This window comes from Gordonia sp. NPDC003585 (assembly GCF_040610755.1).
Classification (GTDB): domain Bacteria; phylum Actinomycetota; class Actinomycetes; order Mycobacteriales; family Mycobacteriaceae; genus Gordonia.
The window spans coordinates 1-56,493 of the sequence record NZ_JBEXMX010000033.1; the positions used below are offsets into that span (position 1 = coordinate 1).

The 56,493-nt window shown below is 66.6% G+C and carries 48 protein-coding genes, 3 pseudogenes and 1 riboswitch; of the genes and pseudogenes, 32 read left to right on the forward strand and 19 right to left on the reverse strand.

Features of this window, described 5'->3' with window-relative positions:
- From ABZW74_RS11105 to ppc, 19 genes and pseudogenes are all read left to right on the forward strand, one after another.
- Positions 1 to 1,107 (forward strand): annotated as a pseudogene (locus tag ABZW74_RS11105) (primosome assembly protein PriA); the annotation flags it as partial.
- A gap of 22 nt (positions 1,108 to 1,129) precedes the next feature.
- On the forward strand, positions 1,130 to 2,077 hold the full coding sequence (gene fmt, locus ABZW74_RS11110) for a methionyl-tRNA formyltransferase (RefSeq protein WP_240858296.1): 948 nt from the start codon (positions 1,130 to 1,132) through the stop codon (positions 2,075 to 2,077).
- A gap of 74 nt (positions 2,078 to 2,151) precedes the next feature.
- Positions 2,152 to 3,501 (forward strand): transcription antitermination factor NusB, encoded by a 1,350-nt coding sequence (locus tag ABZW74_RS11115; protein ID WP_355276248.1) that lies wholly within the window; start codon positions 2,152 to 2,154, stop codon positions 3,499 to 3,501.
- Between the two features lie 42 nt (positions 3,502 to 3,543).
- Positions 3,544 to 4,236: a ribulose-phosphate 3-epimerase gene (gene rpe / locus ABZW74_RS11120; RefSeq protein ID WP_240858290.1), complete on the forward strand. Its 693-nt coding sequence runs from the start codon at positions 3,544 to 3,546 to the stop codon at positions 4,234 to 4,236.
- Between the two features lie 22 nt (positions 4,237 to 4,258).
- Positions 4,259 to 5,260, forward strand: a complete 1,002-nt coding sequence (ribD, locus tag ABZW74_RS11125) for a bifunctional diaminohydroxyphosphoribosylaminopyrimidine deaminase/5-amino-6-(5-phosphoribosylamino)uracil reductase RibD (RefSeq protein ID WP_355276250.1) — start codon at positions 4,259 to 4,261, stop codon at positions 5,258 to 5,260.
- Positions 5,261 to 5,501: 241 nt separating this feature from the next.
- A pseudogene (locus tag ABZW74_RS11130) lies at positions 5,502 to 5,642 on the forward strand (carboxyl transferase domain-containing protein); the annotation flags it as partial.
- A gap of 68 nt (positions 5,643 to 5,710) precedes the next feature.
- A riboswitch (FMN riboswitch) is annotated at positions 5,711 to 5,869 on the forward strand.
- Positions 5,870 to 5,914: 45 nt separating this feature from the next.
- Positions 5,915 to 6,532 carry a riboflavin synthase gene (locus tag ABZW74_RS11135; RefSeq protein ID WP_355276215.1) on the forward strand — a complete coding sequence of 206 codons (618 nt, stop codon included), beginning with the start codon at positions 5,915 to 5,917 and terminating at the stop codon, positions 6,530 to 6,532.
- A 20-nt stretch (positions 6,533 to 6,552) separates the two neighbouring features.
- A complete protein-coding gene (locus ABZW74_RS11140; RefSeq protein WP_355276217.1) occupies positions 6,553 to 7,926 on the forward strand; it encodes a bifunctional 3,4-dihydroxy-2-butanone-4-phosphate synthase/GTP cyclohydrolase II in 1,374 nt (457 codons plus the stop codon).
- Entirely contained in the window at positions 7,923 to 8,444 is a 522-nt protein-coding gene (gene ribH, locus ABZW74_RS11145; RefSeq protein WP_240858262.1) for a 6,7-dimethyl-8-ribityllumazine synthase, read from the forward strand. Before ABZW74_RS11140 ends, ribH begins: the two co-directional genes overlap by 4 nt.
- Before the next feature lie 56 nt (positions 8,445 to 8,500).
- The gene (locus ABZW74_RS11150; RefSeq protein WP_240858660.1) at positions 8,501 to 8,920 is read left to right on the forward strand and encodes a PH domain-containing protein; all 420 of its coding nucleotides are present in this window, start codon (positions 8,501 to 8,503) and stop codon (positions 8,918 to 8,920) included.
- Positions 8,921 to 8,974: 54 nt separating this feature from the next.
- A complete protein-coding gene (gene uvrC, locus ABZW74_RS11155) occupies positions 8,975 to 11,035 on the forward strand; it encodes an excinuclease ABC subunit UvrC (protein WP_355276219.1) in 2,061 nt (686 codons plus the stop codon).
- Positions 11,025 to 11,930, forward strand: coding sequence for an RNase adapter RapZ (rapZ, locus tag ABZW74_RS11160; RefSeq protein ID WP_240858250.1), 906 nt, complete (start codon positions 11,025 to 11,027; stop codon positions 11,928 to 11,930). The genes uvrC and rapZ overlap by 11 nt, the downstream gene beginning before the upstream one ends.
- The gene (gene yvcK / locus ABZW74_RS11165) at positions 11,927 to 12,934 is read left to right on the forward strand and encodes a uridine diphosphate-N-acetylglucosamine-binding protein YvcK (protein ID WP_240858247.1); all 1,008 of its coding nucleotides are present in this window, start codon (positions 11,927 to 11,929) and stop codon (positions 12,932 to 12,934) included. The genes rapZ and yvcK overlap by 4 nt, the downstream gene beginning before the upstream one ends.
- Before the next feature lie 84 nt (positions 12,935 to 13,018).
- On the forward strand, positions 13,019 to 13,996 hold the full coding sequence (gene whiA, locus ABZW74_RS11170; RefSeq protein WP_240858659.1) for a DNA-binding protein WhiA: 978 nt from the start codon (positions 13,019 to 13,021) through the stop codon (positions 13,994 to 13,996).
- A 177-nt stretch (positions 13,997 to 14,173) separates the two neighbouring features.
- A complete protein-coding gene (gap, locus tag ABZW74_RS11175) occupies positions 14,174 to 15,196 on the forward strand; it encodes a type I glyceraldehyde-3-phosphate dehydrogenase (RefSeq protein WP_240858233.1) in 1,023 nt (340 codons plus the stop codon).
- 34 nt (positions 15,197 to 15,230) lie between these two features.
- Entirely contained in the window at positions 15,231 to 16,442 is a 1,212-nt protein-coding gene (locus ABZW74_RS11180) for a phosphoglycerate kinase (protein WP_240858226.1), read from the forward strand.
- Complete coding sequence (tpiA, locus tag ABZW74_RS11185) at positions 16,443 to 17,234, forward strand: triose-phosphate isomerase (RefSeq protein ID WP_240858220.1); 792 nt, start codon at positions 16,443 to 16,445, stop codon at positions 17,232 to 17,234.
- 136 nt (positions 17,235 to 17,370) lie between these two features.
- The gene (secG, locus tag ABZW74_RS11190; protein WP_240858655.1) at positions 17,371 to 17,604 is read left to right on the forward strand and encodes a preprotein translocase subunit SecG; all 234 of its coding nucleotides are present in this window, start codon (positions 17,371 to 17,373) and stop codon (positions 17,602 to 17,604) included.
- Positions 17,605 to 17,736: 132 nt separating this feature from the next.
- Positions 17,737 to 20,574, forward strand: a complete 2,838-nt coding sequence (gene ppc, locus ABZW74_RS11195; RefSeq protein WP_355276223.1) for a phosphoenolpyruvate carboxylase — start codon at positions 17,737 to 17,739, stop codon at positions 20,572 to 20,574.
- Positions 20,575 to 20,617: 43 nt separating this feature from the next.
- On the opposite strand, the gene pgl is transcribed toward ppc, so the two are convergent.
- From pgl to tkt, 5 genes are all read right to left on the reverse strand, one after another.
- Positions 20,618 to 21,355: a 6-phosphogluconolactonase gene (gene pgl / locus ABZW74_RS11200; protein WP_355276225.1), complete on the reverse strand. Its 738-nt coding sequence runs from the start codon at positions 21,353 to 21,355 to the stop codon at positions 20,618 to 20,620.
- Positions 21,355 to 22,269 carry a glucose-6-phosphate dehydrogenase assembly protein OpcA gene (locus ABZW74_RS11205; RefSeq protein WP_240858198.1) on the reverse strand — a complete coding sequence of 305 codons (915 nt, stop codon included), beginning with the start codon at positions 22,267 to 22,269 and terminating at the stop codon, positions 21,355 to 21,357. The genes pgl and ABZW74_RS11205 overlap by 1 nt, the downstream gene beginning before the upstream one ends.
- Positions 22,270 to 22,306: 37 nt before the next feature.
- The gene (gene zwf / locus ABZW74_RS11210) at positions 22,307 to 23,848 is read right to left on the reverse strand and encodes a glucose-6-phosphate dehydrogenase (RefSeq protein ID WP_240858196.1); all 1,542 of its coding nucleotides are present in this window, start codon (positions 23,846 to 23,848) and stop codon (positions 22,307 to 22,309) included.
- Between the two features lie 5 nt (positions 23,849 to 23,853).
- Positions 23,854 to 24,972: a transaldolase gene (tal, locus tag ABZW74_RS11215; protein WP_240858187.1), complete on the reverse strand. Its 1,119-nt coding sequence runs from the start codon at positions 24,970 to 24,972 to the stop codon at positions 23,854 to 23,856.
- Between the two features lie 116 nt (positions 24,973 to 25,088).
- On the reverse strand, positions 25,089 to 27,173 hold the full coding sequence (gene tkt / locus ABZW74_RS11220; RefSeq protein ID WP_240858172.1) for a transketolase: 2,085 nt from the start codon (positions 27,171 to 27,173) through the stop codon (positions 25,089 to 25,091).
- Positions 27,174 to 27,474: 301 nt separating this feature from the next.
- Here tkt and ABZW74_RS11225 point away from each other — a divergent pair, with 301 nt between their 5' ends.
- Entirely contained in the window at positions 27,475 to 28,488 is a 1,014-nt protein-coding gene (locus tag ABZW74_RS11225) for a heme o synthase (protein ID WP_308221046.1), read from the forward strand.
- A 111-nt stretch (positions 28,489 to 28,599) separates the two neighbouring features.
- Here ABZW74_RS11225 and ABZW74_RS11230 read toward each other — a convergent pair whose 3' ends face one another.
- Positions 28,600 to 29,568 (reverse strand): quinone oxidoreductase, encoded by a 969-nt coding sequence (locus ABZW74_RS11230; protein WP_355276229.1) that lies wholly within the window; start codon positions 29,566 to 29,568, stop codon positions 28,600 to 28,602.
- 103 nt (positions 29,569 to 29,671) lie between these two features.
- Between ABZW74_RS11230 and ABZW74_RS11235 the strand changes: the two genes are divergently transcribed.
- Positions 29,672 to 30,061 carry a hypothetical protein gene (locus tag ABZW74_RS11235; RefSeq protein ID WP_240858147.1) on the forward strand — a complete coding sequence of 130 codons (390 nt, stop codon included), beginning with the start codon at positions 29,672 to 29,674 and terminating at the stop codon, positions 30,059 to 30,061.
- A 188-nt stretch (positions 30,062 to 30,249) separates the two neighbouring features.
- Here ABZW74_RS11235 and ABZW74_RS11240 read toward each other — a convergent pair whose 3' ends face one another.
- From ABZW74_RS11240 to mptB, 4 genes are all read right to left on the reverse strand, one after another.
- Positions 30,250 to 31,305 (reverse strand): COX15/CtaA family protein, encoded by a 1,056-nt coding sequence (locus ABZW74_RS11240; RefSeq protein ID WP_240858145.1) that lies wholly within the window; start codon positions 31,303 to 31,305, stop codon positions 30,250 to 30,252.
- Positions 31,302 to 32,093, reverse strand: a complete 792-nt coding sequence (locus tag ABZW74_RS11245) for an ABC transporter permease (RefSeq protein WP_355276232.1) — start codon at positions 32,091 to 32,093, stop codon at positions 31,302 to 31,304. The genes ABZW74_RS11240 and ABZW74_RS11245 overlap by 4 nt, the downstream gene beginning before the upstream one ends.
- On the reverse strand, positions 32,090 to 33,055 hold the full coding sequence (locus ABZW74_RS11250; RefSeq protein WP_355276253.1) for an ABC transporter ATP-binding protein: 966 nt from the start codon (positions 33,053 to 33,055) through the stop codon (positions 32,090 to 32,092). The genes ABZW74_RS11245 and ABZW74_RS11250 overlap by 4 nt, the downstream gene beginning before the upstream one ends.
- 109 nt (positions 33,056 to 33,164) lie before the next feature.
- A complete protein-coding gene (mptB, locus tag ABZW74_RS11255; RefSeq protein ID WP_240858135.1) occupies positions 33,165 to 34,973 on the reverse strand; it encodes a polyprenol phosphomannose-dependent alpha 1,6 mannosyltransferase MptB in 1,809 nt (602 codons plus the stop codon).
- 138 nt (positions 34,974 to 35,111) lie between these two features.
- On the opposite strand from mptB, the gene ABZW74_RS11260 reads away from it, so the two are divergent.
- Genes ABZW74_RS11260 through ABZW74_RS11290 form a run of 7 tightly spaced genes read left to right on the forward strand, consistent with a single transcriptional unit; the run spans position 35,112 to position 41,563 of the window.
- A complete protein-coding gene (locus ABZW74_RS11260) occupies positions 35,112 to 35,927 on the forward strand; it encodes a metalloregulator ArsR/SmtB family transcription factor (protein ID WP_355276255.1) in 816 nt (271 codons plus the stop codon).
- Positions 35,924 to 37,384: a Fe-S cluster assembly protein SufB gene (gene sufB, locus ABZW74_RS11265; protein WP_240858127.1), complete on the forward strand. Its 1,461-nt coding sequence runs from the start codon at positions 35,924 to 35,926 to the stop codon at positions 37,382 to 37,384. The genes ABZW74_RS11260 and sufB overlap by 4 nt, the downstream gene beginning before the upstream one ends.
- Positions 37,384 to 38,562, forward strand: a complete 1,179-nt coding sequence (gene sufD / locus ABZW74_RS11270; protein ID WP_240858121.1) for a Fe-S cluster assembly protein SufD — start codon at positions 37,384 to 37,386, stop codon at positions 38,560 to 38,562. Before sufB ends, sufD begins: the two co-directional genes overlap by 1 nt.
- Positions 38,563 to 38,611: 49 nt before the next feature.
- Entirely contained in the window at positions 38,612 to 39,385 is a 774-nt protein-coding gene (gene sufC / locus ABZW74_RS11275; RefSeq protein WP_240858110.1) for a Fe-S cluster assembly ATPase SufC, read from the forward strand.
- Positions 39,386 to 39,409: 24 nt separating this feature from the next.
- A complete protein-coding gene (locus tag ABZW74_RS11280; RefSeq protein ID WP_355276235.1) occupies positions 39,410 to 40,690 on the forward strand; it encodes a cysteine desulfurase in 1,281 nt (426 codons plus the stop codon).
- Positions 40,691 to 40,694: 4 nt separating this feature from the next.
- Complete coding sequence (sufU, locus tag ABZW74_RS11285; RefSeq protein ID WP_240858643.1) at positions 40,695 to 41,153, forward strand: Fe-S cluster assembly sulfur transfer protein SufU; 459 nt, start codon at positions 40,695 to 40,697, stop codon at positions 41,151 to 41,153.
- Entirely contained in the window at positions 41,150 to 41,563 is a 414-nt protein-coding gene (locus tag ABZW74_RS11290) for a metal-sulfur cluster assembly factor (RefSeq protein WP_240858096.1), read from the forward strand. The genes sufU and ABZW74_RS11290 overlap by 4 nt, the downstream gene beginning before the upstream one ends.
- Before the next feature lie 21 nt (positions 41,564 to 41,584).
- Here the strand turns inward: ABZW74_RS11290 and ABZW74_RS11295 are convergent, their stop codons facing one another.
- Entirely contained in the window at positions 41,585 to 42,379 is a 795-nt protein-coding gene (locus ABZW74_RS11295; protein WP_355276237.1) for an MBL fold metallo-hydrolase, read from the reverse strand.
- Positions 42,380 to 42,460: 81 nt separating this feature from the next.
- Between ABZW74_RS11295 and ABZW74_RS11300 the strand changes: the two genes are divergently transcribed.
- A complete protein-coding gene (locus ABZW74_RS11300) occupies positions 42,461 to 42,898 on the forward strand; it encodes a DUF1992 domain-containing protein (protein WP_240858067.1) in 438 nt (145 codons plus the stop codon).
- 5 nt (positions 42,899 to 42,903) lie between these two features.
- Here ABZW74_RS11300 and ABZW74_RS11305 read toward each other — a convergent pair whose 3' ends face one another.
- From ABZW74_RS11305 to ABZW74_RS11315, 3 genes are read right to left on the reverse strand one after another with little or no spacing between them, the layout of a single operon-like run.
- A complete protein-coding gene (locus ABZW74_RS11305; protein WP_355276239.1) occupies positions 42,904 to 43,368 on the reverse strand; it encodes an SRPBCC domain-containing protein in 465 nt (154 codons plus the stop codon).
- Between the two features lie 4 nt (positions 43,369 to 43,372).
- Complete coding sequence (locus ABZW74_RS11310) at positions 43,373 to 44,470, reverse strand: lycopene cyclase family protein (protein ID WP_240858063.1); 1,098 nt, start codon at positions 44,468 to 44,470, stop codon at positions 43,373 to 43,375.
- A 22-nt stretch (positions 44,471 to 44,492) separates the two neighbouring features.
- The gene (locus tag ABZW74_RS11315; protein WP_240858048.1) at positions 44,493 to 45,287 is read right to left on the reverse strand and encodes an SDR family oxidoreductase; all 795 of its coding nucleotides are present in this window, start codon (positions 45,285 to 45,287) and stop codon (positions 44,493 to 44,495) included.
- Between the two features lie 87 nt (positions 45,288 to 45,374).
- On the opposite strand from ABZW74_RS11315, the gene ABZW74_RS11320 reads away from it, so the two are divergent.
- Entirely contained in the window at positions 45,375 to 47,003 is a 1,629-nt protein-coding gene (locus ABZW74_RS11320) for an ABC-F family ATP-binding cassette domain-containing protein (protein WP_240858046.1), read from the forward strand.
- Here the strand turns inward: ABZW74_RS11320 and ABZW74_RS11325 are convergent, their stop codons facing one another.
- The 5 genes from ABZW74_RS11325 to acnA form a co-directional block, all read right to left on the reverse strand.
- Positions 47,004 to 47,741 (reverse strand): UPF0158 family protein, encoded by a 738-nt coding sequence (locus ABZW74_RS11325; protein ID WP_355276242.1) that lies wholly within the window; start codon positions 47,739 to 47,741, stop codon positions 47,004 to 47,006.
- A 20-nt stretch (positions 47,742 to 47,761) separates the two neighbouring features.
- On the reverse strand, positions 47,762 to 49,312 hold the full coding sequence (locus tag ABZW74_RS11330; protein ID WP_240858042.1) for an acyl-CoA synthetase: 1,551 nt from the start codon (positions 49,310 to 49,312) through the stop codon (positions 47,762 to 47,764).
- Positions 49,313 to 49,408: 96 nt separating this feature from the next.
- Entirely contained in the window at positions 49,409 to 51,037 is a 1,629-nt protein-coding gene (locus ABZW74_RS11335; protein ID WP_355276245.1) for a GMC oxidoreductase, read from the reverse strand.
- A 45-nt stretch (positions 51,038 to 51,082) separates the two neighbouring features.
- Complete coding sequence (locus tag ABZW74_RS11340; protein ID WP_240858036.1) at positions 51,083 to 51,682, reverse strand: TetR/AcrR family transcriptional regulator; 600 nt, start codon at positions 51,680 to 51,682, stop codon at positions 51,083 to 51,085.
- Between the two features lie 45 nt (positions 51,683 to 51,727).
- Positions 51,728 to 54,520 (reverse strand): aconitate hydratase AcnA, encoded by a 2,793-nt coding sequence (acnA, locus tag ABZW74_RS11345; protein WP_355276257.1) that lies wholly within the window; start codon positions 54,518 to 54,520, stop codon positions 51,728 to 51,730.
- Between the two features lie 421 nt (positions 54,521 to 54,941).
- Between acnA and ABZW74_RS11350 the strand changes: the two genes are divergently transcribed.
- Both ABZW74_RS11350 and ABZW74_RS11355 read left to right on the forward strand, forming a co-directional pair.
- Positions 54,942 to 55,532, forward strand: coding sequence for a DUF6676 family protein (locus tag ABZW74_RS11350; protein ID WP_240858034.1), 591 nt, complete (start codon positions 54,942 to 54,944; stop codon positions 55,530 to 55,532).
- A 285-nt stretch (positions 55,533 to 55,817) separates the two neighbouring features.
- Positions 55,818 to 56,493 (forward strand): annotated as a pseudogene (locus tag ABZW74_RS11355) (hypothetical protein); the annotation flags it as partial.

A 56,493-nucleotide genomic window follows, 5' to 3' on the forward strand; every position in this document is an offset into this window, starting at 1 on the left:
TTCGCGCGGACCGCGGAGGCGCAGGCGCTCGTGGCCGCGGGCTGGGCGCATGACCTGGTGGCCGATCGGGCACAGGTGCGCTCCCGCAGCCCACGGGTGCAGGCGATAACCGATGACGACGCCCAAGTGGCCCGCGATCCGCAGGCACGCTCGGCGCGCATTCCGGCAGTCGCGTTCGACGCCGCGCGTGCTGCTCTGGCCGCCGACCTGCCCGTGGTCTTCAGCGTGCCGAGGCGCGGATACCTGCCGTCCCTGGCCTGCACGCGCTGCCGGGAACATGCGCGGTGTCGCGCATGCCACGGCCCGTTGCAACTCGACGGTGCCGGTCACGTCAGTTGTCGGTGGTGCGGGCGTGCCGAATCTTCCTTTCGATGCCCGGCATGCGGCGGTACCCAGGTCCGGGCCTTGGTCACCGGGGCCCGCCGAACCGCGGAGGAGTTGGGGCGGGCATTTGCCGGGGTACCGGTGGTCACGAGCGGTGGGTCGTCGATCGTCGACGAGATCCCGGCCGGCGCACGAGTCGTCGTCGCCACTCCGGGTGCGGAGCCCGTCGCCCCGGCCGGCTACGGTGCCGCGATCATTCTCGACACCTGGGCGCAACTGGATCGCGCCGATCTGCGTGCCGGCGAGAACGCGGTCCGGCGGTGGATGGCGATCGGTGGGCAGGTGCGGGCGCACGGCGAAGGTGGACGGCTCGTGATCGTGGCCGACTCGGCATTACCGCCAGTGCAGGCGATCATCCGGTGGGATCCGGTCGGCTTCGCCGAGACCGAGCTTGCCCAGCGCGACGAACTGGGGTTTCCGCCCGCTGTGACCATGGCGTCGATCGACGGCACCCCGGCAATGCTGACCGAGTTCACCGGTCACCTCGAGATCCCGGCCGGCGGAGATGTGCTCGGTCCGGTGCCGCTGCCGCCCGGCGTTCGACCCCCCGCCGGTGCCGACCGCGACGACGCCGACACCGAGTTCGATCGGGTTCTTGTGCGTGTGCCACGTCGTGACGGACGGTTGCTGGCCGATGCGCTCGTTGCCGCGCAGATACGTCGAAACGCCCGACACGAGACGGGGCCGATTCGCGTCCAGGTCGACCCGCCTACCATCGGATGAGCATTCCAGAGAGGACCGAGTCGTGCGCATAGTGTTCGCGGGCACCCCCGACGTCGCCGTACCGTCGTTGCAGGCGTTGCTCGACTCACCCGAACACGACGTCGTCGGGGTCATCACCCGGCCCGACGCGGTGTCCGGTCGGGGACGCAAGGTGTCCCGATCACCGGTCGGGTTGGTGGCAGACGAACGCGGTGTGGAGGTGATCACCCCGCGTCGCCTCGCTGAGCCGGAGGTCGCCGAGGTGCTGGCGCGATGGAATCCCGACTGTGGTGCGGTCGTCGCCTATGGCGGCCTGGTGCCGGCGGACCTGCTCGAACTTCCCGACCACGGTTGGGTCAACCTGCACTTCTCGGTCCTGCCGGCGTGGCGGGGAGCGGCGCCGGTGCAAGCGTCGATCGCAGCGGGCGACGAGGTGACCGGCGCGAGCACGTTCCGGCTCGAGAAGGGTTTGGACACCGGCCCGGTGTTCGGCGCGCTCACCGAGACAATCGCACCTGGTGACACCAGCGGAGAGCTGCTGGACCGTCTGGCGGTGGCCGGCGCGGGCCTGCTCGTGCGCACTCTCGACGGCATCGCCGCGGGTGAACTGGCTCCCACGCCGCAACCGGCCCACGGCGTCAGTCATGCTCCCAAGATCGAGGTCGACGATGCCCGCGTGCGCTGGGAACTGCCCGCCCACATCGTCGAACGCCTGATCCGGGCACACACCCCGGTGCCGGGCGCGTGGACCGGCCTCGACGACGCGCGGATCAAACTGGGACCGGTCAGGGTCGTGGGCGACGACGAGCCGGACCGGCCCGCCGACCGTCTTGCACCGGGTGCGGTCGCGGTCACCAAGAAGGCGGTGTTCGTCGGCACCGGCACCGCGCCGGTGCGACTCGGGACGGCTCAGCCGCCCGGGAAGAAACCGATGCCGGCGGCGGACTGGGCGCGCGGGGCGCGACTCGGCGACGAGACGACGCTGCGGTGAGCGGCGACTCGCGGGGCGGGGACTCGAGGGGCGGGGACCGCAAGTTCCGGCAGAAGGACCTCGACCCGGCTCGGGTGGCGGCCCGCGACACCCTGCGTGCCGTCCGGGAACGGGATGCCTACGCCAACCTCGTGTTGCCGAAACTGTTGCGCGAGCGGCACATCACCGGCCGCGACGCCGCGCTGGCCACCGAACTGACCTACGGCACCGCACGGGCTCAGGGCACTCTCGACACGATCATCGCCGCGGCCGCCGGACGCGACATCGCCGACATCGACGGGGCGCTGCTCGACGTGGTGCGGATGGGTGCCTACCAGTTGCTGCGCACGCGGATCGGCGCACACGCCGCCGTGTCGACGTCGGTGGACCTGGTGCGATCCGAACAGGGTATGGGCCCGTCCGGATTCGTGAATGCGGTGCTGCGCAAGGTGTCTCAGCGGTCCGAGGACATCTGGGTGGATGAGCTGGCTCCCGACATCGCCGACGACCTCATCGGTCACCTGGCCTTCCAGTACGCCCATCCGCGCTGGATCGCGGAGGTGTTCTTCGACGCGCTTGGTGGGTCGGCCGGGCAATTGCAGGCCGCGCTGGCCGCCGACGACGCCCGGCCACCGGTACATCTGGTGGCGCGCCCCGGGCTCATCACCGCCGAGGAACTGGCCCTCACCAGCGGGGGAGAGGTGGGCGACTACTCGCCGTACTGCGTCTACCTGCCCGGTGGCGATCCCGGTGATCTCGACGCGGTCCGTGACGGTTTCGCCGGGGTGCAGGACGAGGGCAGTCAACTCGTCGGCCGCGCCGTGACGGTTGCGCCCGTCGACGGACCGGATGGCGGGCGCTGGCTCGACATGTGCGCCGGACCGGGCGGAAAGGCCGCGTTGATCGGCGCGCTCGCCGACATCGACGGCGCACATCTCGACGCGATCGAGGTGTCCGAGCATCGAGCGGAGCTGATCCGCAAGGTGGTGTGCGACCTGCCGGTCGATGTCCGCGTCGCCGACGCCCGTGATGCAGGCCTCGAGCCCGGATACGACCGGATACTTCTCGATGCACCCTGCTCTGGACTGGGCTCCTTGCGCAGGCGTCCGGAGGCACGCTGGCGTCGGAGGCCCGAGGATGTCGCGGAACTCGTTGTGCTGCAACGAGAATTGCTCACCGAAGCCGTGCGACTGGTGCGTCCGGGCGGCGTCGTCGTCTACTCGACGTGTTCGCCGCACCCGGCGGAGACCGTCGAGGTGATCTCCGCGGTCCTCGACTCGGTACCCGATGCCAGTCAACTCGACGCGCGACCGATGGTGGCCGTGGGGCGGTTCGCCGGCGCGGACGCGACGACGCTCGGCGACGGTCCGCATGTCCAGCTCTGGCCGCACCTGCACGGCACCGACGCGATGTTCCTCTCGGCGGTGACGAGGACTGAGCCGTAGCCCGACCGGGCATCTCGATGGGCAACCCATACAATCTGCGGCATGTGTAACCCTGGCAGCACACCCATGATCGCCCCGTCGATTCTGTCCGCCGACTTCGCGAACCTCGCGGCCGAGGCGGCAGCGGTCGAAGGGTCGGACTGGCTGCATGTGGATGTGATGGACGCCCACTTCGTGCCGAACCTGACCCTTGGGTTGCCCGTCGTCGAGAGTCTGCTCAAGGCGACCGACATACCGATCGACTGCCACCTGATGATCGAGAACCCCGAGCGCTGGGCGCCACCGTATGCCGAGGCGGGTGCCTACAACGTCACCTTCCACGCGGAGGCGACGTCGGACCCGATCCCGGTGGCGCGCGACATCCGCGCGGCAGGCGCCAAGGCCGGGCTGTCGATCAAACCGGGCACTCCGCTCGAGCCGTACCTGGAGATCCTCAAGGACTTCGACACGCTGCTGATCATGAGCGTCGAACCGGGCTTCGGCGGTCAGAAGTTCATGCCCGAGGTGCTCGCCAAGGCGCGTGCCATCCGCGAACGCATCGATGCCGACGAACTGCAACTGCTCGTCGAGATCGACGGCGGCATCAACGCCGACACCATCGAAGAAGCCGCGGAAGCGGGCATCGACTGCTTCGTCGCGGGGTCCGCCGTCTACGGCGCCGAAGATCCGGGGGCCGCCGTCGCCAAGCTGCGCGAGCAGGCCGCATCGGCGCGCGCCGGAGCAGCCGGGAGCTGAACCGGCCATGGCCGTCGGCGATCTGGACGTCGTTGCGCTCATGCGTCGAGCGATCGACGCATCGGTGGCCGCGCAGGGAAGCAGCAGCCCCAACCCGCCCGTCGGAGCCGTCATCCTCGGGGCCGACGGAAAGGTGGTCGGGATCGGACATACGCAGCCGCCCGGCGGCCCGCACGCCGAGGTGATGGCACTGCGCGCGGCCGGGGAACGCGCGCGGGACGGGATCGCGATCGTCACACTCGAACCGTGTAACCACACCGGCCGGACCGGGCCGTGTGCGCAAGCACTTATCGAGGCCGGGGTTACCGAGGTGCACTACGGCGTTGCCGACCCGAATCCGGCGGCCGCGGGCGGAGCCGAGACCCTGCGCCGCGCCGGTGTTCTCGTCACGGGAGGAGTCGCAGCCGACGAGATCACATCGGGCCCGCTGCAGCCCTGGCTTCATCGGCAACAGCACGGCCGACCTTTCGTCACGGTGAAACTCGCGACGACGATCGACGGTCGCATCGCCGCGCCGGATGGCACGAGCAAATGGATCACCGGGCCGGGCGCGCGAGCAGTGGCGCATCGGCAACGTTCCCGCATCGACGCGATCGTCGTCGGTACCGGGACCGCGCTGGCGGACGATCCGTCGCTCACCGCGCGTCGTCCCGACGACACGCTGTATGACCATCAACCGATTCGGGTGGTGGTCGGCGACCGCGAGGTGCCGGACGGCGCGAAACTCCGGGACGGTGTGGCACCCTTCGTCCACGTACGAAGCCACGATCCGGCCGCGGTCCTCGACGCGCTCGACGACGCACTGTGGGTGCTGGTGGAGGGTGGCGCAACGCTCGTCGGGGCCTTCTTTGCCGCAGACCTCGTGGATGAACTGGCGGTCTTCGTCGCCCCCACGGTTCTCGGCGCCGGCCGGAACGCGGTGGACATCCCCGGCATCACCACCCTCGCGGATGCCCGCCGATTCGAAACACGTGAGGTACGCCTCGTCGACGGTGGGGACGTGTTCATCCGGATGACGCGCTGATCTGCCGGTGCGACGCACACCGCAGCAGGATCGTTTCGAACCGTGAATGTCGTTGGTCCACAGTCCTATCGCGACTGCGCGGAGTGCCGGCACTTGGTCGTTTGATCAGAACCTTCGCTTCTCGGACCAGTCGTTTCGATTGCTGGACAGATCGATGTGTGGTCGCTCAGAGTCGCGTTACGCGACCGTAGGTTACTGATGAGTTGGGTAGGGGGAGGGCTCATCCAGTGTCCGGGAACGGTGGGTGGCGGCCGAACGCGGTTATATCGATGCGGTGATCGAGCCGTCCCATACCCGGCTCGAGATTCGCCGGGCATTGGCCATGCTGGCCGACAAAGAGGGTTCCCACGGCGCACGAAAGCATCTGCTGATGCCTCTCTGACCCACCCCGGTTTCGTTCACCGGGAGCACAAGGCGATCTGTGTTGCGTCGCGTGCTAGCGTCGAAGGCACCAGTTCTCGGGGCGGGGTGAGATTCCCCACCGGCGGTGATGATGTCGCGAGGTCCTGCTCGTGACACCGAGCCCGCGAGCGCCTGCCGACGCAGGGACAGCAGATTCCGGTGCGATTCCGGAGCCGACGGTCATAGTCCGGATGTGAGAGAACAGGCGACACGAGGCCGTCTGCGTCTGCTCCGAGCAAGCAGGAGGAGCACGTGTTCACCGGAATCGTGGAGGAGCTCGGCGAGATCGCCGCCCGCGAAGACCTTCCCGACGCCGCCCGCATCACCGTCCGCGGGCCCATCGTCACCTCAGACGCCGGCTACGGCGACTCGATCGCCGTCAACGGTGTCTGTCTCACGGTCGTGGAGAAACACGACGACCGATTCACCGTCGACGTCATGGCCGAGACTCTGCGTCGCAGTTCACTGTCCGATCTCGGGCCGGGCAGCCGGGTCAATCTCGAGCGCGCGATGCCTGCGGGAGGACGGTTCGGCGGGCACATCGTCCAAGGACATGTCGACGGGACCGGTGAGGTCATCTCCGTCTCACCGTCGCAGCACTGGACGGTCGTGCGAATCGCGGTACCCGCGGCGCTGAGCCGCTACCTCGTCGAGAAGGGGTCGATCACCGTCGACGGGGTCTCGTTGACCGTCTCCTCCCTCGGCATGACCGATGCGGCGGACTGGTTCGAAATTTCCTTGATCCCGACCACGTTGTCCGAGACGAATCTCGGGTCGGCGCAACCCGGCACGGTGGTCAACCTCGAGGTCGACGTCATTGCGAAGTATGTGGAGCGGTTGAACTCGCCCCATGTTCCGGAAGTGAAGTGATTGTGATGAGCGAGAGCCTGATGAGTGATACCCCCGAGAACGTTGCCGACTCTGCAGGGTCCGATGTGCAGCTGGACACGATTGAACGCGCGATCGCCGACATCGCGGCGGGCAAGGCCGTGGTCGTCGTCGACGACGAGGACCGGGAGAACGAGGGCGACCTGATCTTCGCCGCCGAGAAGGCGACCCCCGAACTCGTCGCCTTCATGGTCCGGTACACGTCCGGCTATCTCTGCGTCCCGCTCGACGGCGACACGTGCGATCGCCTCGGCCTGCCGCCGATGTATTCGATGAACCAGGACAAGCACGGCACCGCCTACACGGTGACCGTCGATGCCCGCGAGGGCATCGGCACCGGCATCAGCGCATCCGACCGCGCCACCACCATGCGGCTGCTGTCCGCGCCGGACAGCACGGCCGGCGACTTCACGCGGCCCGGCCACGTGGTCCCGCTGCGGGCGAAGGACGGCGGCGTGCTGCGGCGCCCCGGACACACCGAGGCCGCCGTCGACCTGGCGCGGCTCGCCGGCCTGACACCGGCGGGCGTGATCTGCGAGATCGTCAGTCAGAAGGACGTCGGCTCGATGGCGCAGACCGACGAGCTGCGGGTCTTCGCCGACGAGCACGACCTCGCCCTGGTCTCGATCGCCGACCTGATCGCCTGGCGGCGCCGGCACGAAAAGCATGTCGTACGGGTCGCCGACGCCCGAATCCCCACGCGCCACGGCGATTTCCGCGCGGTCGGTTATTCGAGTGTCTTCGATGACGTCGAGCACGTCGCACTCGTCATGGGCGACATCGCCGGTGCCGACGGTGCCGGCCACGACGTTCTGGTCCGGGTTCACTCGGAATGTCTGACCGGTGACGTCTTCGGCTCGCTTCGCTGCGACTGCGGACCGCAACTCGATGCGGCGCTGGAGATGGTGGCCGCCGAGGGTCGCGGGATCGTGCTGTACATGCGCGGTCACGAAGGCCGCGGTATCGGCCTCCTCCACAAGTTGCAGGCGTATCAACTGCAGGACGCCGGCTCGGACACGGTCGACGCCAACCTGCAGTTGGGCCTGCCGGCGGATTCCCGGGATTACGGACTGGGCGCACAGATCCTCGTCGATCTCGGCGTGTCGTCGATGCGATTGCTGACCAACAATCCCGCCAAGCGAGTGGGCCTCGACGGCTACGGGCTGCAGATCGTCGAACGGGTGCCCATGCCGCTTCGTGCAAATCCGGAGAATCTGCGGTACCTGCGTACCAAGCGTGATCGCATGGGACATGATCTGGAGGGCTTGGACGTCGAACATCCGCATGGCCCACATGATCTCGGCCCCGGAACTGATCTCGGCCCCGGAACTGATCTCGGCACCGAAACGTCCTCCAACGGCGGGAGTCCGGCATGAGCGGGCACGGCGAACCGCAACTGGAACTCGCCGACGCCGGCAAATTGCGGCTCGCGATCGTGTCGTCTCAGTGGCACGAGACCATCTGCACCGCGCTGCTCGACGGCGCGCGCCGCGCGGCGAGTAAACACGGGATCGACGACCCCACCATCGTGGCCGTCGCCGGTGCGATCGAACTACCGGTCATCGTCCAAGCGCTGGCGCGATCGCACGACGCGGTCGTGGCGCTCGGCGTGGTGATCAAGGGTGAGACGCCACACTTCGACTACGTGTGCGACGCGGTCACCGCCGGCCTGACCCGGGTCTCCCTCGACGAGTCGACCCCGGTCGGTAACGGTGTGCTCACCGTTTTGACCGAAGACCAGGCCATCGCGCGTGCCGGCCTACCCGGGTCCACCGAGGACAAGGGCGCGCAGGCGACGGTCGCCGCGCTGGCGTCGGCGCTCACGCTGCGCGCGCTGTCCCGCGGCGAGGATCTGCCCTCGGTCGGCGCGGCACCCGCCGCGACGGACGCGTGAGCGCGGGGGAGAACTCGGCCGACGGTGACTGGGACTTCGTGTACCGGCCACATCGGATGCCGAGGTTCGCGATTGCGGCGGCGGTCGTCGTCCTCGCGATCCACATCACGTTCGGCATCCTGCTGACCATCTCCGACACCGGGCCCCGCAACATCGGAACCGCCGACCAGGCCGCGATCATCCTCATCGGCATCCTGATCTGCGGGGCCATCCTCCTGCTGACCCGCCCCCGTCTACGGGTCGGCCGGGCGGGTATCGGGGTGCGGAATCTGGTCGGGGAGAGGCTGTTCGGCTGGGACGACGTGGTCGGGCTCACCTATCCGGAACGCGGTTTCGGCGCGCAACTCGAACTACCCGCCGACGAACACATCCCGGTCCTGGCCGTGCAGGCCGGTGATGGTGACCGCGCCGTCGAGGCGATGAACCGCTATCGGGAACTCGAGGAGCGCTACGGAAACGTGCAACGGTCGCGCTGATGCAGGCCGGGCACACCGCGACTGCTGTCAGCGTCGGCGACTAGCCTGGAATCCGTGGCCGACCCGATGACGTACCGTCCCGCACCCGGGACGATTCCTACCGAACCCGGGGTCTACCGCTTCCGCGATGCGCACGGTCGGGTGATCTACGTCGGGAAGGCCAAGAGTCTGCGGTCGCGGCTCACGTCGTATTTCGCCGACATCGCGTCCCTGCATCCCCGGACCCGCCAGATGGTGACCACCGCTGCCTCGGTGGAGTGGACGGTGGTGGGCACGGAGGTCGAGGCGCTTCAGCTCGAATACAACTGGATCAAGGAGTTCGACCCGCGGTTCAACGTCCGGTATCGGGACGACAAGTCTTACCCGATGCTGGCCGTCACCCTCAACGAGGAGTACCCCCGCCTGTTCGTCTACCGCGGGCCGCGGCGTCGGGGCGTTCGCTACTTCGGTCCGTATTCGCACGCCTGGGCGATCCGGGAGACGGTGGACCTCCTGACGCGTGTGTTCCCGGCACGCACCTGCTCGGGCGGCGTGTTCAAACGTCATCGGCAGATCGATCGGCCGTGTCTGCTGGGCTACATCGACAAGTGCGCCGCCCCGTGCGTGGGTCGCGTCAGCGCCGCCGAGCACCGCGAGATCGTCGACGACTTCTGCGACTTCCTGGCCGGCCGCACCGACCAGATGATCCGTCGGATGGAACGTGAGATGTCCTCGGCCGCAGAGGAACTCGACTTCGAGCGCGCGGCGAGACTGCGCGACGACATCGGGGCCATGCGGCGCGCCATGGAGAAGCAGGCTGTGGTGCTCGGTGACGGCACCGACGCCGACGTGATCGCCTTCGCCGGGGACGATCTCGAGGTCTCGGTGCAGATCTTCCACGTGCGTGGCGGACGTGTGCGCGGCCAGCGCGGATGGGTGGTGGAACGCTCGGACAACGGTACCGTCGGCGAGATGGTCGGTGAGTTCCTCACCCAGTTCTACGGCCAGCAGGTCGATCTCGACGCGACCGTCGACATCGGCACCGACCGGGCGCGTGGTGAAGCGGTGCCGCGTGAGGTCCTGATTCCCGAAATGCCCGGTGATGCCGAGGAACTCGAAGACTGGCTGTCGGGACTGCGCGGCAGTCGTGTCCGCTTGCGGGTACCGCAGCGCGGCGACAAGAAGGCGCTGTTCGACACGGTGGGCCGCAACGCTTCCGAAGCTCTGGCCCAGCACAAGCTCCGGCGCGCCGGTGACCTCACGACCCGCTCGGCGGCGCTCACCGAGCTACAGGAGTCGCTCGCCCTCGATCAGGCGCCGCTGCGGATCGAATGCGTCGACATCTCCCATGTGCAGGGGACCGACGTGGTGGCCTCCCTCGTCGTGTTCGAGGACGGATTGCCGCGCAAGTCGGACTACCGTCATTACTCCATCCGGCACGCCGCGGGCGACGGGCGTTCCGACGACGTGGCGTCGATCGCCGAGGTCACCCGGCGACGCTTCCTGCGCCACCGCGCAGATCAGCAACCCGCCGATCAGCAAATCGAGGCGGCGGGACCAGATCATGTGCCGCCGACGGTTCCGAAGAAGTTCGCTTATCCGCCGAACCTGTTCGTCGTCGACGGCGGTGCGCCCCAGGTGCACGCTGCCGCGGCAGTGCTCGACGAACTCGGGATCACCGACGTGTCCGTCATCGGTCTCGCGAAACGACTCGAAGAGGTGTGGCTGCCCGACGATGACGAACCGGCGATCCTGCCGCGGTCCAGCGAGGCGCTGTTCCTGCTGCAGCGGGTCCGGGACGAGGCACACCGATTCGCGATCACCTTCCACCGCAGCAAGCGCAGCAAACGGATGACCGAGTCCGTGCTCGACGGGGTTCCGGGTCTGGGACGGACGCGCAAGACCGCGCTGGTCACCCACTTCGGTTCGGTCGCACGGTTACGTGAGGCATCCTTGGAGGACATATCGGAGGTTCCGGGGATCGGGCGCTCGACCGCGCGAGCGGTGCTGACCGCACTGTCGGTGTCCGGGACGACGACTGTGGATCAGGCGAGCCGAGAACACACCAACACAGCTCAACCAAGCACAGCTCACACGGGCACGGATCAACCACACGGAGGCGACGATGACGACTGACGACGAGACGCCCACCGACGACCTCACCGTTCTGTTCGTCGCGGGGATGTCGGGCGCCGGTCGGTCGACGGCCGCAAACGTTCTCGAGGACGACGGCTGGTATGTCGCCGACAATGTTCCACCGTCGTTGATCTCGAAGATGGTGCAGATGGTTCGCGACAGCGACCCCGGGATCACGCGCCTCGCAATGGTGCTGCGCGCGTCGGACCCCGATCTCGCGACGGAACTCGAGGCACTTCGAACGTCCTTGGAGGACGGCGGAATCCGTACCAAACTGCTCTACCTCGACGCCAGCGATCACGCGCTGGTCCGGCGATTCGAGCAGGTGCGCCGACGACATCCGTTGCAGGGCAGGGAAACCCTGACCGAAGGAATTGCCCGGGAGCGGGCCATCTTGGCACCGATCAAGAACGTAGCCGACCTGGTGGTGGAAACCTCGGCGCTGACCGTGGCCAAGCTGCGGGAGGTGGTCGAGGAGGCCTATCCGCATTCCGACAGCAGCCTGTCGGTGGCCGTCCTGTCGTTCGGCTTCAAATACGGCCTGCCGATCGACTCCGATCTCGTCGTCGACGTGCGCTTTCTGCCGAACCCGTACTGGGTCGACGAATTGCGTGACCACAACGGCCAGGAAGCGCCCGTGCGCGACTACGTGCTCGGTCACCCCGACGCCGCGGGTTTCCTCGATCTGTATACCGAGCTGGTGGGCATCGTGGGTCGCGGCTATCTGCGAGAGGGCAAGCGCTACATGACGATCAGCGTCGGCTGTACCGGTGGCAAGCACCGCAGTGTGGCGCTCTCGGAGGAACTCGCCCGGCGACTCGGCGAGATGACCGACGACACCGGCGCAGCCCCGTACGACGTGCGGGTGCTGCATCGTGATCTGGGGCGCGAATGACCGGCGTCGGTCGCATCGTCGCGCTCGGCGGCGGGCACGGCCTGTACGCGACGCTGACCGCGATGCGATATCTGAGTCCCGACGTGACCGCGGTGGTGACGGTCGCCGACGATGGCGGATCGTCCGGGCGACTTCGGGCCGAACTCGGGGTGATCCCGCCGGGGGATCTGCGAATGGCCTTGGTGGCGTTGATGTGTGCGCCCGCCGCCCTCGACGAACTTGCTGCCCGTGATGAGAGCGGCGAAGACCGCGCTCGTCACGATCGTTGGGCGCACGCCCTCCAGCACCGATTCGGCGGCCGCGGCGCGCTCGCCGGCCATCCCATCGGCAATCTGTTGCTCGCCGGACTCACCGAGGTCCTCGGCGGTACCGAGGCCGCGCTCGACGAACTGCGGACGGTCTTCGGGATCGACGGTCGGGTGCTCCCGATGTCGACGGTGCCACTCGACATCGAGGCCGACGTCTCGGGCCTGGAATCCGATCCGCGGATCAGCCGGTGCATCCGTGGCCAGGTGGCGGTGGCGACCACACCCGGAAAGGTGCGTCGTGTGCGTCTGCTGCCGGCAGAACCGCCCGCGTCCCGTGCCGCGATCGACGCGATCGACGCGGCCGATCTCGTGGTTCTCGGGCCGGGATCGTGGTTTTCCAGTGTGATTCCGCACGTTCTGGTCCCGGAACAACTTCAGGCTCTGCAGCGCACCGCGGCCCGCAAGATCCTCTTTGTGAATCTGGCACCGGAACCGGGTGAGACACCTGGGTTTTCGGTCGAACGGCATCTGCATGTGCTGCACGCCCATGCCGACCGGTTCCGCGTGGATCACGTTGTGGTCGACGCTGCGTCCGTGCCCGCCGGACGCGAGCGTGATCATCTGATCCGCGCTGCGGAGATGTTCGGTGCGCACTTGCATGTGGGTGACCTGGCCAAGGACGGGCAACAGGTCCATGACCCGGCCAAAGTCGCGACTCTGGTGAACGAACTGTGCGAACGTGAAGTCAGCCGCTAGGCTTGCCGGGCAGCGTGGGCCCCGTGGTGGTCCAGCGATTCTGGTGGCGACGGCCACGTGACAGGAGGACAGGGACTGGTGGCGATGACCGCGGCGGTGAAGGACGAACTCAGTCGTCTCGCGGTGACTCAGGTGAGTTGCCGAAAAGCCGAGGTGTCGGCGCTCCTGCGGTTCGCGGGCGGATTGCACATCATCGGCGGTCGCGTGGTGGTCGAGGCCGAAGTCGACATGGGAAATGTGGCCCGCCGTCTGCGTCGCGAGATCTTCGAGTTGTACGGATACAACTCCGATGTGCACGTGCTACGCGGTGGCGGTCTTCGGAAGTCGGCGCGCTACATCCTGCGGGTGACCAAGGACGGCGAGGGGCTGGCCCGGCAGACCGGGCTGCTCGATCTGCGTGGCCGCCCGGTGCGCGGTCTGCCGGCCCAGGTCGTAGGCGGCAGCGTGGCGGACGCGGAGGCGGCCTGGCGCGGAGCATTCCTTGCCCACGGTTCGCTCACCGAACCGGGCCGTTCGTCGGCGTTGGAGGTCAGCTGTCCCGGGCCAGAGGCGGCGCTCGCCCTGGTGGGCGCGGCCCGCCGGCTCGGTGTGGCCGCCAAGGCGCGCGAGGTGCGCGGCGCCGACCGCGTGGTGATCCGCGACGGCGAGGCGATCGGCGCGTTGCTGACGCGGATGGGCGCACACGACACCAGGCTCGTCTGGGAAGAACGGCGGATGCGGCGCGAGGTGCGTGCGACCGCCAACCGGCTCGCCAACTTCGACGACGCGAACCTTCGCCGATCGGCCCGGGCCGCCGTTGCCGCCGCCGCGCGCGTCGAGCGCGCACTGGAGATCCTCGGCGACGAGGTACCGGATCACCTGATCGCGGCCGGCCAGTTGCGGATCACCCACCGCCAGGCCTCGCTCGAGGAACTCGGCCAGCTCGCGGATCCGCCGATGACCAAGGACGCGGTCGCCGGACGTATCCGCCGGTTGCTGTCGATGGCCGACAAGAAGGCGCGGCAGGATGGCATTCCCGACACGGAATCCGCGGTGACCTCCGATCTCCTCGACGACGCCTGACTCTGACCCCGACGGGTTCACCTCCCGTTCACGTTCGCTCGTCCATTCACCCCTTACGTGCACCCTTCGGGGCATGTCCTACTAGGCTTAAGGATGGCGTGTCCGTGTTCGCGATCCTCACGAGCCCGGGCACGATCCCCGCAGAGCTCGATGAGGAAACCGCTAAGGAGCGCAACAGTGACTGTTCGGGTAGGCGTCAACGGATTCGGCCGGATCGGCCGCAACTTCTTCCGCGCCGTTGAAGCACAAAAAGCATTGGGCACCACCGACATCGAGATCGTTGCGGTCAATGACCTGACCGACAACGCGACTCTCGCCACCCTCCTGAAGTTCGACTCCATCCTGGGTCGTCTGCCCGAAGACGTGGGCCTCGAGGGCGACGACACCATCGTCGTCGGGGACAAGAAGATCAAGGCATGGGCCATCAAGGAGGGTCCGGCCGCGCTGCCGTGGGGCGATGTGGGCGTCGATGTCGTCGTCGAATCCACCGGCATCTTCACCGACGGCACCAAGGCGAAGGGTCACCTCGACGCCGGCGCCAAGAAGGTTCTCATCTCCGCTCCGGCGAAGAACGAGGACATCACCATCGTGATGGGCGTCAACGACGACAAGTACGACGGCAGTCAGAACATCATCTCCAACGCGTCGTGCACCACCAACTGCCTCGGCCCGCTGGCCAAGGTCGTCAACGACGAGTTCGGCATCGTCAAGGGTCTGATGACCACGATCCACGCCTACACGCAGGATCAGAACCTGCAGGACGGACCGCACTCCGATCTGCGTCGCGCGCGTGCGGCCGCCCTCAACATCGTCCCGACCTCCACCGGTGCGGCGAAGGCCATCTCCCTGGTGCTGCCCGAACTGACCGGCAAACTCGACGGTTTCGCGCTTCGTGTGCCGATCCCGACCGGCTCGATCACCGACCTCACCGTCGAACTCGAGAAGGGCCCCACCGCCGACGAGATCAACGCAGCGCTCAAGGCCGCCGCCGACGGACCGCTCAAGGGCATCCTGAAGTACTACGACGCGCCGATCGTGTCGAGTGACATCGTCACCGACCCGCATTCGTCGCTGTTCGACTCCGGTCTCACCAAGGTCATCGGCGGCAACATGGCGAAGGTCAGCTCCTGGTACGACAACGAGTGGGGCTACTCCAACCGCCTCGTCGACCTGGCGGGCCTCGTCGGCAAGTCCCTCTGAGCCTCGCTCCACCGACCTCAGGAGTCACACGAGAATGGCTGTACCCACACTGAAAGACCTTCTGGACGAAGGCGTTTCGGGTCGGGGAGTGCTGGTTCGATCGGATTTCAACGTCCCGCTCGACGGGTCGACGATCACCGATCCGGGCCGCATCCTCGCCTCCCTGCCCACCCTGAAGGCGTTGATCGACGCCGGCGCCAAGGTGATCATCACCGCCCACCTCGGGCGGCCGAAAGGGGAGCCCGATCCGAAGTACTCGCTGGCACCGGTCGCCGAGCGGCTCGGTGCGGAGCTTGGCCGCAACGTGCAACTCGCCGGCGACGTGGTCGGCTCCGACGCGCTCGCCCGGGCCGAGGGCCTGACCGACGGCGATGTACTCCTGCTGGAGAACATCCGCTTCGATCCGCGCGAGACCTCCAAGGACGAGGCCGAGCGTGAGTCCCTGGCCAAGGCGCTGGTGGAGCTCGTCGGCGACGACGGAGCGTTCGTCTCGGATGGCTTCGGCGTGGTGCACCGCAAGCAGGCGTCGGTGTACGACGTCGCCAAGCTCCTCCCGCACTATGCGGGAGAGCTGGTGGCCACCGAGGTCAATGTGCTGGCAAAGCTGACCCACGACGTGTCGCGCCCGTACGCCGTGGTGCTCGGCGGGTCCAAGGTGTCGGACAAGCTGGGTGTCATCGAGGCACTTGCGCCCAAGGTCGACACGCTGGTGATCGGTGGCGGTATGGCCTTCACCTTCCTTGCTGCACAAGGACATTCAGTGGGTTCGTCGCTGTTGCAAGAAGATCAGATCGACGTCTGCAAGGACCTCTTGGAGCGGTTCGGTGACGTGATCCACCTGCCGGTGGACGTGGTGGTGGCCGACAAGTTCGCCGCCGACGCCGAGTCCGACACGGTGTCCACCGATGCGATCCCGGACGGCTGGATGGGTCTGGACATCGGGCCGGAATCGGTGAAGCGGTTCGCCGCCGTGCTCGGCGGCGCGGAGACGATCTTCTGGAACGGTCCGTCGGGTGTGTTCGAGTTCGAGAAGTTCTCGGCAGGCACCAAGGGGGTGGCCGAGGCCATCGCCGGTGCCACCGCCAAGGGTGCCTTCACCGTCGTCGGCGGCGGTGACTCGGCGGCTGCGGTGCGGACGCTCGGGCTGCCCGATGATGGTTTCTCGCACATCTCGACCGGCGGCGGCGCGTCGTTGGAATACCTGGAAGGCAAGGAATTGCCCGGACTGAAGGTGTTGGAGAGCTGAATGTCAGGTTCACGTAAGCCGCTCATCGCGGGCAACTGGAAGATGAACCTGAATCATCTGGAGGCGATCGCGCTCGTCCAGAAGATCGCGTTCGCGTTGCCGGCGAAGTATTTCGACAAGGTCGACGTGACGGTCATCCCGCCGTTCACGGATATCCGCAGCGTGCAGACCGTCGTCGACGGCGACAAGTTGCTGCTCACCTATGGTGCGCAGGATCTGTCTGCACACGATTCCGGTGCTTACACCGGCGAGATCAGCGGTGCGTTCCTCGCCAAGCTCGGCTGCACTTTTGTGGTGGTCGGGCATTCGGAGCGTCGCACGATGCACGCCGAGACCGACGACGTGGTGCTGGCCAAGACCAAGGCGGCACTCAAGCACGGTCTCACGCCGATCGTCTGCATAGGTGAAGGACTCGACATCCGCGAATCCGGCGAGCACGTCGCGTACAACGTGGCGCAGCTCAAGGGCTCGCTGGCCGGGTTGTCGGCGGAGGAGATCGCGAAGGTCGTCATCGCCTACGAACCGGTGTGGGCGATCGGTACCGGCCGGGTGGCCAGTGCCGACGACGCGCAGGAGGTGTGCAAGGCGGTTCGCGAGACTCTCGTCGAGATCGCCGACGATGCCACCGCGGCATCGGTCCGGGTCCTCTACGGCGGATCGGTGAACGCCAAGAACGTCGGGGACATCGTCGGCCAGGCCGACGTCGACGGTGCACTCGTGGGTGGGGCCTCGCTCAAATCGGACGAGTTCGCCACGCTGTCGGCGATCGCCGCGGGTGGCCCGCTGCCCTGATTCGGGTACACCATCTGTACACTGTGGCAGGTTGGTCTCGAGACGCCTCGTGACCGGCCTGCCATCGGTGTCTTCGAGACATTTCTGATGGCTGACCTCAGACTTCTCGACAGAACAGGATCGCAAGCCAGTGTCAGTGGAAACCGCGCTCGATATCGGACTGATCGTGACGAGTGTCCTGCTCATCGTGCTCGTGCTGCTGCACCGCGGTAAGGGCGGCGGCCTGTCGTCCCTGTTCGGTGGCGGTGTCCAGTCCAGCTTGTCGGGTTCGAGCGTCGTGGAACGCAACCTCGACCGACTGACGATCTTCGTCGGCCTCATCTGGTTCATCCTCATCATCGGCGTGGGCGTCAACATCAAGCTGTCCTGACGCGCACGGCGCACCCCGCATCCAACCCGATGGCACCTGTGCCGTCGGGTTGTTGCATTTGTGACGAGAGTGTCCCTGCGGATCGGCGCCTCCGAGATGCCCCGACGACCGTTAGCCGGAATACTGAACGGCATGACTGAATCCCTCCCGTCACGGGGTGCCCCGGAATGGCGTCCGACAATCACCATCGCCGACCTCATCTCCGTCGACGACGAGGGTCGTGCGCTCACCGAACCGCTGCGCGAGGACATCAGGCTGCTGGGTGGAATCCTGGGCAATACCGTCCGTGAGCACGCGGGCGACGAGGTGTTCGACATCGTCGAGACGGCACGGACCGCGGCCTTCAAGATCCGTCACTCCGAGATCGATCGCGACGAACTCGCCGGCCTGTTCGTCGACCTGGACATCTCGGTGGCGCTGCCGGTGATTCGGGCCTTCAGCCATTTCGCCCTGCTGGCCAACCTGGCCGAGGACATCCACCGCGAACGGCGCCGGGCGATCCACGTTCGTGCCGGGGATCCACCACAGGACAGCAGCCTGGAAGCCACCTACGCCAAGCTCGCAGCGGCCGGACTCACCGACGACGCGGTCGGCAAGGCCCTCGCCGATGCCACCGTCGTCCCGGTCATCACGGCTCACCCCACCGAGACCCGCAGGCGGACGGTGTTCGAGGCGCAGAATCGCATCACCGAACTGCTCCGGTTCCGCAATCGCACCGAGCTGATGCCGGACGAGGACGCCACCGTCACCGAGTCGATCCGGCGACAGATCCTCACGATGTGGCAGACCGCATTGATCCGGTTGGAACGGTTGACCATTCAGGACGAGATCCGCTCCGGACTCCGGTATTACGACGCCTCGTTCTTCGACGTCGTGCCCAAGATCAACAATGCGGTTCGAGCCTCGCTGCGCGCCGCATACCCCGACGCCGGACTGGCCGACGATCCGATTCTCCGGATGGGTTCGTGGATCGGTGGTGACCGCGACGGCAACCCCTTCGTGACCGGCGAGATCGTGGAGATGGCAACCACTTTGGCTGCACGCACCGCGATCGGACATCACCTCGACGAACTGCACAAACTCGCGCAGGAACTGAGCATGTCGACGCGGCTGATGAACCCGGGCTCCGAACTCTACGAGTTGGCCGGTGTGTCCGCCGAGGAAGCCGCGGCCGACGAACCGTTCCGGCTTGCCCTGCGCCACATCCGTTCTCGGCTCGTCACCACGGCGACCGAGCTGTTCGGCGAGGAAGTGATGAAGGCCTCCGACCTGTTCCTGGTCAACGGGCGGCCGGCCTATGCGTCCGCCGACGAACTGCTCGCGGACCTCGACGTGCTCGATGCCGCATTGCGTGTCGGCAAGGACGACATCATCGCCGACGACCGTCTGCTCACGCTGCGAGAATCGGTGCGTACCTTCGGTTTCAACCTGTCGGGTCTGGACATGCGCCAGAACTCCGACATGCACGAGGAAGTGATCGGCGAGCTGCTCGCCTGGTCGGGGGTGCACCCCGACTACGCCTCGCTCGACGAGGACGAGCGGGTGGCGATCCTCTCCGCCGAGCTTCAGGCACGGCGCCCGCTGACGCGACCCGACGCCGACCTGAGCGAACTCGCGATCAAGGAACTGAACATCGTGCGTGCCGCGGCCGGCGCGGTTGCCAAGTTCGGTCCGCAGGCTGTGCCGAACTACATCATCAGCATGTGCACCTCGGTGAGTGACATGCTCGAGCCGATGATCCTGCTGAAGGAAGCGGGCCTCATCGACATCGACCCGGAATCGGGCAAACTCGTGTCCACGGTGCGCATCGTGCCGTTGTTCGAGACCATCGAGGACCTGCAGCAGGGCGCGACGACACTCCTCGCCGCGCTGGACCTGCCGTTCTACCGGGACCTCGTCGACTCACAGTCCGGAATGCAAGAAGTCATGCTCGGCTATTCCGACTCGAACAAGGACGGCGGCTACATGGCCGCCAACTGGGCTCTCTACCGCGGCGAGCTCGATCTGGTGGAAGCCGCCGAGAAAGCCGGAATCCGGTTGCGGCTCTTCCACGGTCGCGGCGGCACCGTCGGCCGTGGTGGTGGACCGAGCTACGACGCGATCCTTGCCCAGCCGCCCGGGGCCGTGCAGGGTTCGCTGCGCATCACCGAACAGGGTGAGATCATCGCGGCGAAATACGCAGAGCCGGTGAGCGCGGAACGCAACCTCGAGACGCTGCTCGCGGCGACCATCGAGTCGTCGCTGCTCGACGTCGAAGGCCTCGGCGACGACTCGGAAGACGCGTACACGAACATGGACGAGATCGCGGCGCTGGCGCGTGCGGCCTACAGCAAGCTGGTGCACGAGACCCCCGGCTTTGTGGAGTACTTCACCACCTCCACGCCGCTGTCGGAGATCGGTGCGCTCAACATCGGCAGCCGGCCGGCGTCGCGGAAGCAGACCGAGAAGATCTCGGATCTGCGCGCGATCCCGTGGGTGCTGTCGTGGACCCAGTCGCGCGTGATGCTCCCGGGCTGGTACAGCACCGGGTCGGCGTTCGCGGAGTGGATCGGCGATTCCGACGAACGGCTCGCGACGCTGCAGCGCTACTACAAAGAGTGGCCGTTCTTCCGGACCGTCATGTCGAACATGGCGCAGGTGCTCGCGAAGTCGGATATGGGCCTGGCGCACCGCTACGCGCAGCTGGTTCCCGATCAAGAGTTGCGCGACAAGGTGTTCGGGATGATCGTCGACGAGCATGCCCTGACGATCGAGATGTACTCGAAGATCACCGGCACCGACGACCTGCTCTCGGACAACGCCGCGCTCAAGCGATCGGTGTACAACCGATTCCCGTACCTCGAGCCGCTGAATCTCCTGCAGGTCGAGCTGCTCCGACGCTTCCGCGCCGGTGACACCGAACCACGCATCCCGCGCGGCATCCAGCTCACCATGAACGGACTCGCGACGGCGTTGCGCAACAGCGGGTAGAGGTCGATCGGTAGCAGTAGTGGGCGGCGGGCGCGCACTATTGCTACGAAATCTTCTCCGCAGCGGCGTCGTCGAGGAACCAGATGGTCTCCTCGGTGCCGTGTGCGCCGGCGCACGGCCAATCGGCGGGATCGGCTCCTTCGTGCGCAGCGGCGACCGCCTCGGCCTTGTCGGCGCCGGCGACCAAGAACCACACGGCCTTGCTGCGGTTGACGACGGGAAGCGTCAAGGTGATGCGACGCGGGGGCGGCTTGGGTGAATCTTCAACCGCGACAACCGACTTCACGGACTCTGCGGTGGCCGGTGTGTGCGGGAACAGGGAGTTGATGTGCCCTTCGCCGCCCATGCCGAGGAGATGGAGGTCGAAAAGGGGCGCAACCCCGTCGGAGGAGTTGGCGGCCAATACCGCTGCGTAATCGGCTGCGGCAGCGTTGATGTCGTCACCGAACGGCCCGTCCGAAGGTGCCATCGGATGGATGCGGTCGGGGTTCAGCGGGACCTTGTCGAGCAGCGCCTCGCGGGCCTGGCCGTCGTTGCGTTCCGGATCGTCGGCGGGGACGAATCGGTCGTCGCCCCAGTACACGTCGACCCGTGACCAGTCGACCGAGCCGCTGTCGGCGGCCAGCGCGGCGAGGATCGCGATGCCGTTGCTGCCACCGGTCAAGACGACGTGCGCATGACCGCGCTCCTGCTGCGCACGGGTGATCAGATCGACGAAACGCGTTGCGGCAGTAGCGACGAGCTCGTCCTTGGTATCGAAGACGAGGGTCTCGGTACTCATCAGGCGATACCTTCCACGATGATCTCGGTCGCACCGCGCAGTGCGTCGGCGTACACCTCGTCGGTGTCGAGTCGGCGCAGCTCCTCGATGAGGCACATGGGCAGATCGCGCCTGCTCATGGCAACTCGGCCATCGGGCTTGCCGGGTTCGGTGATGACGGCGTTGTTGTTCTGGTCGATCGCGAGGATCGTCGGCCCCTGCTGCCGTTGCAACCGAACCTCGAAGCTGCCCATCCTCCGGTAGACGGGCACCCCGAGGGCGGCGCGCATCCAGCCGGCGAGCAGGTCGACGGCGGGGGACAGTTGCGGTCCGGTGACCTCGACCGCCGTGATCGGATCGTGCGGCGGACGGTCGACGGTAGAGGCGAGAAGGGCTCGCCAATGGGTGATCTGGGTCCACGCGAGGTCGGTGTCACCGGGCGAGTACGTCGCCAGCCGGCGCGCGAGCACCGTCTCGGGATTGGCCGACTTTGACGCGTCGAGGATGCGTCGGCGACCGAGCTGACCCAGGGGATCGGCGGCCGGATACTCGGGCGCGGCACCGGGCCACCAGGTGACGACGGGGGTGTCTGGCAGGAGGAACGGCGTCACCACGCTGGCCGGCTGATCCGACAACTCACCGTGCAGCGCCAGCACCACGACTTCCGAGGCACCGGCGTCGCCGCCGACGCGGTACTGGGCGTCGAGCCGCGATTCCTCGTCTCGACTCCCGCGCGACACCACGATGACGCGGCTGGGGTGTTCACGGCTCGCACCGACAGCGGCTTCGATGGCGCCTTCGGTCGGCTCACCGTGATCCGCGCACACGACGAGCGTCAGCACACGGCCCAGGCTGATCGCGCCGCCGGACTCGCGGACGGAGACGATCTTCTTGGCCACCTCGTTGGTCGAGGTGTCGGGCAACTCGATGATCATCGGGTGATCTCCTCAGTGAGCGGTCGGGAGTGAGCTATCACGGCCGACGCCATGACCGTCCGGTCCGTTCGAGCATCTCGTCGGCCGACGCCGGACCCCACGTGCCCGATTCGTAGCTGTCCGGCGAACCCTCTTGCGCCCAGCAGTCGAGCACGGGATCGAGTATTTCCCAAGACAATTCGACTTCCTCGTTGACCGGGAACAGCGATGGTTCGCCGAGCAGCACGTCGAGGATGAGCCGCTCGTAGGCCTCGGGCGACGCCTCGGTGAACGCGGTGCCGTAGCTGAAGTCCATGTTCACGTCGCGAACCTCCATGCTGGAGGCAGGCACCTTGGAACCGAATCGCAGTGTGATGCCCTCGTCGGGCTGCACGCGGATGACCAAAGCGTTCTGGCTCAGTTCCTCCGTCATCGTCTTGTCGAAGGGGAGGTGTGGCGCGCGTTTGAACACCAGCGCGATCTCCGTGACGCGTCGGCCCAACCGCTTGCCGGTACGCAGGTAGAACGGCACGCCGGCCCATCGTCGGGAATCGACCTCGAGGGCGATCGCGGCATAGGTCTCGGTGGTCGAGTCCTTGGCGAACCCCTCTTCGTCCTTGAGTCCCGGAACCTTCTCACTGCCCTGCCAGCCCGGTCCGTACTGACCGCGGGCGGTGTTCTCCGCGATCGGCAAGATGTTGCTCGTCGCCGAGAGCACCTTGATCTTCTCGGCCTGTAACTGCTTGGGTTCGAAGGAGATCGGCTCTTCCATCGCGACCAGGGCCATCAGCTGGAGCAGGTGGTTCTGGATGACGTCACGGGCCGCGCCGATCCCGTCGTAGTAACCCGCGCGCCCACCGAGGCCGATGTCCTCGGCCATGGTGATCTGCACATGGTCGACGTAGTGCGAACTCCACAGCGGATCGAACAGCTGATTGGCAAAGCGCAGCGCAAGGATGTTCTGCACCGTCTCCTTGCCGAGGTAGTGGTCGATGCGGAACACCGACGACTCCGGAAAGACGCTGTTCACAATGGCATTGAGCTGTTTGGCGGATTCGAGATCGTGTCCGAAGGGCTTCTCGATCACCACACGTCGCCAGTTGTCGCGGTTGGACGAGGTGGCCAGGCCACTGCGATGCAGTTGTTCGCACACCGTCGGGAATGCGTTCGGCGGGATCGACAGGTAGAAGGCGTGGTTGCCGTCGGTCCCGCGTTCTTTGTCGAGGGTCGCGAGCGTGTCCTTGAGCCGGTCGAACGACGCGTCGTCGTCGAACGAGCCCTGGACGAACCGGAATCCCTCGGTGAGTCGTTCCCACACCTCCTCGCGGAACCCGGTGCGGGCGTGCTCACGAACGGCGTCGTGGACGACCTTCGCGAAATCCTCGTCGTCCCAATCGCGCCGCCCGAACCCGACCAGCGCGAACGACGGCGGAAGCAGACCGCGGTTGGCGAGATCGTAGATCGCCGGCATCAACTTCTTGCGGGCGAGGTCGCCCGTAACACCGAAGATGATGAGACTGCACGGTCCGGCAATCCGGGGGAGCCGCTTGTCACGTGGGTCGCGAAGCGGGTTGGACCAACGCTTCTCACCCCTGGGCACGCGCGTCAGCCCTGTGCGGCGGTCAGCTGCTCGGCGGTCGCGCTGAGCAGATCGTTCCAGGCATCCTCGAACTTGCTCACGCCCTCGGTCTCCAGAACCTCGAAGACGTCCGCGAAGTCGATGCCGACCGCGGCGATCGCGTCGAACACCTCCTGGGACTCCTGACCGAGCCCGACGATCGACGAGGTGTTGACCCAGCCGTGGTCGGCGAAGGCATCCATCGTCTTGCCCGGCATGGTGTTCACCGTGTTGGGTGCGACGAGTTCGCTGACGTAGAGGGTGTCGGGGTAGTCGGGATTCTTCACGCCGGTCGAGGCCCACAGCGCTCGCTGCGGCCGCGCGCCCTGCGCCAGCAGGTCCGGGAAGCGCGACTCCACCTCGAAGATCTCCTGATACGCCTGGTAGGCCAGGCGCGCGTTCGCGAGGGCAGCCTTGCCGCGCAGTCCGAGGGCATCGGGGGTGCCGATGGCGTCGAGGCGCTTGTCGACCTCGGTGTCCACGCGGGAGACGAAGAACGACGCCACCGAGTGGATCGACGACAGGTCGTGACCGGCCAGGGCGGCCGCATCCAGGCCGTCGAGGTAGGCGTCCATGACCCCCTTGTAGCGCTCCACGGAGAAGATCAGCGTGACGTTGACGCTGATGCCCTCGGCGAGGACCTTGGTGATCGCGGGCAGCCCGGCCTTGGTCGCCGGGATCTTGATGAGGAGGTTGGGGCGGTCGACGATCTTCCAGAGTTCGACGGCCTGTGCGACCGTGCCCTCGGTGTCGTGAGCGAGGCGGGGATCCACCTCGATCGACACTCGACCGTCCACACCGTGGGACTCCTCGAACACCGGAGCCAGGACGTCGCACGCGTTGCGGACATCGTCGGTGGTGACGGTGCGAATGGTCGCGTCCACATCGGCTCCGCGCGCGGCCAATTCGTTGACCTGCGCGTCGTAGCTGGTGCCCTTCGACAGCGCGGCCTGGAAGATCGACGGGTTGGTGGTCACGCCGACCACCGATTTGGTGGCGATGAGGTCGGCGAGGTCGCCGGAGGAGATCAGGTCACGGGACAGGTCGTCGAGCCACACGGACACTCCGGCGGCGGACAGTTCGGCGAGCTTGCTGTTCTGGGTCACGGGTTTCCCTTTCGGGTTGCGCACGCAGGATGCGTACTTGTGGTGCGCTCGGGATCGCCGAACGCGATGGCGCCTGAGGTCAGGTTTTCCTCTGGTGACACGTCGATGTGCAGTTGTCAGCTCTTGTTCTCGATCGCGCGCTGCGCGGCACCCACCACGGCCTCGGCGGTGATGCCGAACTGCTGGTAGAGCACCTTGTAGTCGGCGGAGGCACCGAAGTGCTCGAGCGAGACGATCTCGCCGCCGGTGCCCACGATCCGGTACCACGGCATGGCGATACCGGCCTCGACCGCGACGCGCGGAGTCGACGGCGGCAGTACCGAGTCGCGATAACCCTGCGGCTGCTCGTCGAACCACTCCACACACGGCATGGACACGACGCGAGCCGCGATTCCCTTCTCCGCCAACGCCTTCTGGGCGTCGACCGCGAGGTACACCTCCGACCCGGTGCCGATGAGGACCACCTGTGCGTCGTTGTCGGAGTCGCTGAGCACATAGCCGCCCTTGGCCACACCGTCCGCGGAGGTGCCCTCGAGGATCGGGATGTTCTGGCGGGTGAGGGCGAGGCCGACGGGATGGTTCCGGCGGGACAGCAGGTGCTGCCATGCATAAGCGGTCTCGTTCGCGTCGGCCGGGCGGACGACGTCGAGGTGCGGGATAGCGCGCAGCGCCGCGAGGTGTTCGACGGGCTGGTGGGTCGGACCGTCCTCGCCGAGGCCGATCGAGTCGTGCGTCCAGACGTAGATCGGATCGATCTCCATCAGCGACGCGAGACGAACCGCCGGCCGCATGTAGTCGGCGAACTGCAGGAACGTGCCGCCGTAGGCGCGCGTCGGGCCGTGCAATGCGATACCCGAGAGGATCGAGCCCATCGCGTGCTCGCGGATGCCGAAATGCAGGGTGCGACCGTACGGATCGGCGGTCCATTTCTTGGTGCTGATCGACGACGGGCCGAACGACAGGGCGCCGTCCATGGTGGTGTTGTTGCTGCCGGCGAGATCGGCCGAGCCGCCCCAGAGTTCCGGCAGGATCGGCGCCAGGGCCGTGAGGACCTTGCCGGAGGCGCTGCGTGTCGCCACGTCCTTGTCGCCGGGCGTCCAGCTGGGCAGTGCGTCGGTCCAGCCCTCGGGCAGTTCATGTGCGTGCAGGCGGTCGAAGAGCGCCTTGGCCTCGGCGTTCTTGCCTGCCCATGCGTCGAAGCCCTTGGCCCACTCGGCCTTCGCCGCGGCGCCGCGCTCGGCGAGCTTGCGGGTGTGGCCGATGACCTCGTCGGTCACCTCGAAGTCCTTGTCCGGGTCGAAGCCGAGGACCTTCTTGGTGGCCGCCACCTCGTCGGCACCGAGTGCTGCACCGTGAATCCCGCCGGTGTTCATCTTGGTCGGCGCAGGGAAGCCGATGATGGTGCGCAGGCAGATGATCGACGGCTTGTCGGTGACGCCCTTGGCCGCCTCGATCGCGGCCTCGATGGCCACGACGTCCTCGCCACCCTCGACGGTCTGCACGTGCCAGCCGTAGGCCTCGTAGCGCTTGGCGACGTCCTCCGAGAGGGCGATGTCGGTGTCGTCCTCGATCGAGATCTGATTCTGGTCGTAGAAGACGATCAGGTTGCCCAGCTGCTGTGTGCCGGCCAGCGAACTCGCCTCGGAGGTGACACCCTCCTCGATGTCGCCGTCGGAGGCGATGACGTAGATGAAGTGGTCGAACGGGCTCGTGCCGGTGGGGGCGTCGGGGTCGAAGAGACCGCGTTCGCGGCGGCTGGCCATGCTCATCCCGACCGCCGACGCCAGACCCTGTCCGAGCGGACCGGTGGTGATCTCGACACCCTTGGTGTGCCGGAACTCCGGATGGCCCGGGGTCAGCGACTCCCAGGTGCGCAACGCCTCGAGGTCGGCGAGCTCCAGACCGAAGCCACCGAGATACAGCTGGATGTAGAGCGTCAGGCTCGAATGACCGCAGGACAGGACGAAGCGGTCGCGTCCGACCCAGGTGGTGTCGACCGGATCGTGCCGCATGACCCGCTGGAACAGCGTGTAGGCCAGCGGCGCCAGGCTCATCGCGGTTCCGGGGTGTCCGCTTCCGCATTTCTGGACCGCATCGGCCGCGAGCACCCGGGCGGTGTCGACCGCGCGAGTGTCGAGATCCGACCAGTCATCGGGGTGGCGAGGGGTGGTCAGTGCGCGGATCTCGTCTGTGTCGGCCACGGTCGTGGTGTCTCCTGTGCCTGCTCGGTGCTGGACGGTGAACAGGCCGACAAGCATTTCCCGACATACGGGAAGTCGGCCTGTACTCGTCACCAGAGTAATCGGCCGCCACCGAGGGCTGCGCGGCGAGTGGGCGATGCGTCGCCCCGATGGCCCGATTGCAGGTCAGCGCGGTGGTCAGGGCTCGATTCACGGATCGAGTTGGCATACGTCTACCATGCTGTGTAGTAGCCCGCCAGGCCCGTTTTCGGGCCGTGAGCCCCTCTTGCACACAGTTCGGGGCAGGCAGACGAGGAGAGCCGTGAGGATTGGGGAGCGCGTGAGCGGAGATCACACCGCCGCATCCCGTCCCACCGGATCCCAATCCGCGTCCCGTGCGACGGTGCAGGAGTCGCCGGCCCCGACGCCGTCGTGGCCACGGCGCCTCCAGGCGACAGTGCTGGCCTACATCGCGCTGACCAAGCCCCGCGTCATCGAACTCTTGCTGGTTGCGACCATCCCGGTGATGCTCCAGGCCGATCGTGGCCATGTCGACCTCGCGGTGATCGCGTGCACGCTCTTGGGCGGATGGCTGGGTGCGGCGAGCGCCAACACCCTCAACATGGTCGTCGACGCCGACATCGACAAGAAGATGAAACGCACCGCCCGACGGCCGTTGGCGCGTCGTGCCGTGGCTCCACGCAGCGCACTGATATTCGGCATCGTGCTGTGGGCAGCGTCCTTCGCGGTCCTCTGGCTGGCGGCGAATCTGCTGAGCGCGCTGCTGGTGTCGGCGACGATCATCTTCTACGTCGGCGTCTACACGATGATCCTCAAACGCCGCACGTGGCAGAACGTCGTGTGGGGCGGCGCTGCGGGATGCATGCCGACGCTGGTCGGATGGGCAGCCGTCACCGGGTCGCTGAGCTGGCAACCGATCGTCCTCTTCGGCGTGATCTTCTTCTGGACGCCGCCACACACCTGGGCGCTGGCGATGCGCTACAAGGAGGACTACAAGGCTGCCGGCGTCCCGATGTTGCCGGTGATCGCCACCGAGGAGCGGGTCACCCGGCAGATGGTGATCTACACCTGGCTGACCGTGCTGTGCTCGTTGGTGCTCATCCCCGCGACCAGCTGGATCTACGCCGCGGTCGCGATCCTGGCCGGCGCCTGGTTCGCCAGCCGTGTCCACATCCTCTACCGCGACACCCGACGCGGCGCCGAGGTCGCACCGCTGAAGATCTTCCTGCAGTCCAACGAGTACCTCGCCATCCTCTTCTGCGGGCTCGCGATCGACGCCGTCATCGGCCTGCAGACCATCGCCGACTACTTCTGACGCGACGAGGCTTCAGCCGGGGAATCAGTACGTGGCAGCCGAGTCGAGTGCACTGTGCATCCGCCGGGCTGAGGCATACAGCATTGCGCGCAGGGTGTTGGGGCCCACCTCTCAATCGGGCAGCAGCACCGTCGACCCGGTGGTCGCACGCGCCTCGAGATCGGTGTGGGCCTGCGCGGCGTCGGCGAGGCGGTAGCGCTGGCCGACCCGGACGTCGACCGTCCCGTCGGCGACGGCACCGAGAAACTCGCCCGCCCGCCAGCGCAACTCATCGGTATCGGCAATGAAGTGGGCGAGCGTCGGGCGTGTCACCGACAATGACCCCGCCGGGTTGAGACGCTGCAGATCGAACGGCGGGACCGGCCCGCTGGCCGCACCGAACAGCACGATGATGCCGCGCACGGCGGTCACCGCGAGCGACTGCTCGAAGGTGTCCGCGCCGACGCCGTCGTAGGTCACCGGTACGCCGCGCCCGCCGGTGATCTCTCGTACCTGCGAGACGAGGTCGTCGCCGTATCGGAGCACGTGGTCGGCGCCCGCGGCCGTCGACAGTTCGGCTTTCTCGTCGCCGGACACGGTGGTGATCACCGTCAGCCCGCGATTCTTGGCTATCTGGGTGAGCACCAGACCGACGCCGCCCGCGCCGGCATGGACAAGCACGGTGTCGCCGGCGGACGGATGTGCGCTGCCATCGAGGAGGTAGTGCGCCGTGAGGCCGCGCAACAGCGACGAGCCCGCGGCCGCGTCGTCGATGCCGTCCGGCACGGGTACGAGACGGGAGGCGTCGACCGCGACGATTTCGGCGTAACTACCGGCACTGTCGCACCAGCAGACGCGCTGCCCGATCTCGATGTCGGTGACCTCAGACCCGACCGACACGACGACACCGGCTCCCTCGCTGCCCGGAATATAGGGGGGAGTCGACGGGTACAGGCCGCGGCGGATGTAGGTGTCGATGAAGTTGACGCCGATCGCGGTGGTTCGCACCAGTGCCTCGCCCGGGCCCGGGATCGGGTCGAGGGCCGTGCCGTAAGCCATCACATCGGGTCCGCCATGGCGAGTCACCTGGATTGCACGCATGCCTTCTGTCTACACGTCGACGTCGGCGGACGGGGCCATAACAGTGTGTGACAGGAGCTACGTGCGTCGTCGGGCGAGGCTACCGCCCGGTATGCTCACCACCATGAGCGACGCCGCGACGACCCAGCCCACCGACGATCGAGCCGGCGACCAGAAGCCCACTGTGAGCGCTCCGAGTGACGTGGTTGCGTCGATCCGCAGCTTCGTCGGTCGCGAAGGCGGCGAGGCCAAAGCCGTACTGCAGCCCATCGGCAACGCGGGCGTGCGCATCACGCTCGTCGGCGAGCAGGGTGGCATCCTCGGCGATCGGGTGGTCGACGACATCGCCACCGCGAACGCCGTGGTCGACGCCATCGACGGCGTCGAGATCGCCGAGTGGGACCGTGAACTCACCTCGGCCGCGAACGTGAAGCCGTCGCACTACCGCAAGATGGCCGGCTGGGTAGCGGGCCAGAAGCGGTTCCCCAAAGCCCGTAACTCCGCGATCCTCTAGGGTCTTTTCCCGGGTCAACCCGCAAGAAAATAGGGGAGGAAACTCTTTCCCCTGGCCTCAGAGTCGTCCCCTATAAATTTCTAGGGGACGACTGTGAACCCCGGGGAAGAAACTCTTCCCCTAGATTTTTGCGAGCACGGCACCGACGCATTTGTCCAGGTCAGCGAGCCGGTCACCGACGCTTCGAATCAGTGGGCGCTGTCCGCAGTCTCTGGCGCAGTGTCGCGAGCAGCGGTCGGGGTGAATTCGAGCACCAGCCATGTTGCCCCGATGAGGAGTGCGGCGCTGCCGATCATGTGCGCGATCACGAGGGCGATGGGCAGGTCCGTCGCGTACTGCACCGCACCGATGACGCCTTGCAGGGCGAGTAGTCCGGCAAATGTGAGCGCGACGCGCTGTTGCGGCAGTTTCATCACGCGCGTGAACACCAGCAGCGCCAGGGCCAGTCCGATCAGCACGAACACCGCGTCTGCGTGCAATTGCGTCGCGTTGTCGGGAGCCAGGCCGTTGCGTGGCGCGTTGGCGTCCCCGGCGTGCGGACCGGAACCGGTGACGACGGTGCCGAGGTAGATGGTCACCCAGGTGGCGACGTAGGTGATCCAGGCGAGTTGCCGTCCCAGACGGGTCACCGCCGCCGATCTCGCCGGCTCCGGCTGCACGGGCGTCGTCAGGCGGGTGCGGTACACCAGCACCGTCGACCCGGAGACCAGCGCCATGGACAGCAGGAAGTGCAGTGCGACGACCCACGGGTTGAGGTCGGTGAGGACCGTGATGCCGCCGATGACGCCTTGGAAGGGGATTCCGAGCGCGAGAACGAGGACCAGCCACCGATCGGCACGTGTGCTGCCTGCGTGGCGCCACACGGCGGTGAAGGCAGCTATCGCGATGGCGATGAGCACCCAGGTGAGCATGCGGTTACCGAACTCGATCGCGCCGTGGTAGCCGAGAGCTTGGTGCGGCACGAACGAATTGTCGGTGCATTGTGGCCAGGTGGGGCAGCCGAGGCCCGAACCGGTGAGCCGGACCGCGCCGCCGGTCGCGACGATGCCGACGTTGGCCACCAACAGCGCGATCGCCCACCGAAACACGAATCGTGCGGTGGGTACGCCGAATCCCGGAACCCGCGACATCGCGCCGCCTCGGGGCCCGGCACCTGCCGGGTCGGTGCCGCGATCGGAGATTGCCGACCGCGATTCGTCGGAGATCGCCGAGGGTTTGGACGCAAAGGGTTTGGATGTCGTCATTCGAACCGGAACCACCTCACCGCCAGTGCGCCGGCGACCGCCGTCCACACGAGCAACACACAGATACCGAAGACATCCACCGTCGCATGCGATGCCCGTTCGAGCGCCTCGGTGAGGGCGCCCGACGGGGTGCAGCGCGCGACCCACCACACGGCGTCGGGTACGCGCGAGTCGAGTACCACGAGGCTTCCGGTGCCGACCATCGCGAACCACAGAAGGTTGGCGAGTGCGAGCACCACCTCGGCCTTCAGGGTCCCGCCGAGCAGCAGTCCGAGGGCGGCAAAACATGCCGTCCCGATCGCGATGACCGCGGCACCCAGCAGCAGACCCAGCACGGCCGGGCGCCACCCGAAGGCAGCCCCGATCAACCCGAGCACGATCGACTGGATGATCACCACCAGCAGGACCGCGACGGATTTGCCGACGATGATGCCCCAGCGTGGAATAGGTGTGGCACCAAGGCGTTTCAGCGCCCCGTAGCGCCGGTCGAATCCGACCGCGATGGCCTGGCCGGTGAACGCGGTGGACATCACGGCGACGGTCAGGATCGCTGGGACGAAGACGTCCGCACGCGCGGCCGGGCCGTCGCCGAGGCCTGTGTCGACGGGCAGCAGACACAGTCCCACCAGCAGTGTGATCGGGATGAACATGGTCAGGAGCAATTGCTCGCCGTTACGCAGCAGCAGTTTGAGTTCGAGTTGCGATTGCGCCGCGATCATCGCGGCGATGCGCGCGGGCTGCGGACGCGGGGTGAAGGTGCCCGCGGGGAAGAGTGTGCCGGAACTCATGAACGCAACGCCCGCCCGGTCAGGTCGAGGAACACGTCCTCGAGGCTGCGGGTCTCGACGCGCAGGTCGGTTGCCAGCACGTTGATCTTGGCGCACCAGGCGGTCACCGTGGCCAGCACCTGCGGCGTCACCTTCCCGACCACCAGGTAGGTGCCCGGCGCCGATTCGGAGCAGTGGTAGTCCTCGGGCAGGGCAAGCTCCAGCATCGTCAGATCCAGACCCCGCGGCGCGGTGAATCGCAGCTCGTTCTCGGCGCCGCGGCTGGTGAGGTCGGCAGGGGTGCCGGCCGCGACGCAGCGGCCCCGGTCGATGATCACCACCTTGTCGGCGAGTTCTTCTGCCTCGTCCATCAGGTGGGTGGTCAGCAGGACCGACACCCCGTCGGCTCGCAGGCGGTCGACGAGATCCCAGACGACCAGGCGCGCGTGCGCGTCGAGTCCGGCGGTCGGTTCGTCGAGGAACACCATCTCCGGTCGGCCGACGATGGCGCACGCCAGTGAGAGTCGTTGTTGCTGGCCCCCGGACAGCCGCCGGAAAGAGGTGCGGCGCACGTCGGTCAGGCCCAACGCGCCCAGCAGCCAGTCGGTGTCGATCGGGTCCGCCGAATACGACGCGACAAGACGCAGCATCTCCTCCGTGCGAGCCCCGGGGTAGGCGCCACCGCCTTGCAACATCACACCGATGCGCCTGCGGAGTTCGTCGTTGTCCGAGCGTGGGTCGAGACCCAGAACGCGGACCGATCCTTCGTCGGGGGCGGCGAATCCTTCGCAGATCTCGACCGTGGTGGTCTTGCCGGCGCCGTTGGGGCCCAGCAGGGCGAGGATCTCGCCGCGTCGGAGTTCGAGGTCGAGACCGTCGACGGCGGTGTGCTCGCCGTACCGCTTGACCAGTCCGCGGACGGTGAGTGCAGGGTCGTCGTGACCGGGAACGTGTTTGACGGCGTCACTGCCGCGGCGATCCACCTTGGGATCGTCGCTGTTCAACCGGTGAGACGTCGTGCCGTGCACAACGCTCAGCCTAGGCGCTCGATCACGCCGAACGAAAAAACGGTGTACCCGGATGCGATCGCGCTCACGTCGTCGTACGCGATGGCTCGGTGGTGTCGCCCGAGGCCTGCCGTCTTCGGCGCCTGCGGGTGATCGGATCGTCCTCGAAAAAGACCGCGGTGAGCACCGCGACCATGATGACGCCGGCCAGAACGCCCTGTGCCAGTACGACTCCACTGGTGTTGGAGCTGGTCGGCATGACCACGATCGCGATGATCGCCGACGCCGCGATGGTCGACAGGCGGAACCATGGACCGGTCGCCCACGCGGCGAGCGGGATGACGGCCCACAGCAAGTACCAGGCCTGGACGAACGGAAAGAACACCACGACTGTGGCCATTGACACACCGAGGGCGCCCAGCGGATGAAGGCGGCCTCCCAGGGTCGCGAGCATCCATCGCACGATGAACACCCCGGCGATCAGCTGGCCGATCGGGCGGCCGACCTCGAGAACCGCCTGGGTGTGGTCGCCCAGGCCGAGGTTGACCCCGATTCGACCGGTGGTCACCGACAGCAGTGTGGGCATCGACATCCACGAGCGCACGATCGCGCCGGTCGACAGTGTGCCGGTCCAGCCGAAACCGAGGCCGGTGCCGAATCCGATCACGAGCATCACCACGCCGACGACCACGATGTAGAAGCCCGCCGACATGGACAGCGCATAGACCGTGTGTCTCGATCGCGACCACCACTGACTGGGCGGCGCATGCCGCAGCGCGGGCAGGGTTGCACCCCACCGGAGCGCGAGTGCGATCCCGACGAATCCCAGTGCGAGCATCGAGGTGAACTTGACCATCGTCGACGCGGCGAGGATGGCCGCACCGGCGATGAGAATCCATCCGCTTCGCGTGGGGATGAGCGTGCCGGGTTTTCGGAGCAGATCGGCACTGTAGATCGCTCGGAAACTGAACTCGAGGCCCACGAGCATCAGGCCGAGCATGAGCGCCTCGTTGTGGATGCCGCCGACCAGATGCAGGATGAGCAGCGGATTCATTGCGCCGAGCCAGATCGCCGCCACCGACGACACCCCACATCGTTTGGCCAGACGGGGCAGCGCCCAGACGATCAGGGCGATGCCCACGAGGGCGACCATGCGGTGCAGGAAGATCGCGGCGGTGATGTTGTCGCCGGTGATCGCGGTGATGCCTTCACCGAGCCACAGGAACAGGGGGCCGTAGGGGGCGGGAGTGTCACGCCAGAGGTTGGGTACCGAGCGGGTGAGCACGTGCTCGATGCCGAGCCCGTTCATCGGGCTGACCGTGTAGGGATCCATTCCCCGGTAGGCGATCGCGCTCTGGGCGAGATACGAGTAGATGTCCTTGCTCAGCAGCGGTGGAGCGACGACGATCGGCGCGATCCACAGCAGCAGGGTCCGGTCGGCCTGCCGGCGGCTCATCCGGCGTGCGGGACTTCGGCCGTTGCGGACCTCGACCGACAACCTGCCGACCGCGAACCGTCCCAGCAACAGCCAGGCGACGACGAGCGTGATGGTGCCGCCGATGGACAACGCAAGCGCCGTGCCGAACATCCGTGAAGGCAGCGACAGCACGCGCATCCCGGCCACCGGATTCTGCAGCACGGGGATCGCGCCCGTGCCGAGGGAACCGATCAGGATGAGCACGGATCCGGTGGCACCGAAGAGCTTGATTCGGCGCAGTCGGCGGGTCTCCTCGGCATTGAGCGGACCGACCTCGCGTTCGTCGTCGTGAAGTCGTGCGACGGCCTTGCCATAATTTCCGGGCCGGTCGATCGCGTCGCCTGCGGAGGATGGCGTGGTCGTCTTGCTCAGTCCGAAGTAGTCCAGCGCACGGCGCAAGACTGTGGTTTCGGGCACAGGACGACTGTAATCGGCGCTGCACAATGCCGGGTGAGCGGCCCGCGGCGGTTGGTCGGGGCACGATCACTCGGCTCGCTAAGGGCACCCTTGCTGGAACGCGGGAATCAATTACGTCACACTTGTGTTGTGAAAACCATGCGGAACGATCCTGTGCTGTCTGCCGACAGCTCCGGTGCCGTCCCGTCCGGTTCGGCCGATCCGGCCACGCATCACGATGGCGAGACCCGGGCTGCGGTGGTGACACTGCTCGTCGAGGACGGCCCGCTCACTGCGGGTGAGATAGCGGCCCGTCTCGGAATCAGCGCCGCCGGAGTTCGTCGGCACCTCGATGCCCTCACGTCAACCGGTGATGTGGAGATCTCGTCGTCGGGCTTCGGTCAACGCGGCCGTGGCCGACCGGCGAAGTGGTTTCAACTCACTGCGACCGGCCGGGGTAAGCTGCGCCACGCCTACGACGACCTCGCCGGCGCCGCGATGCGCAAGCTACGCGACATCGGTGGTGGGGACGCGGTCGAGAACTTCGCCCGGGAACGGGTGGAGCGGATCGTCGCGGGTGTTCGGCCCGCCGGGGAGACGGTGAGCGTCGCCGAGACGGTCGGCGACATCGCCGACGCCCTCACCAGCGCCGGATACTCGACCAACACCCGTGAGGTCGGGACCGGCTTGCAGATCTGCCAGCATCACTGCCCGGTCGCGCACGTGGCGACCGAGTTCCCCGAGTTGTGCGAGGCCGAAACCGCGGTCTTCACCGAATTGCTCGGGACCCATGTGCAGCGGCTCGCGACGATCGCCAATGGCGACTGCGTGTGCACCACCCACGTGCCGCTACACCCTGTACCGCAAGTCCCGACCCAGCATGTCCAGACCGAGCAAGCCCCGAGCGACGCACAGCCCGCGCCGACTCCCGCCCAGAAGCTCCCGCAAGGGACAACCCGAAAGGTCTCGCGATGACAGTCACCGAGCCCACCGCAACCGACGGTGCACCGATCAAGGCCGCACCGCTGACCCAGGAGGAGACGATTGCCTCCCTGGGCAAGTACGGCTACGGCTGGTCCGATTCCGATGTCGCGGGTGCCAGCGCCCAGCGTGGCCTGTCGCCGGCAGTCGTCGCTGACATCTCGGCGAAGAAGAGCGAGCCCGAGTGGATGCTCGAGCAGCGGCTGAAGGCCCTGAAGATCTTTGATCGCAAGCCGATGCCGCACTGGGGTGGCGAACTCGACGGCATCGACTTCGACAACATCAAATACTTCGTCCGCTCCACCGAGAAGCAGGCGACGAGTTGGGAAGAGCTGCCCGAAGACATCAAGAACACCTACGACAGGCTGGGCATCCCCGAGGCGGAGAAGCAGCGCCTCGTAGCCGGTGTCGCCGCCCAGTACGAGTCCGAGGTGGTCTATCACCAGATCCGTGAGGACCTCGAGCAGCAGGGTGTCATCTTCCTCGACACCGACACCGGTCTCAAGGAGCATCCGGAGATCTTCCAGGAGTACTTCGGGTCGGTGATCCCGGCAGGCGACAACAAGTTCTCCGCGCTCAACACCGCGGTGTGGTCGGGTGGCTCGTTCATCTATGTGCCGCCGGGCGTGCATGTCGACATCCCGCTGCAGGCCTACTTCCGCATCAACACCGAGAACATGGGTCAGTTCGAGCGGACGCTCATCATCGTCGACGAGGGTGCCTACGTGCACTACGTCGAAGGCTGTACCGCACCGATTTACAAGACGGATTCGCTGCACTCGGCGGTCGTCGAGATCATCGTGAAGAAGGGCGGACGCTGCCGTTACACGACGATCCAGAACTGGTCGAACAACGTCTACAACCTGGTGACCAAGCGTGCCAAGGCAGAGGCCGGCGCCACCATGGAGTGGATCGACGGCAACATCGGGTCCAAGGTCACCATGAAGTACCCGGCGGTGTGGCTGACCGGTGAGCACGCCAAGGGCGAGGTGCTCTCGGTCGCGTTCGCCGGTGAAGGTCAGCATCAGGACACCGGATCGAAGATGGTCCACCTTGCGCCGAACACGTCGAGCAACATCGTCTCGAAGTCGGTCGCCCGTGGCGGCGGACGTGCGTCCTACCGCGGTCTGATCAAGGTCAACAGCGGTGCCCACGGCAGCCGGTCGACGGTGAAATGCGATGCGCTGCTTGTCGACACGATCTCCCGCAGCGACACCTATCCTTACGTCGACATTCGCGAGGACGACGTGACGATGGGCCATGAGGCGACCGTGTCCAAGGTGAGCGACGACCAACTCTTCTATCTGATGAGCCGTGGTCTCACCGAGGACGAGGCTATGGCCATGGTGGTGCGCGGCTTTGTCGAGCCGATCGCGAAGGAACTCCCGATGGAGTACGCACTCGAACTCAACCGGCTGATCGAGCTTCAGATGGAAGGAGCGGTCGGCTGATGGCGGACCCGACACTGGCACCTGCTGCCAATTCGATTGCCGGCAACAAGGGTGAGCAGTTCACGTCCTTCGACGTCAACGCCTTCGAGGTGCCGAGTTCGCGCGACGAGGCGTGGCGGTTCACTCCGTTCCGCAGGCTTCGCGGTCTGCACGACGGTTCCGCGACGATCTCGGCCGAGGCGACCGTCGAGGTCACCGGGGTCGCCGACGGCGTGACCGTCCAGACCGTCGGCCGCGATGACAAGCGGCTGGGTGACGGTGGTGTGCCCTTCGACCGCATTGCGGCGCAGGCATATTCGTCGTTCACCCAGGCCACGGTGATCACCGTCGGCAAAGAGGTCGAACTCGGCGAACCGGTGGTCGTCCACCTCGACGGCCCCGGTGAGGGCGAGGTCGGGTACGGACACATCCAGGTTCGCCTCGAACCGTTCGCCCGCGCGGTGGTCGTCCTCGATCAGAAGGGCAGCGGAACCTACGCGGAGAACGTGGAATTCGTGGTCGGCGACCAGGCCGCACTGACGCTGGTGAATGTGCACGACTGGGCCGACGACGCGGTGCACGTGGCCGCTCACCATGTCCGGGTCGGACGCGACGCGACCGTTCGTCACTTCGCATTCAGCCTGGGCGGCAACCTGGTTCGACTCTCCCCGGTGGTGCACTACGACGCACCGGGCGGAGACGTCGAACTGTGGGGCCTGTACTTCGCCGACGCGGGGCAGCATCTCGAGCAGCGCCTGCTCGTCGATCACAGTCAGCCGCATTGCCGGTCGAATGTCGTCTACAAGGGTGCGCTGCAGGGCGACACCTCGGGCGATCGGTCTCGCGAGGCGCACACCGTGTGGATCGGCGACGTGCTGATCCGCCCGGAAGCCGAGGGCACCGACACCTTCGAGTTGAACCGAAACCTGGTGCTCACCGACAACGCACGCGCCGACTCGGTGCCGAACCTGGAGATCGAGACCGGCGAGATCGTCGGCGCCGGACACGCCAGTGCCACCGGGCGATTCGACGACGAGCAACTCTTCTACCTGCAGGCCCGCGGCATCCCGGAGGATCAGGCGCGCCGCCTGGTCATCCGCGGCTTCTTCCGCGAGATCATCGCGAAGATCTCCGTGCCGGACATCCGCGAGCGTCTCGAAGCCGCAATCGAAGAAGAACTCGAACTCGCCGGCGCCTGACCACTCGACCATCTCGCCCACAGCCCACAACGAAAGACCGTTCATCATCATGACCACACTGGAAATCCGAGACCTGCATGTCGACGTCGCACAGACCGACGCCGACGCCGAGCCCATCCACATCCTCAAGGGTGTCGACCTCACCGTGAAGTCGGGGGAGACCCACGCGATCATGGGCCCCAACGGTTCCGGCAAGTCGACGCTGTCGTATGCCATCGCCGGTCACCCCAAGTACGAGGTGACCCAGGGGTCCATCACCCTCGACGGTGAGGATGTTCTCGAGATGAGCGTCGACGAGCGGGCGCGCGCCGGACTGTTCCTGGCCATGCAGTACCCGGTTGAGGTTCCCGGAGTCTCGATGTCGAACTTCCTGCGCACCGCCGCCACCGCCGTGCGCGGCGAGGCCCCCAAGCTGCGGCACTGGGTCAAGGAGACCAAGGAGGCGATGACGGCGCTCGAGATCGATCCGGCGTTCGCCGAACGCAGTGTCAACGAGGGCTTTTCGGGCGGCGAGAAGAAGCGTCACGAGATCCTGCAGCTCGATCTGCTCAAGCCGAAGATCGCGATTCTCGACGAGACCGATTCGGGCCTGGACGTCGACGCGTTGCGCGTGGTGTCCGAGGGCGTGAACCGCTACAAGGAGAACGAGCACGGCGGCATCCTGCTGATCACGCACTACACGCGGATCCTGCGCTACATCAAGCCCGAGTTCGTGCACGTGTTCGTCAACGGACGGGTCGTCGAGTCGGGCGGTCCCGAACTTGCCGACGAACTCGAGGAGAACGGCTACGTGCGGTTCACCTCCCCGGCCAAGGCCGGCTGAGTCCGACCGAAGGAGGTGTCATCAGTGACGCTGTCCACCCAAGCCGCGGCTCCGGCGTTCGACGTCGAGGCGTTGCGGGCCGACTTCCCGATTCTGTCGCGCACGGTGCGGGATTCGAAACCGTTGGTGTACCTGGACTCCGGGGCCACCTCGCAGCGGCCCGTGCAGGTACTCGACGCGGAGCGCGAGTTCCTGACCCAGCACAACGCCGCTGTTCACCGCGGTGCGCACCAGCTGGCCGAGGAAGCCACCGACGCCTATGAGGATGCGCGTGAGGTGATCGCGCGTTTCGTCGGTGCCGACGCCGACGAGCTGGTGTTCACCAAGAACGCCACCGAGGCGTTGAATCTGGTGTCTTACACGCTCGGTGACGATCGCAGTGCGGACATCTTCGGCGGGAGGCAACTCGGCGGAGGCGACACCGTCGTCATCACCGAACTCGAGCACCACGCGAATCTCGTTCCGTGGCAGGAACTGTGCCGCCGGACGGGTGCGACGCTGCGCTGGTACGGCGTCACCGATGACGGTCGGATCGATCTCGACTCACTCGAACTCGACGACACCGTCAAGGTGCTCGCGTTCACCCATCAGTCGAATGTGACCGGCGCCGTCGCCGATGTGGCCGAACTCGTGCGCCGGGCCCGAGCAGTCGGTGCTCTCGTCGTGCTCGACGCCTGCCAGTCGGTTCCGCACATGGGGGTCGACTTCCGAGCGCTCGACGTCGACTTCGCCGCCTTCTCCGGGCACAAGATGTTTGGTCCGTCGGGTGTGGGTGTGCTCTACGGCCGCGCGGAGTTGCTGAATGCGTTGCCGCCCTTCCTGACCGGCGGGTCGATGATCGAAACCGTCACCATGGAGGTGTCGACGTACGCGCCGCCTCCGCAGCGGTTCGAGGCCGGTGTGCCGATGACGTCGCAGACGGTCGGCCTGGGCGCGGCGGTGCGCTACCTCGAGGCGATCGGTATGAACGCGATTGCCGAGCACGAGCATGCGCTGGTCGCCTACGCATTGGAGCGCTTGTCGCAGATCGAGGGACTCCGCATCATCGGGCCGGCGACCGCCGAGAATCGTGGTGGGGCAGTCTCGTTCGTGGTCGACGGAATCCATGCCCACGATCTCGGGCAGATCCTCGACGACGAAGGGGTCGCCATCCGCGTCGGACATCACTGCGCGTGGCCGCTGCACCGCCGGTTCGGGATCGCCGCGAGTGCGCGCGCTTCGTTTGCCGCCTACAACACGCTGGCCGACGTCGACGCACTGACGGCAGCAATCGTGCGTGCCCAGGACTTCTTCGGGAGCCGGTGAGTGCATGCGGATGGAGCAGATGTACCAGGACGTGATCCTGGACCACTACAAACACCCACACGGGCGCGGACTGCGTGAACCGTTCGGTGCCGAGGTCCACCACGTCAACCCGACCTGCGGCGACGAGGTGACGTTGCGCGTCACGGTCTCCGACGACGGCGCCACGATCGCCGACATCTCCTACGACGGGCAAGGATGTTCGATCTCGCAGGCCTCCACGTCGGTGCTCTACGACCAACTGGTCGGCCAATCGGTGGAATCGGCTCTGGCGACCGTGGATTCGTTCAATGCCATGATGACCTCCCGCGGCAAGGATCCCGGTGACGAGGAGATCATCGGTGACGGGATCGCCCTGGCCGGAGTGAGCAAATACCCCGCGCGCGTGAAATGTGCCCTCCTCGGATGGATGGCCTTCAAAGACGCGCTCGCACAGACCATCGACGACCGAGCGGAGTCAGCATGAGTGACGAAACCACCACCACCGAGGCACCTGAGTCTTCCGGGGCGCCCACCGCCGAGACGGGTCCGGCCGGAACCCCTTCCGCGCCGGCCACGTCTTTGCCGGCGCTGGAGGATGTCGAGGAGGCGATGCGCGACGTCGTCGACCCGGAACTGGGCATCAACGTCGTCGACCTCGGATTGGTCTACGGCATCGAGATCACCGACGACGCGGTCGCCAAGATCGACATGACCCTCACCTCGGCGGCCTGCCCGCTGACCGACGTCATCGAGGATCAATCCCGCGGCGCCCTGGTCAACAGCGGACTGTGTACCGACATGGAGATCAACTGGGTCTGGCTGCCGCCGTGGGGACCCGACAAGATCACCGACGACGGCCGAGAACAGTTGCGCGCCTTGGGTTTTACCGTCTGAGACGATCTCGCGACGCGCTTCTCAGCCGCTGCCGGATGTCTTCTTGTGGTCGCCCAGGAGCACCGGATCGTGGGCGCACACGACGTCGACAGGCAGCTCGCCTGTACCGAACGTTGCAGACAATCGGCGGCGTGTGTCCTTTGCCACTCGTCGGCTGATGGCCGAGATGCCCTCACTGGTGCGCACAACGAATGGCACGGAGCCACCGCGAATGGTCGCGTGGTGATAGAAGGCGTCGCCGCAGTGTAGGAGCCAGCGGTCACCTGTGTTGACGGCGACCCCGGCATGTCCCGGAGTGTGCCCCGGCAGCGAGACCAAGAGCACGGAATCCCCGACGCCCCTCACTGGTGCGGCGTCGAAACCATGCCAGGGCGTGGTGAATTCGGCGTACCGCTCGACGGTGGGTTCTGGTGTCGAGCGCCACGAGCCGTAGCGAATCTTCGCCGACAAGCCGGGTGCGGTCCCGGCGTACTGATACTCGCTGTCGGTGACGTGGAGGGTTGCCTCGGGGAAGTCGGCGATTCCGCCTGCATGGTCGAGATCAAGGTGTGTGACCACCACATGCCGCACATCTCGCCGGTCGAAGTCGAGTGCTTCGATCTGTGCGATCGCCGTCTCCTCGTACTTCAGGTCGGGCCGGAGCACCTTTCCCATCAGCCCGAGTCGAGTCGGCTGCTCGATGTCGCACAGCCCGAATCCGGTGTCGACGACCACGATGCCGTCGTCGGTCTCGACGGCCAGAACATGGCAGATCATGCGGGGCGAGGCCAGCGGACGCATGCTTCCGCAGTTGAGGTGGTGTACGCGTACGGTCATGTCCGGCAACGATAGCGATGCGGACGAGAGGGAGGAGCGAAACAGCTTGTCTGGTCGGCGCTCGGCAGGCAGGCTGGAATCATGTCCGAATCCGAGGGCCATTTTCGACGCATCCGCCGGTGGCGCCCGCCGGTCGGGGAGTCCCGGGTGGAGAAGATGATCCGCGAGGCCACCGAGCGCGGTGAGTTCGACAACCTGCCCGGCATGGGCAAACCCCTCGACCTCTCCGACGCCGACGATCCGGACTGGTGGGTCAAACGCAAGATCCGCGACGAGAACCTCGACTCGTCGGCACTGCTGCCCGCACCTCTTCAGTTGCGCAAAGAGGCACAAGGTTTCCCGGAGTCGCTCCGCGGCATCGCCGACGAGGACGCGGTCCGCGACATCCTCACCGACTTCAACCGGCGCGTGCGCGAAGCGCATCTCGCGACTCGCGCCGGCATGCCGTCGCTGATCACCGCTCATACCGTCGACGTCGATGAAGTGGTCGCGCAGTGGCGGACATTGCGGTCGCAGTGATCTCCCTAGGGCGTGTCTCCCAACATGTTCACGACGTCGGTCAACCTTGGCAGTAGCGTTCGATTCCAGGACCGCTCGATCCCGTTGCGCGCGTATCGCTGATAGCGGTCCGCAATGTCGAAACCGCTCATCTGCCAGAACAACCGGGTACCCCGGCCATGCGGAAGCAGTCGGTAGTCCATCATCCAGCGCTGGGGCGGATTCCCACGAAGGTCGGTCCAACTGTAGGCGAGGTGCCCGGGCTCGTCGGCCGCAACGACCTGACACGCCATCTCGGCGTCGGGTCTATCGCGTACCGCCACTTGAACGATGAACGTTGTCCCGACCACGGGCGCAAAGCCGATCACCGGCGAGAGCCATCCGGCGATCAGCTCTGGCTCCGTCAGCGCGCGCCACACAACCCGGGGTGGCCGCTCCACGAACAGCGCAAGATCGATCAGTGACGGGTCAGGCACCGAGTCGTCGAACACGCAATCACCGCCCGAGCACCGAGCGGATCATCGCCCCGCGTGTACTGCTGCCCGCCGCCGTGAACAGATTCGTCATCGTGGTCAGCACTCCCGAAAGGTTCTCGCGCTCGGACAGATAGGCGCGTTGCCGGCCGACGGGGAGGTGGGCGAAGGTGTCGAAGAATCGTCGGGTCTGGGGAGCGTCGAATGACAGAAGTGATCGCAGTCCCGCGCGTCGCAGCCGATAGACCTGCCGGGCCGAGAGCGACCAGATAGCGTCGTTCGGGTCCTTCTGTGCGGCAGCCGCTTTCGCCACCACCTCGGCTGCTTGCAGTGACGCTGCGACGCTGTAGCCGGTGGCCGGATGCATCAGCCCGCCACGTGCGCCGAACTCCATCACCTCGCTGCGCCACGGGCTGCTCTCGCCGAGGAGGCCGAAGGAGACGATCTCGTCGTCGATTTGGGTCAACGACAGATGGGCCAGGCGAGCGTCGAGCCGTCGGCGTAGCTCGCTGGGCGGCAACGCCGGGTCGCCGGCCAGGCACGTCTCCTCGAGTAGGACGCGGTTGTCGTCGAGCGGAATGGCGTAGAGGAACGACGGTGGGGCTTGAGAGTCGAGGCCCGGGAACACACCCCAGTCCATGAGGATGGCTTCGGCGCCGTCGAGCACGGGGAGTGCTTGGCTGCGTGGCACGATCCGCCCGAACGCGGTTTGTCGGGCGCCGCGACCGGTGATTCCGCGGGCATCGACGACGATGTCTGCCACGATGTGCTCACCTGAGCGCAGGGTGACCCGATCGGGGTGTACCGCGACGGTACGGTCGACGATGACGTGGGCGTCGGAGACGTCGAGGACCGACTGCAGCCCTTCGACGTCGAGGACGGTGTAACCGCGTCGAACCGCCACCCGCTCCGTGGACCGCATGTCGACCGAATTCACTTGGGCAGCAATGGAGTCCGTGGGCAGCCAGTGGGGCAGTTCGTCGGTCCAGCAGGCATAGGTCGCGCGCCATGCGCGATGCGGTGCCGGGTCCACGAGGGTCACTGCGACACCCTCGCGCAAGAGCCGATGCGCCAGGGCTCGGCCCGACGGACCGGCCCCGACGACGATCGCCTCGGTCACGCCTCGGTCCCGTCGGCCACGGTTACATATTGCCGGTCGAGAGCAGGCCGCCGTCGACCGCCAGCGTCTGGCCGGTGATCCACACGGCTTCGTCGCTGGCCAGGAACGCGGCGGCGCGGGCGATGTCCTCGGTCTCGCCGAGTCGGCCGAGGGGATAGCCCTTGATGGCGCGGGCTTCGTTCTCGCCGGCGATCAGGTCCTTGGCGAACCGGGTGCGGATGATGGCGGGTGCGATCGCGTTGACGCGGATGTTGTTGCTGCCGAGCTCCCAGGCCAACTCCGATGTCAGGCGGATCATCGCGGCCTTGGACGCGCCATAGGCGGCGATCACCCCGGTCGACCGCAGACCGGCGACGGAGGCGATGTTCACGACCGCGCCACCGCGATCGGACATGCCGGCGCGGAACGCCTCCTGGATGAAGCCCAGACCCGCAACCACGTTGGTGTCGAAGATCTTGCGGAAGGCCCCCAGATCGGCATCCATCAGCGGACCGAACAGCGGGTTGATCCCGGTGTTGTTGACCAGGATGTCGATGGCCCCGCCGAGTTCGACCGTCGCGGCGACCGCTTCGGTGCGGTGAGTTTCATCACCGGTGTTGCCGGGGCAGTCGACGACCCGGGCCTCGGGAACCGCAGCGCGGATCTCGTCGGCAGCGGCGGCAAGTGGCTCGGGTTTGCGGCCGGTGATGACCACCGATGCACCGCGTCGGGCCAGTTCGGTGGCGATGCCCAGACCGATGCCGCGACTGGCGCCGGTCACCAGCGCGGACTTGCCGGACAGGTCGGATGTGCTCGGGATTGCTGTGGGTTGCGTCACGTCGATCACCGTATCCTTCCCGTCGCGACGTCCGGGTGCGGTCCGGGTGGAAAATCCCGCTGACATGCACCGGTAGACTGGTCCGTCGTGATCACCGCGACCGACCTGGAAGTTCGAGCGGGCGCTCGGACCCTGCTGTCGGCGCCCGGCGACGCACTGCGCATCCAGCCCGGCGACCGGATCGGTTTGGTGGGGCGTAACGGAGCCGGCAAGACCACCACTCTGCGCATCCTGGCCGGCGAGACCGAGCCCTACGCCGGTGAGATCCGCCGGTCCGGCGATCTCGGCTACCTTCCGCAGGATCCGAAGGAGGGCGACCTCGACGTGCTGGCCAAGGACCGGGTGCTCTCGGCGCGCGGTCTGGACGCGATCCTGCGCGACATGGAGAAGCAGCAGGCGCAGATGGCCGAGGCCGCCGACGATCGCGCGCGTGACAAGGCAGTGGCGCGTTACGGGCGTCTGGAGGAGCGGTTCGCCGACCTCGGTGGGTATGTTGCCGAATCCGACGCGGCGCGCATCTGCCACAGCCTGGGCCTGCCCGACCGGGTGCTGGCCCAGCCGTTACGCACATTGTCTGGCGGTCAGCGTCGTCGCATCGAGTTGGCACGCATCCTGTTCGCGGCGTCCGACGACTCCGGGAAATCCGACACCACCCTGTTGCTCGACGAGCCGACCAACCACCTCGACGCCGACTCGATCGCATGGCTGCGCGGGTTCCTGCAGAACCACGAGGGCGGCCTGGTGGTGATCAGCCACGACGTCGACCTTCTCGCCGATGTGGTGAACCGGGTCTGGTTCCTCGACGCGGTGCGCGGCGAGGCCGATGTCTACAACATGGGGTGGCAGCGCTATCTCGACGCGCGTGCCACCGACGAACAGCGTCGTCGGCGCGAGCGGGCCAACGCAGAGAAGAAGGCGTCGGCCCTGCGCACGCAGGCGGCCAAACTCGGTGCCAAGGCCACCAAGGCGACGGCGGCGCAGAACATGCTCAAGCGCGCCGATCGGATGCTCGACGCCCTCGACGACGAGCGGGTGGCCGACCGTACCGCGCGCATCCGCTTCCCGGAGCCCGCGGCGTGCGGCAAGACCCCGCTGATGGCGGCCGGGCTGTCCAAGAGCTACGGCTCGCTGGAGATCTTCACCGGGGTCGACCTGGCGATCGACAAGGGCAGCCGCGTCGTGATCCTCGGCCTCAACGGTGCGGGCAAGACCACGCTCCTCAAACTTCTTGCGGGCGTGGAGAAACCGGATACCGGCAAACTGGAGCCGGGGTACGGCCTCAAGGTCGGGTATTTCGCGCAGGAGCACGACACGCTCGACGACATGGCCTCCGTGTGGGAGAACATCCGACATGCGGCGCCCGACGCGGGGGAGCAGGATCTGCGCGGACTGCTGGGTGCGTTCATGTTCTCCGGCGCTCAGCTCGATCAGCCGGCGGGCACCCTGTCCGGCGGTGAGAAGACCCGTCTGACGCTCGCCGGTCTGGTGTCGTCGGCGGCGAATGTGCTGCTGCTCGACGAGCCGACCAACAACCTCGACCCGATCTCGCGCGAACAGGTGCTCGACGCATTGCGCAGCTACACCGGGGCTGTCGTGCTCGTCACCCACGACCCCGGCGCCGCCGCGGCACTGGACCCGCAGCGCGTGATCCTGCTGCCCGACGGCACCGAGGATCACTGGTCGGACGAGTACCAGGAACTCATCGAACTCGCCTGATCAAAAGGGGTTCCCGATCGCCGGGCGATAGCCGTTGCCGGCCAGCCACTCCCGCGCACGGCCGGTCTTGCGCTCATCGCTGAAGTTGTTCCAGCGGGTGAGCATGTCCGGGTGGGAGTCGGCCTTGCGGTGCAGCACATCTCGGAAGCGCCGGAAAGCGCCGCGACCCTCGATCGCCATGCCGAGCAGTTCGGCGAGGTGTTCGTCCTCGACCTCCCACGCGATGAACTTCTCCATGTCGCGATAGCCCTGACGTGACCCCTCGCAGTCGATGGAGAGCCACCGGTCGGGGTCCTCGAGATTGTCTTCGGTCATTCCCATGTCGTCGAGGTCGGCGACGCCGGATTCGAACATGAAGTCCGGGTAGACCGTTCCGTCCGTCAGGTCGATTCGGCCCCCGCCCTGCATCGGGTCGCCTTCGAGTGACGACGAGATCATCTCGAGATCGACTTTCAGCTCCTTCAGCAGTGGCGTGGCACCTGTCCCGAGCGCAGATTCGATCTGGTCGGCCAGCTCGTCGTCGCCATACCATTCACGCTCCCGAAGGGCCGCGACACACTGCTCGGCCAACTCGGTGGCACCGTCGGTCTTCGACGCGAGCGCGACCAGCAGTCCTTCGCCTGCTGCCTGCAGGATGTCGTCCCACCGGTTGGCGCGCAGTACCGCAATGACGTCTTGGCCGATGTCGTTGCGGGTTGCCGCTCGAAGCGCGTGATCCCGGTCTGTTTCGTCGGCCATACCCCATCCTTCGCTCGTGACTACACCGCCGCTGCGGGCCAGTACTGCTTCCGCAGCTCGCCTTTGACGAGCTTACCGGTGGGTGTGCGTGGCAATTCAGAGACGAAGTCGACCGAACGCGGCGCCTTGTAGGCGGCGATGGATTCCTTGGTGAAAGCGATCAGCTCATCGGCGAGCTCGTCGGACGGTAGTCGGCCGTCGGCGAGCTGGACGCACGCCTTGGCGACCTCGCCGAGGTCGGGGTCGGGCACTCCGATCACCGCGACGTCGAACACGGCCGGGTGGTTGATGAGAACATTCTCTGCCTCCTGCGGGTAGATGTTGACCCCGCCGGAGATGATCATGAACGCCTTGCGGTCGGTCAGATACAGGTAGCCGTCGGCATCGACATACCCGACATCGCCTGTGGTGGACCAGTTCTCGTGCTCGGGGTGCTGAGATTTCCGTGTCTTCTCCGGATCGTTGTGGTACTGGAACGGCACCTCGTCGCGTTCGAAGTAGACCTGCCCGACCTCTCCGGTGGGCACTTCCTTGCCGTCCTCATCGCAGATGTGGATGACGCCGAGCAGCGGCTTGCCGACCGAGCCGGGATGGTCGAGCGCTTCCTGCGGTCCGATGAAGGTTGCGCCTGCCGCCTCGGTCGATGCGTAGTACTCGTGGATCACCGGACCCCACCACTCGATCATCGCCTGCTTCACCTCAACCGGGCACGGCGCTGCCGCGTGAACGGCCAGCTTCAAGCTGCCGACGTCGTACTTGGCGCGGATGTCGGCCGGAAGTTTCAGCATTCGGATGAACATGGTCGGGACCCACTGGCTGTGTGTCGCGTGGTACTTCTCGATCGCGGCCAGTGCGTCTTGCGGATCGAAGCGGTCGAGGAACACCACGGTTCCGCCGACCGAATTCGTCACGCCGCAATACCGCAGCGGTGCAGCGTGATACAGCGGCGCCGGGGACAAGTAGACCGCCGTCGGGTCGAAGCCGTACATCGGCGCGAAGATCGCGGTGTAGGCGTCGGGGATTTCATCGACCTGCCCCTGCGGCATCGGCGTCTTGATGCCCTTGGGCCGTCCGGTGGTTCCCGAGGAGTAGAGCATGTCGGTACCGCGTGGCTGATCGGTGCGTGACGCGTCGGACGCAGCAGCGAGCGCAGTCTCGTAGGAGTCGAAGCCCGGGATCTCGCCGCCCCAGGAGAGTCGATGCCCGGGCCGCTTCAGCGCATCGATCTCTGCGGAGTCGGCGACGGCGTCGGACACCGACGCGCCGGCGAACAGCACCTGAGCGTTGCAGTCGGCGAGGATGTAGTTGGTCTCCGCGGCGGTCAGGTGGTGGTTGATTGCCGTCACGTACAGTCCGCTGCGCAGCGCGGCCCAGTACACCTCGAACATGTGCAGGTCGTTCGCCGACACCATCGCGATGCAGTCGCCCGGCCGGAGTCCCAGTGACTCAAGGTGATTCGCCAGGCGCGTGGAGTTCTGGTCGAGCTCGGCGTACGTGAGCTGTTCTCCGGTGGCGGCGCGGATCACGGCGGGCTTGTCCGGGGTGGACTTGGCGAAGACTCCAGGAAACACGGCAGTCTCTCCTCTGCAGGTCAGGAATGCATGTGATGGCAGCCGAGCGAGCGCTCGGACGTGCTCGGCATCACAGTACCTGACGCGCCGCCAACGTCAGTGTCGGGCGAGGAAACGATCCATCGTGCGCTCGGCGAGTGCGGTGATCGTGAGGGACGGGTTGACGAGCCCGACGGCGCCGGGGCAGAACGAACCGTCGACCACATAGAGGTCGTCGTAGCCCTTGACCCCGCCGTCGGCTGTGGCCGCTTGCCCGATGACGACGCCACCCAGCCCGTGGAAGGTACTACCGGAACCGAATCCGAAACTGCGCGAGTACAGCGGAATGCCGTTCTGCGGGAAGCCGTATCGGGTTTCGGTGCGTTCGTGGAAGTGCTGGGCGAACGCGGCCCCGCGCCGATCGAGGACGCTCGTTCCCTCGGGATACGGATAGTTGAGCTGGGTGCCCCTGGTGGCGTGGTCGTAGTCGATGGTGCCGCGTTCGTCGGTGTGTACCTGAATGAGATGTGTGGTTGCGGTGCCACCGAGGGGAGACGGGAAAGGACTCGCCTGGTAGACGATCGCTGCGGGGCCGCCGGGCAGGCGGTCCTCCCGAAGCCGGCTGTAGCCGGGTCCGCCCTGGATCGGACCGTACTGCTCGCGCAGTGCGGTCCGCACGATGAGGAAGTCGCCGTTGCCGCCGAACCCGTCACCGATCCTCGGCGACAGTCGGGGCAGGGTTCCGTGCGCGCGGGCGCGGACCAGCAACGACGTCGTGTGATACGAGCCGGCCGCGAGGAACAGGTGGTCGGCCTCGGCGGTGACGATCCGGAGCGTGCGGTGCTTGTCGTCGATCACCCGGGCCCGCACGACGAATCCCCGTCGGCGGCTGCGTGGTCGGATCTCGAAGACCTCGTGCATCGGCTTGATGGTGACGTTGCCCGTGGCCTCGGCGGCCGGCAGGTAGTTGTGGTCGACCGAGTTCTTGGCCCCGCTGTTCACGCCGTAGGAGAGGTCGCCGATGCTGACGCCTGGCCGGACGCGCCCGGAGAGTTCCTTGCGGACGAGGTCCCAGTTGATGGAGTAGTCGATGAAGCTCGGCCGGACTCCGTAACGTGCGACCGTCCGCAACCACGATCGGGCGCCGACGTAGTTGGGGTGGGCGAGGATGTCCGGTGGCAGCGGTGTCGCGTTGAGCATGCGCCGAGCGCGCGGATAGTAGGTCCGCGCGAGACCGTCGTAGTCGGTGCCGCCGGGGAACAGCATCTCGAAATCGGGTTTGTCGGGCTGAGCCGAAAAGGCGCCGAACACAAGAGATCCGCCGCCCACGCCCGCGCCGTAGACGGACTCGATGCCGTTGCCCTTGATCGCATCCAGGACGCCCGGGTAACGCTCGACCGGGACCTGCAACGAGCTGGAGATGCCTGCGGTGTCGGAGAACCAGGCGGCTCGGCGGTCGGGCCGATCGAAAGTGGCAAAGGTGTTGCCGTCTGGACGAATCGGCCAGCGTCGTCCGCGTTCGAATACCGTTGTCCGAAAGCCTGCCTGTCCAAGGCGAAGTGCCGCGACGGCACCGCCGAATCCGCTGCCGATGACGATCGCGGTGCCGCGTTCGGCGGCGGCCGTGGCGCCGGCTCCGCGTCCGATAGCTGCCGTGGCGGCGGTGATTGCGCCCGCAGCGGCAGCTCCTTTGAGCAGCGAGCGCCGTGTGAGCAGGAAGTGTTCAGGCCGATCGGGTGCGTCCACGACAGCTAACTTAGGGTACCCTACCTGAAGGTTTGCTGAGAACGCTCAGGTACGCGCCGCCGCCTGGTCGTAGGTCGCCGAACGCGGTGCGCGCACCGACTCCTCGACCAGGTCGAGAACCGCGTGCAGATCATCGGTGGGACGTCCCGACGCGAGCCGGGTGATGAGTCCGTCGAGGACGAGGTCGAGGTAGTCCAGCAGCACGTCGGTGGGGACGTCCTCGCGCAGCCGCCCGGCTTCGCGACCGCGTTCGAGTCGGTCGAGGGTCGCCTTTTCCAGGTCGAGGGAGTGCGCAGTCCACGCATCCCGGAAGGCTGCGTCGGTCCGGAGTTTGCGGGCGATCTCCAGGCGGGTACCCAGCCAGTCGAAATCCTGTGGGCGGGCGAGCATGTCACGCATGACCTGCACGAGTCCCTGTTCGGCTGCGACGTCGGCCATCCGCTCGGCGTCCTCGCGCGCCAGGGCGAGAAAGAGCGCCTCTTTGTCCCGGAAGTGATGGAAGATCGCGCCGCGTGACATCCCGGTCGACTCTTCGATGCGCTTCACTGTCGCACCGTCGTAGCCGTACTCGGCGAAGCAGTGCCGCGCGCCGTCGAGAATCTCCCGACGACGCGCGGCCAGACGATCATCGCTGACCTTGGGCACCGACTTCTCCCCGGATCGTCGATCGCCTGATCACCGACATCATGATCAGCTCTTGATCATGTTGCGCAGCACGTACTGCAGGATGCCTCCGTTGCGGTAGTAATCGGCCTCGCCGGGGGTGTCGATGCGAACCTTGGCGTCGAACTCGATGACCGAGCCGTCCTCCTTGGTCGCGGTGACGTGCACGGTCTTCGGCGTCTTACCGTCGTTGAGTTCCTCGATGCCGCTGATGTCGAACACCTCGGTGCCGTCGAGACCCAGCGACGAGTAGGACTCGCCGTCCGGGAACTGCAGCGGGATCACACCCATGCCGATCAGGTTCGAGCGGTGGATGCGCTCGAAGGACTCGACGATGACGGCCTTCACGCCGAGCAGCATCGTGCCCTTGGCCGCCCAGTCACGCGACGAGCCCGATCCGTACTCCTTGCCACCGAGCACGACCAGCGGTGTGCCGGCCTCCTTGTAGTTCTGGCAGGCGTCGTAGATGAACGACTGCGGGCCGCCCTCCTGGGTGAAGTCGCGGGTGTAGCCGCCGGTCACACCGTCGAGCAGACGGTTCTGCAGACGGATGTTGGCGAAGGTGCCGCGGATCATCACCTCGTGGTTGCCACGCCGCGAACCCAGCGAGTTGTAGTCCTTGCGGGCCACACCCTTGGAATCGAGGTACTGCGCCGCCGGGGTGCCCGGCTTGATCGGACCGGCGGGGGAGATGTGGTCGGTGGTGACCGAATCGCCCAGCACCGCCATCACGCGCGCGCCTTTGATGTCGGACACCGGCGAGGGCTCCAGATCCATGTCGTCGAAGTACGGCGCCTTCGCGACGTAGGTCGAGTCGTCGTCCCAGTCGAAGGTCTTGCCCTCCGGCGTCGGCAGGCTCTGCCAGCGCTCGTCTCCGGCGAAGACGTCCTTGTAGGAGTCGGCGAACATCTCCTGGTTGATAGAACCGGCGATGACCTCCTCGATCTCCTTCGCCGTCGGCCAGATGTCCTTGAGGAAGACGTCGTTGCCCTCGGTGTCCTTGCCCAGCGGGTCGGTCTCGAAGTCGAAGTCCATCGTTCCCGCGATGGCGTACGCGATGACCAGCGGCGGCGAGGCGAGATAGTTCATCTTGACGTCGGGGGAGATGCGACCCTCGAAGTTGCGGTTGCCCGACAGCACCGCGGTGGCGGTGAGGTCGTTGTCGTTGATGGCCTTGGAGATGGCCTCGGGCAGCGGTCCGGTGTTACCGATGCAGGTGGTACAGCCGTAGCCACCGAGGAAGAAGCCCAGCTTCTCCAGGTAGGGCCACACGCCGGCCTTCTCGTAGTAGTCGTTGACCACCTGCGAGCCCGGCGCCATGTTGGTCTTCACCCACGGCTTGCTCGACAGGCCCTTCTCGACGGCCTTCTTGGCCAGCAGGGCCGCGCCCAGCATGACCGACGGGTTGGAGGTGTTGGTGCAGGAGGTGATGCCTGCGACCACCACGGCGCCGTGGTCGAGGATGAACTCGCCGCGTTCTTCGTCGAGCACCTTGATCGGCTTCGTCGGACGGCCCTCTGCGCCGTTGGCGGCCGAATGCACCACCACGGCGTCCTCCTCGGCGAAGGACAGCGTGGCCGGATCCGATGCCGGGAAGGACTCCTCCACGGCCTCGTCGACGTTGGTGTGCTGCGGGGTGTTGCCCTCTTCCACGTAGTTGTGGATGTCCTTGCGGAACGCGGTCTTGGCGTCGGACAGTTCGATGCGGTCCTGCGGACGCTTCGGTCCGGCGATCGACGGAACAACCGAACCGAGGTCGAGTTCGAGGTATTCGGAGAAGACCGGCTCGCGCTCGGGGTCGTGCCACATGCCCTGTTCCTTGGCGTAGGCCTCGACGAGCGCGAGTTGCTCGTCGGGACGGCCGGTGAGGCGCAGGTAGTTGACGGTCTCCTCGTCGATCGGGAACATCGCTGCGGTGGAACCGAATTCGGGGCTCATGTTGCCCAGCGTGGCGCGGTTGGCAAGGGGGACCTCGGCCACACCTTCGCCGTAGAACTCGACGAACTTGCCGACGACGCCGTGCTTGCGCAGCATCTCGGTGACGGTGAGGACCACGTCGGTGGCGGTCACGCCGGGGCTGATCTGTCCGGTCAGCTTGAAGCCGACCACGCGCGGGATGAGCATCGAGATCGGCTGGCCGAGCATCGCGGCCTCGGCCTCGATACCGCCGACGCCCCAGCCCAGGACGCCGAGGCCGTTCTCCATCGTGGTGTGCGAGTCGGTGCCGACGCAGGTGTCGGGGTAGGCCTGGCCGTTACGCACCATGATCGAGCGCGCCAAGTGCTCGATGTTCACCTGGTGCACGATGCCGGTGCCCGGGGGGACGACCTTGAAGTCGTCGAAGGCGGTCTGGCCCCAACGCAGGAATTGGTAGCGCTCGCCGTTGCGCTCGTACTCGAGTTCGACGTTGCGCTCGAAGGCGTCGGCGCGGCCGAAGACGTCGAGGATGACCGAGTGGTCGATGACCAGTTCGGCCGGGGCCAGCGGGTTGACCTTGGTCGGGTCGCCACCGAGGCGGCCGACGGCCTCACGCATGGTGGCCAGGTCGACCACGCAGGGGACACCGGTGAAGTCCTGCATGATCACACGCGCCGGCGTGAACTGGATCTCGATGTCCGGCTCAGCCGTGGGATCCCAGTTGGCGATTGCCTCGATGTGTTCGGTGGTGATGTTCGCGCCGTCTTCGGTGCGCAACAGGTTCTCGGCGAGGACCTTCAATGAATAGGGGAGTTTTTCGGTTCCCTTGACGGCATTGAGCCGGAAGATCTCGTAACTCTGGTCGCCGACCTCGAGGGTCCCGCGGGCGTCGAACGAATTGATACTCACGTCTGATCCACTCTCCTCTGGTGCCGACGGGCTGCGCCGGCGGTGCTCGAACTGTGCGGGTGGTTCAGGGATGAGCCACCCGCTCGATCTCGTCGGCGAACGCCGCCCGTTCGTCGACACTGACCATCACCGACGGGCTGCGCCGGTGTCACTCGTCCCCGGGACGCGTCGGCATTCCGTCGAGACGAGTGGCCGCGGAGGGCACCGCGGCGATACATCCATGTTAACAGTACGAGCGTACTGCTAACAAGTTGTTGCGACACGACACGCCCCATCGACACGCCCGCCCCGAGTACTTCGAGCGGAATGCGCCAGCCCACTTCATTCTGTCGTACGGTGCTTGACTAGGTTTGGCGAGGAGAGAAGTGTCCGCGTGAATTTAATGGCGGCGAAACGTTGACGTGAGGAACCCCCGATGAGTCCCGATCCGCAGGTGCCCGGTTCGCCGGGAACCGAGGCCGGAAGCAACGATGCGCCGACGATCCCAGGACTCACCGGCGTCGACATGGGTCAACTGGCCACCGACATCCGCGACGACCACGTGGCCGCGCCCGACAATCCCGATCAGGTGGCTGCTCTGCGCAAGGTCGTGGCCGATGCGAAGGCCAACGGCCACGACATCAGTCTCGTCGTGGTGAAGACGCAGCAGCCCACCTACACGATCTACCGCGACATCGCGACCACGCTGCAACCGGAGGTCGGCGGCACGGTGATCGTCCTCGGTCCCAACTCCGTCGGCAGTACCTCGCCCGAGTTCAGTCGGTTTGTCCAAGAACAGGCCACCAACAACCTCGATCTTCGCCAGCCCGCAGCCGCTGCCGGGCAGATGGTCGACCAGATGACTGCCCCGACCCTGGATTGGACGATCATCACGTTGGTGCTGATCGTCGTGGTCGGCGTCGGTGCGGTTCTCGGCAGGCTGAAGACCCTTCGTCGGCGGCGCAACGACGACGTGGTTTCGAACGCATTGGAGTCCGAGACCTTGGGAACTGCCGACGGTCGCTGACCACAGTTCAGGTTTCTGTTGTGGTGGCCGAGATGGACGCTGCGCCCCTACCGCATGCGTCCGACGCGTAACGCGTGCACCTGTCCGACCGTCGCTGAGTGTTGCGAAGTTGAGACCTTCCGGTCGGGTGGCCCTTTTGGCCAGTTCACGGCATTTTCGCAGGTAATCACGTGAATGTAATTCACGATTGCGCTTTTCCGATGTGTCTGATGTGACGTACGGTTCTGATGTCACATGTGATGCAGAAGTCGCTTTCAGGGTCTCATGTGCTGCATGGTGCAGTAGATGACCACCGTGGCGGGGGATGGTTCGCATCCGGCAACGAACGAGTGCGGGATGGCTCATCCCGAACAGATCGGCAAGGAGTTCTCAGTGACGCGAGGTACAACCGGTGCGGGCCACCGGGCGTCGTGGCCGGCGCGCCTGGGGGCACTGATGGCCGCAGGTCTGCTAGGGGTCGTCGGCGTCGGTGGCGCGATGGGGGCGCCCGGTGCGAGCCGCCCGGCATCTCCGGTGTCGGGACTCATCAATCAGCTCGCGCAGGTGAACCAGAACATTGCCGACCTCGACGACGCGCTCGCCGTGCGGCAAGAGTTCGTGAATCGGTCGCTCGTCGACTACCAGAACTCGGTGGCCGCTCAGCGGCTGGCCACAGTCGCCGCGCAAGGCGCCCAGCGTGCGCTGCGCGACTCGGGCCGCGCAGTGGTCGCCGCTCAGCGCGAGTTCGACCACTTTGTCCGGCAGGCCTATCGTCAGGGCGGCGAACAGGGCTCGATGGCCAACTACGCGTCATCGCCCGACCCGCAGTCGATACTCGACCGGATGACGTTGCTCGATCAGATCAGCGAGCAGCATCAGGGCACCATCCGCCGCCTTCAGGTGGCCCGCAATCAGCAGGCGAACCGCGTCGCGGCCGCCGAGGCGACGAAACGTCAGGCGGCCTTCGCGGCAACGAGCGCCG

Bases quoted from the DNA above. Each gene is read 5' to 3' on its own strand.
- rpe (WP_240858290.1), top strand. From the start codon at position 3,544: ATGTGTAACCCTGGCAGCACACCCATGATCGCCCCGTCGATTCTGTCC.
- ABZW74_RS11140 (WP_355276217.1), top strand. From the start codon at position 6,553: ATGAGTGATACCCCCGAGAACGTTGCCGACTCTGCAGGGTCCGATGTG.
- ribH (WP_240858262.1), top strand. From the start codon at position 7,923: ATGAGCGGGCACGGCGAACCGCAACTGGAACTCGCCGACGCCGGCAAA.
- ABZW74_RS11150 (WP_240858660.1), top strand. From the start codon at position 8,501: ATGCCGAGGTTCGCGATTGCGGCGGCGGTCGTCGTCCTCGCGATCCAC.
- rapZ (WP_240858250.1), top strand. From the start codon at position 11,025: ATGACGACTGACGACGAGACGCCCACCGACGACCTCACCGTTCTGTTC.
- yvcK (WP_240858247.1), top strand. From the start codon at position 11,927: ATGACCGGCGTCGGTCGCATCGTCGCGCTCGGCGGCGGGCACGGCCTG.
- whiA (WP_240858659.1), top strand. From the start codon at position 13,019: ATGACCGCGGCGGTGAAGGACGAACTCAGTCGTCTCGCGGTGACTCAG.
- ABZW74_RS11180 (WP_240858226.1), top strand. From the start codon at position 15,231: ATGGCTGTACCCACACTGAAAGACCTTCTGGACGAAGGCGTTTCGGGT.
- tpiA (WP_240858220.1), top strand. From the start codon at position 16,443: ATGTCAGGTTCACGTAAGCCGCTCATCGCGGGCAACTGGAAGATGAAC.
- ppc (WP_355276223.1), top strand. From the start codon at position 17,737: ATGACTGAATCCCTCCCGTCACGGGGTGCCCCGGAATGGCGTCCGACA.
- pgl (WP_355276225.1), bottom strand. From the start codon at position 21,355: ATGAGTACCGAGACCCTCGTCTTCGATACCAAGGACGAGCTCGTCGCT.
- ABZW74_RS11205 (WP_240858198.1), bottom strand. From the start codon at position 22,269: ATGATCATCGAGTTGCCCGACACCTCGACCAACGAGGTGGCCAAGAAG.
- ABZW74_RS11230 (WP_355276229.1), bottom strand. From the start codon at position 29,568: ATGCGTGCAATCCAGGTGACTCGCCATGGCGGACCCGATGTGATGGCT.
- ABZW74_RS11235 (WP_240858147.1), top strand. From the start codon at position 29,672: ATGAGCGACGCCGCGACGACCCAGCCCACCGACGATCGAGCCGGCGAC.
- ABZW74_RS11240 (WP_240858145.1), bottom strand. From the start codon at position 31,305: ATGACGACATCCAAACCCTTTGCGTCCAAACCCTCGGCGATCTCCGAC.
- ABZW74_RS11245 (WP_355276232.1), bottom strand. From the start codon at position 32,093: ATGAGTTCCGGCACACTCTTCCCCGCGGGCACCTTCACCCCGCGTCCG.
- ABZW74_RS11260 (WP_355276255.1), top strand. From the start codon at position 35,112: ATGCGGAACGATCCTGTGCTGTCTGCCGACAGCTCCGGTGCCGTCCCG.
- sufB (WP_240858127.1), top strand. From the start codon at position 35,924: ATGACAGTCACCGAGCCCACCGCAACCGACGGTGCACCGATCAAGGCC.
- sufD (WP_240858121.1), top strand. From the start codon at position 37,384: ATGGCGGACCCGACACTGGCACCTGCTGCCAATTCGATTGCCGGCAAC.
- sufC (WP_240858110.1), top strand. From the start codon at position 38,612: ATGACCACACTGGAAATCCGAGACCTGCATGTCGACGTCGCACAGACC.
- sufU (WP_240858643.1), top strand. From the start codon at position 40,695: ATGCGGATGGAGCAGATGTACCAGGACGTGATCCTGGACCACTACAAA.
- ABZW74_RS11290 (WP_240858096.1), top strand. From the start codon at position 41,150: ATGAGTGACGAAACCACCACCACCGAGGCACCTGAGTCTTCCGGGGCG.
- ABZW74_RS11295 (WP_355276237.1), bottom strand. From the start codon at position 42,379: ATGACCGTACGCGTACACCACCTCAACTGCGGAAGCATGCGTCCGCTG.
- ABZW74_RS11300 (WP_240858067.1), top strand. From the start codon at position 42,461: ATGTCCGAATCCGAGGGCCATTTTCGACGCATCCGCCGGTGGCGCCCG.
- ABZW74_RS11325 (WP_355276242.1), bottom strand. From the start codon at position 47,741: ATGGCCGACGAAACAGACCGGGATCACGCGCTTCGAGCGGCAACCCGC.
- ABZW74_RS11350 (WP_240858034.1), top strand. From the start codon at position 54,942: ATGAGTCCCGATCCGCAGGTGCCCGGTTCGCCGGGAACCGAGGCCGGA.